Genomic DNA, 57,361 nt, shown 5'->3' on the forward strand with positions numbered 1-57,361 from the left:
GGGTGTGGGGCGGGAGGTGGCGGACTTGCCGTGGGCGCCGTGGTGGCGGCCCTGGGCTTCTGGACGGTGTCGAGGAGGAAGCAGTCATGAGTCGGGCATGGGGCCTGGGTGTGGCCGTGGCGTTCGCCGCGCTGCCCGCGTGGGCGCAGGACGTCGGCGTGGTGTCTCCGGATCTGGTCGAGTCCCCCCGCACCGGCGGCATCATCTTCCGCCTGGGGGGCTACAAGCCGCTCATCGACGAGGAGAAGGGCCTGGGCGGCACGCCCTACAAGGACACCTTCGGTGACTCGTCGCTGCTGCTCGTGGAGCTGGAGTTCCAGCGCTACTTCTACCAGGGCATCGGCACCGCGGGCGTCGGCGTGTCGGCGGGCTACGGCGAGAAGTACGGCGCGGCGAAGCTGGCGGACGGCGGTGGAGACGCGGCGGAGCGCACGGCCATCAAGGTGGTGCCGCTCGCGTTCAACCTCTTCTACAAGTTCGACTACGCGGCCTTCGAGTGGGGCATCCCGCTGGTGCCGTACGGCAAGCTGGGCCTCATCTATTCGCCCTGGTGGGTGACGAAGGGCAGCGACACCGAGGTCTCCGGCGGCGTCACCGGCAAGGGCGGCAAGTGGGGCTGGGGCGGTACGGCGGGCCTGGCGTTCCTGCTGGACGTGCTGCAGCCGCGCTTCGCTCGCGACTTCGACTCGGGGCTGGGGGTGAACCACAGCTACCTGTTCGCCGAGTACACCTACGCGGATGTGGACGATTTCGGAGGGAAGGGGCTGAACTTGTCCAGCCGGCGCTGGATGTTCGGACTCGCGCTGGACTATTAGCGGCTCATGCCGCACTCCCCGCGCTCCGTCCGTCGGTCCGTCACGCTGTTCCTCCTGTTGACCGCCGTGGGCCTGACGGGCCCCGGCTGTCGGCGAGCGGTGCGCACGGACCTGGGGGAGGACCGCACGGTGGAGGCGGGCGTGCCCGTGACGCTGGGCTCCGGGGAGAAGGGCGCGCAGGCCCTCTCCTGGGATGTCGGCGACGGGACTCCCGCGAAGCAGGGCGCCCAGCTGTCGCACGCCTTCGCCCGGCCCGGCGCGTACACCGTGCGCGCGCTGCACGAGGGCCAGGAGGTGGGGCGCGTGCGGCTCACCGTGGTGCCGCGCCCGTTGCTGCGCGCGGTGCCGGGAGACGCGCAGACGGTGCTGTGGATGCCCCGGCTGCAGGGCAACGTGGAGCCGCTGGTGGACTTCCACGAGCGACTCATCGGCCCCGAGGAGGCGGAGGAGGCGCTGCGCGAGGCACCCCTGGTGTCGCTCGTGTTGCAGAGCCTGACGCAGGGCTCGAGCGTCGTGGACCCCGAGGAGGGCTTCGGCCTGTTCATCCTGCCGGAGTTCGACGGCGTGGTGGCGGTGCTGGGCATCACGGAGCCCGACGCGGCGATGTCCGCGGTGGCGAGCGAGCTGGAGAGCTCCGGCCACCAGGTGATGCCCACCGATGATGGCGCCATGCGCGTGGTGCCGCAGGATGGCAGCGAGCCGATGCTGCTGTTCGTTGATCGGGGCTACCTGTACCTGGCGATTCCCGACGGGCCGGAGGCGGAGGACGACGAGGAGGGGGAAGAGGGCGTGCCGCTGGAGGTGCTCGCGGTGGAGCCGCCGCGGCCGGCCGTCGCGGACGTGCAGCTGGTGCGTCGGGCGGTGACGGAGCTGACGGGGCCCGGGATGTCCGAGGTGGCGCTGCTCAACGAGCTGCGTCCCAAGGTGGGCGAGGGGAATGTCTACCTGTACACGGGCGCACCGAGGCTCGACGAGGGGGAGGAGGAGGGGCCGGTGCGGGGCTTCTTCGCCTCGATGACGGTGCGCCCCGAGCACGTGTCGCTGGATGGGTTCCTGTCGTCCACGCGGCCGCTGTTGCAGGGGGCGAGCGCGCCTCCGTCCGCGCTGATGGCGGAGAGCGGGTTGGGGCCGGTGGCCGCCGCGCAGCTCTCCGTGCCCCCCGAGGAGCTGGCGAAGCTGGCGTTCGGTGCGCCGGGCTCGCCGCGTCGCGAGCGGATGGTGGAGCGGTGGCGCGCGCGAGGACTGGACGCGGAGGCGCTGTTGAAGGCGCTGCGTGGTGACGTCGCGATGCTGGTGTACTTCGATGCACCGGGCTTCCTGCGGAACTTCGTGCGGAACCAGCGGCCCGAGCCTCGGGGCACCGTCCTCATCGACGCGGGCCTCACCTCCGTGGAGCCGGTGCTGCGGCTGCTCGATGAGCGCGCGCAGGGCTCGTCGCTGCGCTTCGCGATGGAGAAGATTCCCGGAGGCCGCCTCTACAAGACGCTCCTGTGGGGGCAGCCGGTGCAGCTGCGCATCGGCCCCGAGCGCGCCACGTTGATCGCCGGTGAGCCTTTGGAGGGGCGTCCTCGCGGCGATGTCGGCAAGTCGCTGCGCGAGCGCTTCGGCGGTGAGGCGTTCGGCGCGGGGCACCTGTCGGTGATGGCGGACCTGGGGCGGCTGCGCGCGGAGCTGGATGCGCAGGAGTCGCTGCCGGGCGTGCCCGCGGAGCGACTGGCGTCGGCGCAGGCGCTCATCAAGGCGGTGCTGGAGGGCTTCACGCCGCTGGACTCGGGCTTCCTGGACTTCTCGCTGGCCGAGGGCGGCGCGAGGCTGAAGGGGAGTCTGCGATTGAGGGAGAACGCTCGCGCGGGACAGGAGTGGAAGTGAGCCCGGGCGGCGCTGTCACCGTGCTGTACTTCGCCGCCGCGAGGGAGCGCGCGGGGACGGCCCGGGAGCGCGTGGAGGTGCCCGAGGGCGCGACGGTGGAGGTGGTTCTCCGACTGCTTGCGGCGGCGCATCCGGGGCTTGCTCCGTTGCTGCCGCACCTGCGCGTGGCGGTGGACCAGGAGTTCGTGGGCGCGGAGGCGCCGGTGCGGGCGGGCGCGGAGGTGGCGTTGATTCCTCCCGTGGCGGGTGGCTCGCCGGGGCTGTTCCGCGTGGTGGAGCGGCCGCTGCGGTTGGAGGAGGTGGTGGAGGCGGTGGGGGGCGAGGCGTACGGCGGGCTCGTCACCTTCAGCGGCTCGGTGCGCGACGCGACGAAGGGGCGGCGCGTGTTGCGGCTGGAGTACGAGGCCTACGCGCCGATGGCCGAGAAGAAGCTGGCGGAGATTGGCGCGGAGGCCGCGACGTCATGGCCGGGCGTGCGGCTGGCCATCGTGCACCGCGTGGGCGTGCTGGTGCCGGGGGAGCTGGCGGTGGTCATCGCCGCCGCGGCGCCGCATCGCAAGGAGGCCTTCCGGGGCTGTGAGCACGCCATCGAGCGGCTCAAGCAGGACGTGCCCATCTGGAAGAAGGAGTTCTTCGAGGATGGGGAGGTGTGGGTCGGCCTGGGGCCGTGAGGCCTTCGTCAGCGCATCCGGAAGCTGGCGGGAATGTTGACCTCGGGGCCCGCGTCCGCCGGTTGCTGCTGCTCGCGCTCGGCGTCGGTGATGGGGCGCATGGGCGTGTCCAGGCCCATGGCCTTGCGACGCGCGGCCTCCTTCTCGGCGGCGAGCTGGAGGGCGCGGGCGTTGGACTCGGCGGCGCGCTCGGGCGTGGGGCCCGCGATGAGGAAGCCCACGGGCAGGCTCAGGAAGAGCAGGCCGACGATGGCGAGCCAGCCCATGTCCTTCCACTGGAGGGGGCCGACGCGCTCCTTCACGACGGAGGCCTGGACGAGCAGGGACAGCTGTCCCTCGGTGAGGCGCAGCGTCATGCCGTCCGCGAGCGTCACGGAGGCGCGGCCCTGGTCCTGGACGAGCTGGGCGCCGGGGAGGGCGGCGAAGGCGTCTCCGCGCTGCTTGTGCTCGACCTGGACCTTGGGGGGCAGGTGGATGCGCCAGCCGCGCTCGGTGCGCTCGGCCATGAGGAACGGCTCTTCCGGGAGGGTGAAGCCGTAGAGGGGCAGGGGCGCCTTCTCATCCGGCGCGGCGTGGACCCGCGTCTGCTCGCGCCCGTAGCTCCAGGCCTCGGCCAGGTTCTCGCCCCAGTACAGCTCGAAGTACAGCCCGCCGTCCGCCTTGGCCTTGGTGCTCATCTCGCGCGTAAGCATATGCGTCCCGCCGCCTGTCGGCCGCATCATCGGGGCCGGAAGCCCACAGGTGGACAGGAAGCGTCCGCCCGCTTGCCCGACAACCAGGGGAGGCTCGCGGTTCCCCTCGCGGGTTCCGGGGCAGGGGATTTCAGGCCGTCGTCCTGCCCATCACCGAGGGACCGCCGGATGAGGGGGTGTCCTTCGTCCCGGACTCGGCGGGTAGCGGAGGTGGCGTCGCGGGTGGAGCGCTCGCGGGAGGCGGCGTGGACGATGGGCTCGCCGCGGGTGTTTGTGTGTCCGCGCCGTGTGGCGCAGGCGTGGTTGTCGGAAGGCCCGACGGCGCACCTGCTGGCGCCGCGCTGTTCGCGGGTGCGTCCGTCGCCCCGGCTGCCGTGGCGGGCGTTGCCGTGGCTCCCACGTTCGTGGGCGTCGCGGAGCCCGTGGATGGCGGCGCGCTCGTTGTGGGGGATGCGCCCCCGCCGCTGCTCCCGGCTGGATTGAGCGCGCTCGCCGCTCCGGAGGCGGGGACCGTCACGCCGCGCGAATCAACTCCTGCCGGTGCGCCTGTCACTGGCGTTGGCGCAGCGGGTGCTGCCTTGGTTCCCGTCGCAGCTGCTGCTCCCGAGCTGGCGACAGGCGGAGCCACAGGTCCTCCAGGGCCCGTGCCGCCCGGTGTCGCGGTCGTGGGAAGCGCCGTTCCCGCGGGTGCGCCGCCGCCAGGGGCCGTCGCTCCCGAGGACGCTCCGATGGGAGGTGCACTCGCTCCCGTCGTGGGGGGCGCTCCGGCCGTGGTGCCACCGGGTCCCGTCGTCGCGGGTGACGCGGACTCCGACTTGAACCGCTCGGGGAGCGCCCCGCGAATCTCCGCGAACGCCACCGCGACGATGACCGTCGCGCTCGCGAGGAACCCCACCGTCTGCGCCACCGTCTCCACGCGAGGCGGCAGCTTGCGACCACTCACCGCCTCCACCAGCAACAGCACGACGCGCCCGCCATCCAGCCCCGGAATCGGCAGCAAGGTCAGCAGCGCGAGCGCCAGCGACGCGGCCACCAGCGCTCGCAGCACCGAGTCCAGCCCCGACGACGCCGCATCGGACGACTCCTGCCGCACCAGCGCCCCGGGGCCCGTCGGTCCACCCCGCGCCTGTTCTCCCTTCGCCAGCCGCGTGAACATCGTCACGCCCTCGGCCGCGAGGTTCATCGTGTGCACCGTCGCGTGCCTCAGCGCCTCGCCCGGCGCATGCGTGCGGTACACGTACTGCTGGCTCACGCCGATGCGTCCCTCGCCACGCTCGTCCGCGCGCGGTCGCACCGTCACCGTGCGCTGCTCGCCGTGCCGGTCCACCCGCAGCTCCAGCGTGCTGCCCACGCCCACCGCCACCTTCTCCACGAACTCCGTCCAGCTGCGCAGCGCCTGACCGTTCACCGAGTCGATGCGGTCCCCGGGCAGCAACTGCGCCCGCGCCGCCTCCGAGCCCGGCCGCACCGTGCCCACCGTCAGCGGCACCACGACGTGGGTGCCCGACGTGTAGAGCGCGAACAGCACGCCCAGCGCGAACAGGTAGTTGGACAGCGGCCCCGCCAGGATGATGAGCGCGCGCCGCAGGGGCCCCAGCGTCCGGAAGCTCGCGGCCTCCGCGACCTCCGAGCGGTGGGGATTCATCCCCTGGATGTGCACCGTGGCGCCCAGCGGCACCGCCCCCACGACGAACTGCGTCCCCCCCAACCGGAAGGACGCCATGGGTGGACCGAAGCCGAACACGAAGCGGGGCACCCGCACCCCGAGCAGCCGCGCGGCGACGAGGTGCCCCAGCTCATGCAGGGCCAACAGCCCTCCGAGGGCCAGCAGGACGAGCGCGTAGTGCATCCTGGACGGCGCTCCCTACAGCTTCCGCCGCTGCCCGGTCTGCTTGTACGTCCGGTAGTCGGAGAGGATGGTGCCGTGGTCGAAGCACAGGTCCGACGGCAGCGCGTCCAGCGCGAACGTGCGCGCCTCCGCCGCGTCATCCGAGCCCTTCGGCTCACCGTCCGCCGTGCCGATGTACACCGTCGACAGCGTGTGCTGCCGCGGGTCCCTCTTCGGGTCCGAGTACGTGAAGAACTGCTCCACCAGCTTCACCTCCAGCCCCGTCTCCTCCTTGACCTCCCGGATGGCCGCCGCGTCCAGGGGCTCGCCCTCGTCCACGAATCCCCCCGGCAGCGCCCAGCCGATGGGCGGGTTCGCGCGGCGGATGAGGACGATGCGTCCACCGGCCAGCTCGATGATGCAGTCCACGGTGGGCTTGGGGTTGCGGTATTCGGGCATGGGGGCCACTCTAACCCCGACCGCCACGAGCGCACTGCACTCGATGCATTCGTGGGGTATGGTGCGCCCCGTGTCCACCCCGAGACGCTTCCGCCTGCTCGTGCCCGCCCTCCTCGTGAGCGCCATGTCGGGCTGCCTGCCCTTCGTCCAGGAAGCGGGCGACTACGAGTTCACTCCCGTGGAGATCTTCCGCGACGACTGCGGCCTCTACGACGCCAACCGCGACTTGTTCCGCGGCAGCCTGCAGGTCACCGGCCGCGTGGTGCGCCTGAACTTCGGGCTGCTCGACACGCAGCTCATCGGCTACTTCCTCGCCGAGGGCGACGACTTCGCCATCGACGGCACCACCATCAACGCCGCCACGCCCGTGCGCGGGGTGGACTGTCTGCTGGATGAAGCCAGCATCCACATCGACGCGACGACGCAGTGCGAGACGCGCTTCGACGGGGCGATGCGGGTGCGCTACGCCTCCGAGCAGCGGCCCGCCGAGTGCGCGTGCGAGCTGTGGATGCGTTTTGAAGCCGTCAAGGAAGCGAACCGCTGCGAATAGCGTGCTTGAGCCCGGCCTCCGGGGTTCCTAGAACAGAGGGGTTGTCGCCCACTCTGCGGAGGAGCCCATGGCTGAAACGCAGCAAGAAATCTCCTCGGTCCTGACCGAGACCCGCGTCTTCCCACCGCCCCAGGAGTTCTCCCAGCGTGCTCACCTGAAGAGCATGGAGGACTACCAGCGTCTGTGGGACGAGGCCGCCCGAGATCCGGACAAGTACTGGGGCGAGCGCGCTCGCGAGGAGCTCTACTGGAAGGAGCCCTTCCAGACGGTGCTCGACTGGAAGCCGCCACACGCGCGCTGGTTCGTCGAGGGGCGCACCAACCTGGCCTACAACTGTCTGGACCGGCACCTGGCCACGCGCCGCGACAAGCCCGCCATCCTCTTCGAGGGTGAGCCCGGAGACCGGCGCACCCTCACGTACGGGCAGCTCGCCATCGAGGTGAACCGGCTGGCCAACGGGCTGAAGTCCCTGGGCGTCAAGAAGGGGGACCGCGTGGGCATCTACCTGCCCATGGTGCCCGAGGCCGCGGTGGCGATGCTGGCGTGCGCGCGCATCGGCGCGGTGCACTCGGTGGTGTTCGGCGGCTTCTCCGCGGAGGCGCTCCAGGAGCGCATGAAGGACGCGGGCGCCAAGGTGGTGCTCACCGCGGACGGCGGCTGGCGCAAGGGCGCGGTGGTGCCGCTGCTCAAGAACGTGGAGGCCGCGCTGAAGAACATGCCCAGCGTGGAGAAGGTGGTGGTGGCGCGCCGCACGGGAGACGCGCTGGCGCTCACCGACCCGCGCATGGTGGCGTGGGACGTGCTGGTCAACGGCCAGTCCGACACGTGCGAGCCGGAGTGGGTGGAGAGCGAGCACCCGCTGTTCATCCTCTACACGTCCGGCTCCACCGGGAAGCCCAAGGGCGTGCTGCACACCACGGCGGGCTACGCGGTGGTCGCCTCGCTCACCACGCGCTGGGTGTTCGACTTGCGCGAGGATGACGTCTACTGGTGCACCGCCGACGTGGGCTGGGTGACGGGCCACAGCTACGTCGTCTACGGGCCGCTGATGAACGGCGCCACCACCGTCATCTACGAGGGCGCGCCCACGCACCCGGGGCCGGACCGCTTCTGGGACATCATCGAGCGCTACAGGGCCACCATCCTCTACACCGCGCCCACGGCCATCCGCGCCTTCATGCGATTGGGCGACGAGCACCCGCGCAAGAAGAACCTGTCCTCGCTGCGCCTGCTGGGCAGCGTGGGCGAGCCCATCAACCCCGAGGCGTGGATGTGGTACCGCGACGTCATCGGTCAGGGCCGCTGCCCCGTCGTGGACACGTGGTGGCAGACGGAGACGGGCGGCATCATGATTTCGCCGCTGCCGGGCGCGACGCCCACCAAGCCCGGCTCGGCCACGCTGCCGCTGCCCGGCATCCACGCGGAGATCCTGGACCGCGCGGGCAACGCGGTGCCGAAGGGGCAGGGCGGCCTGCTCTTCGTCACGAGGCCGTGGCCCTCCATGCTGCGCACCGTGTACGGCGACCCGGACCGCTACGTACGCACGTACTTCAGCGAGCTGCCCGGCAAGTACTTCACCGGCGATGGCGCGCGCACGGACATGGACGGCTACTTCTGGCTGATGGGTCGCGTGGACGACGTCGTCAATGTCGCGGGCCACCGGCTTGGCACCGCCGAGGTGGAGAGCGCGCTCGTCGCCCACAAGCTCGTGTCCGAGGCCGCCGTCGTGGGCCGCCCCGATGACCTCAAGGGCACAGCGCTCGTGGCCTTCGTCACGCTCAAGCAGGGCAACGTGCCCTCACCGGAGCTGAAGAAGGAATTGGCCCAGCACGTCTCCAAGGAGATTGGCGCCATCGCGCGGCCGGATGAGATCCGCTTCGCGGAGGCGCTACCCAAGACACGCTCCGGGAAGATCATGCGGCGGCTCCTGCGCGACGTCGCCGCGGGCAAGCAGGCATCGGGAGACACCACCACGCTCGAGGACCTCAATGTCCTCGCGGCGCTCCAGCAGAACGACGAGTAGCGCATGGAGGCGCGGAGGGTCCCCTGGGCCCTCCGCTTCTCAAGATGGATGTGTCACGTCGTGCTACAACGACAGGACTCCAAGGGTTTGAAACGCAATCGGATTTCACCCAACGTATGAAGGTTGGTCCGCACTCATAATTCGAAATATCCGGGTGTTGAGGAGTTGTTGACACTGGAAAGATGCAGGGGCATTAAAGGCCGCGCTCACCCCCCCGAGCGCGACGTGCCAGGTCCTGTTCCAGCGTCGTTCCCCCTCCCCCTCGGATGTGTTCATGAATCTACGCGATCAGCTCGATTCGCCGTTGTTCACCCATTTCATCGCCAATTACACGCATCCGACCGGCCCTGATCTGCTGGCTCGGACGGAGGCGTTCTTCCAATGGCAGGAGTCACGGCGACAGACAGGATTGTGGCCGTACTCGCGCAGCCTGGAGGGCGCGCCGACCGCTGAGTGTGGCGTGCGCAGCGAGGGTGGGGTGGCGCGGCACGGGGTGAACTTCGGCTCGCAGGACTATCTGTCATTGTCCACGCATCCAGCGGTGGTCGAGGCGGCGCATCGGTCCATCCGGGACTACGGCGTGCACAGCGCCGGCTCCGGGATGTTCGGTGGCAACACGACGCCGGGACTCCAGCTGGAGCAGGCGCTCGGAGAGCATCTGGAGATGCCGTACGTGGCGCTGTTCGCGACGGGGTGGGGCGCGGGCTTCGGCGCCATCGCGGGGCTGGTGCGTCCGGAGGACCACGTGGTGCTGGACGCGCTGTCGCACGCGAGCCTCCAGCAGGGCGCCAGCGCGGCGACGCAGAAGGTGAGCCGGGTGCCGCACCTGAGCAACCGCGCGATGCGCCGCAAGCTCCAGGAGCTGCGCGCCCACGACACGGCCAATGGCATCCTCGTGGTCACCGAGGGCCTGTTCTCCATGGACTCGGACATTCCTCGCATCGAGGAGCTGCAGAACCTCTGTCACGAGTTCGGCGCGACGCTGCTGGTGGACGTGGCGCATGATCTGGGCGCGCTGGGCCCTCGCGGCACGGGCAGCCTGGGAGCGCAGGGGCTGTTGGGGAAGGTGGACCTGGTGGTGGGCTCGTTCTCCAAGACGTTCTCGTCGAACGGTGGCTTCGTGGCGACGCGCTCGCCGGCGGTGCGCCAGTTCGTGCGGGTCATGGGCGGGCCGCACATCTTCTCCAATGCCATCCTTCCGGTGCAGGCGGCGGTGGCGCTCGAGTCATTGCGCATCGTCCGCTCGGACGAGGGCGAGGTGCTGCGCGCGAAGGCGATGGAGAACATCCTCGCGCTGCGCGCCGCGTTCGCCGAGGGCGGGGTGAAGTGTCTGGGGGAGCCCTCCAACGTGGTGCCCGTACCGGTGGGCGACCCGAAGGTCGCGAGGGTCGCGGGCAGGCTCGTGTTCGAGCGCGGCGTGTTCCCCAACATGGTGGAGTACCCCGCGGTGCGCATCCGCGAGTCTCGCTTCCGCATGCAGGTGATGTCGTCGCACTCGGTGGAGCAGATGAAGCTCGGCGCCGAGGTGGTGCTGCGCGCGGTGGCGGAGGCGCGCGAGTTCGTGGAGGCGCCGCAGCAGAGCCCCCTGCGCACCGCGCGCGCCGAGTCGGGCAAGCGCGCCGAGGTCTGACGCGTCAACGAGGCCCCGCGCCGTTCCAGTTGGAGGGCGCGGGGCGCGGTCCTGGGCTGACGCTCCCCTCGTCGAGAGCCCGCGTCGTTGCGTGTGGAGGGCGCGAGGCCCCGTGCTGATGAGGCGCAGCGCACCTTCCACCGCCCGCATCTTGGCGCGTGGAGGGCGCGAGGCCCCGTGTTGATGAGGCGCCGTGCGCCTTCCACTGCGTCCGGGTGCCGCGTGGCGGCCAGGTCGCGCGACACCTCCGTGGCGTGGGGACCTCTCCTCAGCGCGCGGAGGAGTCGTCCGCGCTCAGTTCCTTGAGGTGGGTGATGTCGCCCCACGTCACCAGGCGGAACGCGCCCTGGTGGTAGTCGAACTGGTTCCAACACGCGTTGAGCACCGAGAAGGCGCGGGGCGTGGCCGGCGGAATGCCCAGGCTGTGGCGGAAGAAGCTGCTCAGCACGCCGCCATGCATCACCACCACCACGCGCTCGCCCGCATGGCGGGTGCCGACCTCGCCCAGGCACTCCACCGCGTGGCCCAGCCGCTGGGACGTGCTCTCCCCACCGGGGACGACGAAGTCCGGGGCGTTGGTGGCGTACGCGCCGAAGACCTCCGGGTGACGGCGGCTCGCCTCCTCGCGGGTGAGTCCCTCCAGGACGCCCAGCCCCCGCTCGCGCAGCCGGGCATCCGGGCGCACGTCGTGTCCCGTGCGCGCGGCGATGCGCCTCGCCGTCTGCACCGCCCGGCCCAGATCACTGCAATACAGCGCGCTGAAGGACACCGTCACCAGCCGCGCCGCGAGCGCGTCCGCCTGCCGCACGCCCTCGGGGCTCAGCGGGCTGTCCTGGTGGCCCTGCAAGAGCCCCTTCGCGTTCCACTCCGTCTCGCCGTGCCGCAGCAGGATGAGCTCGGTCTTCATCCCGGAAGACTGACGGCGCCGGCCGCACGGGGCAAGGGCTCCGTGCGGCACTGTTGGCGGTTCAGCGTGCCCGCTCCAGGTGCGTCATGCCCTCCTCGAGCAGCGCGGCCACTCCCCGACGCACCACGTGGACGACCTTGCGACTGTAGGCCGGGCCTCCATGCGTGTAGTGCCCGCTCACCTTGTGGTGCAGCTCCGTGGCGCCCCACACCAGCACCAGGTCCGCCCACTCCAAGTCACTGCGGGCCCGGTCCGACGTGCGCCGCTCCGTGCCGTCCACCATGCGCAGGTCGATGTGCGGCCCGAGCTTCGACTCCAGCTCCTCGCGCACCGCGGGCGAGCCTCCCACCACCACCACCTTGCTCACGCCGAGCCGTTGACACGTCTCCACGAAGGCCACCTCCGCCCGGTGGTTCGCCGAACCCCCGCACCTGGCGCAGTGGCTGCGAGGCTCCACGCGCAAGGGCTCCCGGCCGCTCGCCTGGGCCACCTTCACGCACGCCCCATCCGAGCACACGGGGAAGAACCGCCCGTCCAGCACCTGGGCCGCCTTGAGCAGCTTGGGCTCGCTCATCCGCGCCTTGCCGGGACGGGTGAGGCCCGCCTCCTCCAGCACCGCTCGCGCGCGCAGCTTCGCGTCCGTGAGGGTGATGCCCCGCTCCGACAGCCAACCGTCGATGTCTCGGTCCGTGCTCATGACTTGCGCCTCGTCGTCGCGATGGGCTCCACGCAGAACAGCTCCGCCTGAGCAGGGGACGGCTCACCGGGCTCCACCAGCCCGAGCACCTCCTTCACCGGACCGAAGCTGCGTCGGTGGATGGGCAGCACTCCCTTCTCCCGCAGCGCCTGGACGTGGCGCGCCGTCGGGTAACCCTTGTGGTCGGCCAGGCCGTAGCCCGGGTAGCGTTGGTCCAGCTCCGCCATCAGCCGGTCGCGCGTCGTCTTGGCCAGGATGGACGCCGCGGCGATGCTCATCGAGAGCGAGTCACCCTTGATGATTCCTCGCTGCGGCGCCGGGCACTGCGGAATCGTCCGCGCATCCACCAACACGTAGTCGGGCTTGAGCCCCAGCCCCTCCACCGCGCGGCGCATGGCCAACAGCCCCGCGTGGTAGATGTTGAGCTGGTCGATCTCCTCGACCTCCGCCCGGCCCACCGCCCAGGCGACGACGTCGCGCTTGAGCGACTCCGCCAGCGCCTCGCGCTTCTGCGCGTCCAGCACCTTCTTGGAGTCGTCCAGGCCCTTGAGCCGGTAGCTCCTGGGCAGCACCGCGGCGGCCGCCACGACGGGGCCCGCGAGCGGCGCCATGCCCGCCTCGTCCACCCCCGCCACGTGCACGAGCCCCTGCTCCCACAGCTCCGTCTCGAAGCGCAGCAGGTGCCGCAGCCGCTGGCCCTCCGAGCGGTTGCGCTCCTGCCTCGCGCGGATGCGCCGCGCCAGGGACTGGGCGCCTCGACGCGGGTCCGCGTCCAGCGCCTCCAGCAGGCCCGAGGGGATGGGGTGTGCCTGGTTGACGAAGCGCTCGGTCAGCTCGCCGAGCGCGCACTGGATCCACTGCTCCCGGCTATCGATGGACATGCTGGCGGACCCGAAGAGCTACCGGAACGGTAGGACGCCACGCGGGGCTCCCCAGGGGGGGAACGCGGCTCCCGCCACAACACGTCCCCACCGCCGTACACACGGGAGCGCCCGCACGCTGGGAGGCTCCGAGGACGAGGAAGAGGGGGGAGGTGGCGAGCATGCGGGTCTGACGCATGGCTCCAAGCCGTACCGCATCGGACCGGCCGAACACAACCTCTGCGGTGCCATCTCACATGGAAATCCGTGAGATGTCCGGGAAGTTGGAGGCCCGAGGGCCTGTCAGGGGCTCAACTCCAGGGTCAATTCGGACGGCTCGGGTACGCAGTTGCAGGTGTCACACACCCACTCCACGTGGGAGGCGGGGGACACCTTGGAGCCGGCGGTGGCCGTGACTCGCACCGGGCTGGGCGCCAGCGTCTCGTTGACGGCGGTGGTGACGCCGTCGGAGCCGGTGACGCCGGAGATGCTGACGTTGGAGGCCACGTTGGTGGCGGTGACGGTGGCGCCGCGCACGCGGGCGCCGTCCGCGGAGACGACGGCCACGCGCACGGCCATCAGCGTCGTCTCGCACTCGTCATGGCCTCGCGACATGCGAGGCGCGTCGTCACAGCCGGACAGCAACATGCCGAGTCCGAGGAGCCCACCCACCCATCCACACGCCCGAATCATGCACTGGAAGGTGATGCCGATGCCCGCGCGCGGCAATGCCCGGTTCAATCAGGCCGGGGCCGGCTGCGCTCGCTCGCGAATCTCGCGGCCTGGGTATCCGGATAGCGGTGTTGCACGTACTGGTAGACCTCCTCCGCGCGCGCCGCGTCATTCATCCGCTCACCCAGCACGCGCGCCAGCATGACGAGCGCCCTGGGCGCGGTGGGCGAATCCGGTGCCACGTCCGCGGCGCGTTCCAGCGCGGTGACAGCCAGTGGGAAGTTTCCTTCCACCGCCGCGGCCTGGCCGATGAACAGGTGGTGCTCGGAGGGCACCCTCGCGGCGGGCAGTTGCTCCAGCGCGGCATACAGCTCCAGCGCCCGGGCCACGTCGCGCCCACCCACCGCCAGCGCGAGGGCGGCGAGCCGCTCGTCGGCGCCCACGGGTGCGCCGGGTGTTTCCTCTCCGGGGGACTCCGCTTCCCGCGCGGGAGTGTCCCGCTGCACGCCGGCTCCCCCCAGCGGGGCGGACCCCCGGGTGGGCTGGGCGTTCCCCAGCACGGGCGCCACGTAGTCGCTCGGCTCGCCGTAGCCCACGCGGTCTCCGCGCACGTACAGCAAGAGGCCCAGCACATGCGCCGCCAGGAAGGGCACCACCAGCGTGATGGCCTCCGCGAGGAAGCGGGAGATGAAGACCAGGCCCAGCGCGCGCACGGCCACCGCGAGCACGTGCGCGGCGCCGTGGACGACGAGCAGCCCCGCGAGCGCGGCGCAGGCCACCAGGTAGTCGGAGCCCAGGCCGCGCGCCAGCCGCAGCACCATGGCCGGGTTGAGCATGTGCGAGACGGGGTGCTCCGACGCCGCGAGCAACAGCCCCATGGGCAGCCAAAGACAGCCCACCCCCACGAGCAGCCAGAACACGGGGTCCGCCGTCAGCCCCGGCGGCATCCGCCACTGGATGAACCACGCGAACATGTCCAGCTTCGCGCTGCCACCCGGGTGTGCCCACAGCCCGTAGACGAGCGACGGCAACCCGGCCACCAGGAACACCAGCAGGCCGCGCAGGCCGGGCAGCAGCGCGTCCCGGAAGATGTCGCTGAAGTCAGGGATGTCGAGCGACGTGTCGCCGCGCGCCGTCTCGCGCACGAGCCCGAAGAAGGTCGCCCAGAACAGGCCGCCATAGAAGGCGATGAGCGGCGGCCGCATGACGAGGAAGGAGTTCTCCGCCAGCCACCCCACCATGCCCAGGAAGATGCTCAGCGCGACGAGCAGCTGCAGGCCCGCGGCGGAGAAGGGGTAGCGCCAGGCCTTGCGCAGCCGACGGGTGAAGGGCACCACGTCGCGGTGGAGGTGGAGCACCTCCGTGTCGCCTCCGCACAGGCCGCACCCCACCAGCTCCACCGTCTGGACGCGGCGCCCCACCGCGCACTCCGGGCACAGGGATGCGCCGCAGGACTGGCACTGCCAACCGGCGAGCTCCCGGGGATGTTGGCGACAGGCGATGGAGGCGGAGGACATGTCCCCCGCAGCCTATGCCGCGCCGGGGGCCTCGTCCCAGGGGGCGCCGAGCCAGGACTGGTACGCGGCCTTCTGGGCCTCGGTGGGCCTGTCCACGCGCGACAGCCACACCGCCTCCGCGGGCTTGGCGCCCAGCACCACCGGCACCTCCAGGAGCCTGTCCCGGCGGAACACCGTCACGCGCACCGTCTCGCCGGGGCGCTTGTCCTCGCACCGGGCGACGAGCGCGGCGCCGTCCGCCTTCCAGCCGTCCAGCGCCACCACGTCGTCCTCCGCGTACAGCCCCGCGTCCTGCGCCGGTGAGCCGTCCAGCACCGTGGCCACCGTGGCGCTCCCCTTGAGCGTCAGGCCCAGCCACCCCTTGGGGCGCGCCTCCGTGGCCTTGCCCTTGGGCGGCGTGCCGCCTCTGTCACTGGCGGACTCTCGCGGGCGGAAGTTCGCCTCCAGGCCCACGTGCGAGAGGACCGAGTAGTCCAGCTCCTCCGTCGTGCGCAGCGCCCGCTCGAAGAAGGTCGACAGGTCCACGCCCGCCACCTCGCTCGCGGCCGCCTCCACGCCGTCCTCGCCCACTCCGGAGCCGTCGCCGTGGCGCTCCCACAACAGCCTCATCACGTCATCCAGCCCGCGCGCGTCGCGGGTGGCGCGGCGAATCTCCAGGTCCAGCAGCGCCGACACCACCTCGCCCTTCAGGTAGTAGGAGATGGCGCTGTTGGGCGAGTTCTCGTCCGGCCGGTAGTGCTTCACCCAGCTCACCAGCGACGCCTCCGCGAGCGTCTGCGTGCGTCGGCCCGGCGTGGAGTGCAGCGCCGTGAGCGTCTCGCCCAGGCGCGTGAGGTAGCGCTGCGCGGACATCAGCCCCGCGCGGCGGACGATGAGGTTGTCGTAGTACGCGGTGGTGCCCTCGAAGGCCCACAGGAGCGCGGTGTAGTTCTCCCTCGAGTAGTCGAAGGGCACCAGCGCTCGGGGCTTCACCCGCTTCACCATCCACAGGTGGAAGTACTCGTGCGCGGCCAGCGTGAGCAGGTCCTCCCAGCCGCGCCCCGTGGACAGGCCCGTGCGCGGGAAGAGCAGGGCGGTGCTGGCCTGGTGCTCCAAGCCGCCGCGGCCCTTGTCCGTCAGGTACAGGAGGAACAGGTAGCGCGGCATGGGCAGCCCGCCGAACAGCCGCGCCTGCACCTCGCACAGCCGCTGGAAGTCCGAGCACAACCGCTCCGGGTCCGCCGGCGTGTCGCCCCAGACGACGACTTCGTGGGACACGCCCGCCACGGTGAAGGTCAGCGGCGTGTGCGGACCCACCTCGATGGGGCTGTCCACCAGCGTGTCGTAGTCGTTCGCCACGAAGGCCCCGTCGCGCTGGCCCAGGGCGCAGAACGACGTCCAGCCCGCCGGCGCCTCCACCGTGACGTGGTGCTCCAGCTCGCGCGTCGCGTCCGTGTAGAGGAACACGCAGGCGCCGTTGAGGTACGCGTGCGTGCCGTCCACGTGGCTGGTGCGCACCGTCAGCTCGTTGCAGTAGACGCGGTAGCGCAGCGTGACGGCCTGGCCCGCCGCGTCCACCCGCCACGTCTGCTTGTCCACCCGCTTCACCGGCAGGGGCGTTCCGTCCCCCGTCGACGCGGTGACGTCCTGGACGTGCCGCGCGAACTCGCGCACCAGGTAGCTGCCCGGCGTCCACACCGGCATCCGCGCGTCGAGGGTGGCTTCGCCCTCGGGGAAGGTGGCCTCCACCTCCAGCAGGTGGGTGTGGGGCCGGGGCAGGCTGACGCGGTAGCGGACGACGGTGGGGGACATGGCCGGGCCTTTCTTCCCGGGCAGGCTACTTCGCCCGGACGAGGACGGCCGCGAAGAAGCCGTCGGTGCCGTGGGTGTGGGGCGCCAGCCTGAGGAACGGGCCGGGGCCGAGCTTTGCTCCCAGCTCCGCGCCCAGCAGCTCCGCCACGGGGCGCACGCTGTACTCGGGGTGGCGGGCGAGGAAGTCCTCGACGACGGCCTCGTTCTCCTCGCGCAGCACGCTGCACGTGCCGTAGATGAGCCGGCCGCCGGGCTTCACCATCCGCGAGAAGCGCTCCAGCAGCGCCTTCTGCCGGGCGGCGTGGGTCTCCAAATCCTCCGGCGTCAGGCGGTAGCGCGCGTCCGGCTTGCGGCGGAACGTCCCGGTGCCGCTGCACGGCGCGTCCACCAGCACCCGGTCCGCCTTGCCCACCAGCGCCTCCAGCGCGGTGTCCACCTCCGGCCCCTCCGCGGGGATGAGCTGGGCGCGCACGTTGTGCACCCCCGCGCGGCGCGCGCGCTTCTTGAGGTCCTCCATCCGTCGCTCGTCGATGTCGAGCGCGTGGAGGTCACCGCGGTTCTTCATCTGCGCGGCCAGCTGGAGCGTCTTTCCGCCCGCGCCCGCGCACGCATCGACGACGCGCGTGGGCGGCGCGTCCACCAGCATGCCGAGCAGCTGGCTGCCCTCGTCCTGGATCTCCAGGAAGCCCTCGCGGAAGCTCTCCAGCGCGAAGACGTTGAGGCGCGTCTCCAGGTGCAGGCCCATGGGCGACAGGGCCGTGGGCTTCGACTCCACCTCCGCGGCGGCGAGTCGCTTCGCCAAGGCGTCCCGGTCCTCCTTGAGGAGGTTGGCGCGCACGGTGAGCGGGGCGCGCTCGTTCATCGCCTCGGCGGCGCGGGCGGCGTCCTTGCCGTACAGCGCGAGGAAGCGCTCGGCGAGGAAGTCCGGCAGCGACGCGGCGATGGGGAAGCGCTTCTTCTCCGGCAGGGCCTCCAGCGCCGCGGCGGCCTGGGGCAGGGCGGAGAGGGCCTGTGCGTCACCGGGCGCCAGCGACGAGGTGCGCGCCACGTCGGCGAGGGGCTCGCCGTGCAGCACGCGCGAGGTGGCCAGGCGCAGCACGTCCTGCCGCGTCGCGTCCAGCGAGTCGAAGCGCGGGTGGGCGCGCGACAGGAGGAAGTCCACGGTGCGCTGGCGGCGCAGCAGGGCATAGACGCGCTCGGCGACGGCGCGGCGCTCCGACGAGTAGAGGTTGGCCTTGCGGCGCAGGGTGAAGTCCAGCGCCCGGTCCGACAGCCGGCCTTCGTGGCGCACCAGCGCGTACGCCTCCAGGCAGGCCTGGAGCACCAGGTCCTCGCGCAGCGGACGCGTGGAGCGCTCGCGCTCGGCGGCCGTGAGCTTCTTCTTTCCGGACGAAGGGGAGGGGGACTTCTTCTTCGTGGACGGCCGCGCGAAGCGGCGGGACTTGGATGGGGGAGCCATGACGTGCAGGGGCCTTTGCATCCCCGGGGCGGGTTGACAAGCGGGGAAAGCAAACCCGGGTGGCCGCCGGACGCCCTTCGCGCCCGCCGACACACCCGGGGATGCCCGCGCCTGGGGGGAGGGCGGGGGGATTTCAGTCGGAGCGGCCGGGCCGGCGCCGACGCATCAGCCCGGCGAACAGCAGCCCCGCCAGGGGGAGGAGGGTGGCGGCGGGGCCCGCGGCGCAGCCTCCGGAGCCGCCGCCGGGCTCATCCTCGGTGCCGGGCGTGCCGGGCAGGGTGGGCGTGGGGCGCTCGTCGGGCGTGCCCGCGTCGGTGCCCCCGCCTCCGCCGCCGGACGCGGAGGTGACGGTCACCACGGACGTGGCGGTGCGCGTCACCGCGCCGAACGTGGCGGTGGCCGTCACGGTGTACTGGCCCGCCTTGGCGTAGGTGTGCTCCGCGGAGCGGCCCTGGGCCGAGCCGCCGTCGCCGAAGTCCCAGCTCACCGGGACGTCCGGAGTCGTGGTCGCCAGGAAGAGCGCGCGGTGGGGGGCCACGCCGCGCTCGCCCTCCACGGTGACGCTCAGCGCGTCCGCCGGGGGCGGCTCTTCCACGGGCGGCAGGTCCTTGCGCAGCGTGAGGCTGTCGAGCACCTTGCCGTCCGTCGTCAGGAGGTTCGCGGTGAGCAGCCCGTCGACCACCTCCACGTCCAGGAAGCCATACGCCTTGTTGTCGCGCATGGCGCTCCAGGCCGGCTGGCTGGTGTCGAACGCGCGCAGTGTCGCGCCGCCGCCACCCACCACCAGGTAGGGGATGCCGCCCGAGGACGCCACGTCGTCGCCCTTCATCGGCTTGCTGCGCTCGTAGTTGTGGTCATGCCCGGTGAGCACCAGGTCCACGCCGTACTTCTCGAACAGGGGGGCGAACTGGCGGCGCATGGTGAGCTGCGAGCCGTGCTCGCCGCTGGACCAGGGCGGGTGGTGGAAGAAGACGACCTTCCACGGCTGCGTGGTGCCGGCCAGGTCCGTCTCCAGCCACGCCTTCTGCCTGGCCAGCGAGCAGCGCTCCGCGGACGACAGGCCGATGGCGCAGTTGGAGTCGAGCGACACGAAGTGCACGTGCCCCCAGTCGAACGAGTAGTAGCGCTCCGTGCCCTCCGGGTTGTTGGTGGGCATGTAGAGGTTGTCCAGGTACGGCTGGCCCTGGTTCGTCACGTACTCGTGATTGCCGGGCGAGGCGAACAGCGGCACCTGCGAGAGCAGCTCCGCCATGGGCACGAAGAGGTGCTCCTGGAAGTCGGCCTCGGTGCCGTCCGGGTAGGCGTTGTCGCCCAGGGCGACGAAGAGCTCGGGCTTCGTCTGGACCATCCGGGCCGTCACGCGCCGCTGGTCCGAGCCGCCCGTGCCGAAGTCACCCATGGCGGCGAAGTGCACGCGGCGCGTGCCGGGCACGGGCGCCGTCCTGAAGCTCTTGGCCGGCGTCTTCAGGCCGCAGGCGCTGACCTCATAGGTGTACTCGGTGCCGGGCTTGAGCCCCGTGAGCACCACCGCGTGGGCCTTGCCCGAGTCGTTCGAGCGGGCGACCTCATTGGTCGCTCCCACGCCGTAGCGCACCTCGGGCGAGCAGTTGGCCGCCAGGCGGAACGCCACCAGGGCCGTGTCGGGACCGACTTTCTGCAGATAAGGGTCGCGAGCGAGGACGCCCGCAGAGGCCATGCCCGACACCAACGTCAGGGCCACGGCGAGGGGAAGTGGGGTGAAGCGGTTCTTCCGATGCATGCAGCCTCCTCCCGAACCATCTCGGGACGGAGGCCCAACCGTTCACTCCGCGACCTTCATCCAACCTTCCCGTTAAGGAGCGGGCGGCGAGGCGAGCCCTCGCACGCCCGTCACTGGGACAGCGGACAGGCGCTACTTCTTGATGTCGTAGGAGGCCAGGTCCTCGGTGCGCTCGCCCTCCTCGCGCACCTTGCCGATGCCCGGCACCAGCCAGTACGTGCGCTCCTTGCCCTCCTTCACCTCGCCCGCGTCGTTGAGCTTGTCGCGGCGGACCTTCACGGCGTTGGTGAAGGTGCCGGCGCGCGTCTGCACCGTCACGCCCACCTCCAGGACGCGCCACGTGTAGGTCGGGTCGCTGTCGTCCTTGCTGCCGTCACCCAGCACCGTGAACTCCTGCACGGCGCTGGTGTAGGCCCAGGGCACCGTCGTGGGCGCGCGCGCCAGCGACTTCACCGTCGCCGGGCTCCACGTGGTGGTGCGCACCTGGACGCCGTCGCGGTGGTCCTCCTCGCGCAGGCGCACGACGAGGCCGTTGCTCTGCTCGAGCTGCCACGAGTACTCCTCGTAGAGGATGCCCGTGGCCACGCGGTCCTGCCGGCTGTGCACCAGCACGCCCGTCGTCCCCGCCGGGGCGCCCGGCACGTCGCGCGGGCCGAGCACCTCCACCCGCTTCTGGAACCTGCCGTGCACCGGGTCCTGGATGTCGTAGACCCAGACGGAGCCCGTCGACAGCGGCCACAGCGTGGTGGCCGACGGGTCCGGGTTCGACGGGTCGGGGTTCTGCGAGTCCCCCGGCAGGCCCACGTCTCCGTCCGGGTTGGACGCACCAGGGCCGGCGCCCGGCAGGCTCCCTCCACCACCACATCCCACGAGCAACCATCCGGCCGCGAGCGCGACCACCCACCTGCGCGTCATGTCAGCTCCTCCCGTGTCCCCTTGGGGCCTACCGCCGTCCACCGCAGCCCCCGCAGGGGCATGCCCTCCGTCCGTCCCAGCGCCGCCGTCAGCGAGCCGGGCACGGGCTCCTCCACTTCCAGCTCCAGCCGCCGCCCGTCGAAGTCGAGCGCGCAGCTCTTCACCATCACGTTGCGCTCCCCGAGCGCGCTCCTCAGCGACGCCTCCGCGCCCACCAGGTCATCGGCCTGGGCGGACACCAGCAGCCGCTGCTTCGGCGCCGAGGGCGCCTCGCGGTTGAACAGGTCCAGCACGAACAGCAGCGCCGCCACGAACACGGTGCCCACGCCCGCCAGCCCCAGGCTGCCGTGGCCGCACGCCATGCCCAGGCCAATCATCAGGAACAGGATGGCCGCGTCGCGCGGATCCTTGAGGCCGGAGCGGAAGCGCACGAAGCCGCCCAGGCCCACCAGGCCGAAGGCCTTGGCCACGCTGTCACCGATGACGGCGGTGATGACCGCCGCCGCCGCGCACAGCAGCACCTGCGCTTGAATCATGTCCGCCTTCGGCAGGGCCCGGCGCATGACCAGCCGCCAGGGCCGCAGCGACAGCACCGTGCCGATGAGCGCCGCCGCGAGCATCCGCGGCAGCATCACGGTGATGGACAGGCTGTTCAGCTCCGACTTGGCGCTCTCGAGGAACGCCGGAATGGAGGCCTCCATGGTGTGTGTGTTCCCTCAGAGCTCGACCTGCTGCGTGGGTGCATCCACCGCCGGGCGGCTCGCGCGGGCCTGCGTGGCCCGGGTATCGAGCGCCGCCGCGGTGGCGATGACGGCGTAGGCGTTGCGCAGCGCGGGCAGCTTCCGGGGATGGGCCTCCAGCACGCGCTGGATGAGCACGCGCGCCTCGGGTCCCACGGGCAGGCCCTTGAGCGAGGAGAGCACGGTGGCCGGCCAGCGGCTCGCGTGCGTCACCCGCAGGCGCCACGCCCGCGGGTCGTTCATCCCGTCCACCGAGTCCAGCGCCTCCTTCGTCTTCGGCGCGGCGCGCTCGCGCAGCGCCCAGGCCTCCTCGGTGGAGAGCCCCGTCAGGGAGCGCATCACCAGCTTGGTGGCCTTGTCCGCCAGCGCCTCGCGCAGGCCGCGGGCCACCGGCGTGTCCAGTCCCTGCGTCCCGCGCAGCACCGCGAGCCTGTCGTGGGGCAGCAGCGCCTCGCGCAGCGCGTCCGCGCGGGCGTCGGAGAGTCCCCCCAGGCTGCGGGCCACCTCCGCGTACAGTCCCCGCTGCATGCCCGCCTCGCGCACCACCCAGGACTCCTCGCCGTCCACGCCGGAGAGGCCCAGCAGCACGTCGCTCAGCTTCCCGTCGCGCACGCCGCGCTCGCGCAGGCTCCACGCCTGGGGCGAGCTGTCGCCCTTGAGGCCCTGCAGCGCCTCCGCGGGCGCCTGGGCATACAGCCGCTCCCGCAGCATCGCCGCGCGGGCGCCCGTCTGGCCCAGGAGGCTCGCCGCCACCTGGGCCGGCGCCAGCGGCGCGAGCACCTCGCGCAGCGTCCACGCGGGCGCGTCATCCAGGCCCTGGAGGCCCCGCGCCGTGAGGGCGGGGAAGCGCTCCACGAAGTCCAGTCGTCGCTGATGCGCGGCGAGCCCGGGCAGGCCGCCCAGCATCCACACCGCCAGCGCCGGCTCGCGCGGCTCCACCGTGTCGAGCGCCTGGAAGAAGCGGGCCTCGACGTTCTCCACCTCGACGGGGCCCATGGGCACCGACGCGGGGGCGGGGACGATGCGCTGCACGGGCGTGTCCCGACCCTCCAGCCGCGCCACCACCGCGTCCACCAGGCGCTGCTCCAGCACGTGCAGCGGCGCGTCGTTGTTCTCGATGATGAGCCAGCGCCTGGGGTCCTCCTTGGCCAGCGCGAGGAAGGACTCGCGCACTCGCACCGCCAGGCCCGCGCCCACCATGCCCTTGCGGCTGTCGCCCGCCTCGCTCTTGTTCGTCAGCGCCTTGCCCAGCCGCTTGCGCCAGCGGGCCAGGTCCGGGTCCACGTCCACCAGGATGACCAAATCAGGCCACAGGCCCTGCGAGGCCAGCTCGCACGCGGGCCTGAGCTCCGACATGGGCAGCCCCCGGCCTCCCCCGCTCAGCGCCAGCTGCGAGTACAGGTAGCGGTCCGTGATGCACACCTCGCCCCGCGACAGCGCGGGCGCCACGACCTCCTCCAACTGCTGCGCGTCGCGCGCCAGGTTGAGGAAGAACTCCGCGCGCGGTGACATCTCCAACAGGCGAGCGTCCCGCGTCAGCTCCCGCACGCGCCGGGCCGTGGACGAGCGCAGCTCGCCTCCTTCCCGTGCGTGCGCCACCCGGTAGCCGAGCTTCTTCAACCTCCCGGCCAACAGGTTGGAGAGCGTCGTCTTGCCGCTGCCGTCAATCCCCTCGAAGTCGATGAACACGGTGCCTATCCCCTCGCGACCCCATCCACGGCGAAGGCATGTGCCCTCGCCATCCCCTCTGCGAACTTGCTGTACGTCGGCGCGCCGCCCGGATTGAGCGACGACAGCCAGTCGGGCAGCTCCTCCCCCAGGTGCTTCACCTCCACCACCACGCGGCCCTCGCGGAAGAAGGGCGGCCCCAGCCGCTCGCTCGTCAGCGCAAGCTGGGACATGGCCAGCTCCGGGGCAATCTGGTGGTAGCCGATGTCCCGGTCCACCGTCACCCGCCACGCCTGCGACGCCTGATACACGTGGCGCTGATACGTCACCGCCAGCACCGGCTGCAGGCTGCCTCCGGTGATGAGCGGCAACAGCCGCGCGCCGCCCCTGAGCACACGCCCAAGGTCCGAGCGCGGCACCCAGACGCGCCGCTTCTGTGTGAGGCCATGGCGCTCGCGCTTCACCTCCAGCACCACGCGCTCCACGCCCCCCGCGCCCACGTCCGGTGAGTACTCCTTCGTGCGGACCTTGAGGCAGTCCTCTGGCGTGCGCAGCGCGCGCGACGCCAAAGGACAGCCCGGCCGGTCGAAGTAGACGGACACGATGCGCGTGGGCTCGGGCACCTGTCCCTCCAACTCCCGCGTCAGGCGCGCGCACAGCGCGAGCGCCGTCTCCTCCTCCAGCACCAGCTTGAACTCACGCCGGAGCCTGGTCACTTCCCCCTCGGCGAACGAGAGCATGGCGTGTCTCCGTGATTAGAAGCGGGTGGCGAGCTGCAGCGAGTACTCGAGGCCCGGCGCCTCGTCCCCCGGCCGCAGCGCGCGCTCCACCTGGAACTGCCCCCGGAACCGACTCCCCAACAACAGGTTGAGACCCCCGAGCAACGAGTGGCCCCTGCCCTCCACATCCCCCCGCAGCTGCAGTCCCTCCGCGCCCACCACCGGCTGGAGGGCCCACTCCGTCGTCACCGGGAGCGTCCAGCTCGCCAGCAGCAGTTGCGCGGTGAACGGCCCCACCGGCAGCCGGCCCGTGACGACCTCCCCCGTGACGTGGAACGCGCCGAACTTCAGCTCCGCGTCGGCCGCCATCGCGTGCCTGCGCGCGCGGTCCAGCGCCTCCGCCACGTACGTGCTGACGCCCAGGGTGAGCATCTTCTTGAGCGGACGCACGGTGATGCGTCCGGCCAGGTCCTCCTTGGTGCGCACGCCCAGCTCGTCGCGCGAGCCCTGGAACGCGCCCGCGGAGACGCGCAGGTCCCACAGGCCCTTCAAGCGCACCTCGCCCATCAGCCCCAGCCGACGGCCGCCCAGCTCGTGCACGTCTCCCAGGTAGTCCTCCACGAGTCCGCGCCCCTGGATGGGCAGGCTCCACGCGCCCTCCAGCCGGCGCTGGAGGAAGGGCGACTTGAACTGGCCGCCATAGAGGCGGAAGCGCTTGTTGTCGTCGGACAGCCGCACGAAGGCGTCCTTGAGCATGTTCGAGTCGGCCAGGTCCGCGCTCACCTCGGCCTCCAGGTTGGGCAGCGACGTCGCCACGCCCACGCGCGCCGAGTTGATGCTCAGCGTGCGCGCGTACTTCTCGCGCTGGTCCGCGCTGGCCTGCGCATAGACGCGGCCGAACACGCGCACCGTCTGGATTTCGTCGTCCGGCGTGTCGTCCAGCGCGGTGGCGTCCTCGCCGATGGAGTCCTCCTGCTGCGCGCCGGGCTTCCTCTTCTTTTTCTTCTTCTGCTCCGCCGCCGTCTTGGCGGGCTCGACGGTGGGCGCCGCGCTCGTGGTCGGCGTCGGGGGCGCCGCGTCCGGTGAGTCACCGGGTTGGATGCGCGGCGGCAGCGCCTGCGCCAGCGCGCCCTCCGTCAGGCCCGGCGTGGGCTCCAGCGGCTCGGAACCCTCGGGGGGCCCCGCGTCCACGGGCTCCACGCCATCCACCACGCCGCCCGAGAGCGAGTCCACCGAGGCGGCGGAACCGGAGGCCGCTGCCTCCACGCCACCCTCGGGTGCCGGGGTCGCCAACGCCGGTCCACCCACGAGGACCGCGACGAGGAGACCCCGCCTCCCCAGCTCATCCAACCGCCACCCACCCATGTCCCCGCCTCCCCGTCGCAGCCGGCAGAGCGCTTGTGCAACAGCGGTGCCCGACTGGACAACGTCGGGTGGCGGACGGCGGTGGGCGACGCAAGCCCGTCAGAGGGCTCGAAAACGTCGTGACGCGGGCGTTACGAAGCCCTCGGTGGGAACGAAAGTTCCACTTCGTGGGCACCCATCCCTGTACGAATGTCGATCAGCCGGTGGAAGGAGTTACCGGTTGGACGCCGCATCCGGCGCCGGTGCGGTGGCGTCGGGGGGCTCGGTGGACGAGGACGCCTCCACCGGTGGGATGACGGCGGGAGGAGCGCCGACGTCGGACGTTCCGGTGGGCGGGGGTGTGCCCCGCAGGCGCTGGAGCGCGCCCCTCACGCCCATCGCGAGCACCAGGCACGAGCCGCCGATGACCAGCGCCCAGCTCAGGCCGCGGGGCAGGGGCGTGGAGGCCACGGTGATGTGGCCCGTGAGGACCTTGAGCCGCGTGTTCTGGTAGCGAACCTCCAGTTCGTAGAGGCCCGGCTCGTCGAACTCCAGCGGCGTGTGCCAGTTGACCCCGTCGTACGTCAGCGTACGCGTCAGCTGCGAGGGGGAGTCCTTCAGGTGCAGGGTCAGCGTCAGCGGCCCGGTGAACTCCGCGCCCTGGAAGGCGCCCACGTGCAGGGACAGCATCGCGGGCTCGCCCTCGCGGGGCATGGCGGGGTGAAGCGTACCCTGCAGCCGCTCCTCGGCGTCCGCCCAGCGCAGCTCCAGGACGTCACCGCGGCGCTCGGTGCGGAGTTGATCCGCACCCGGAGTGGCCGCGACCGCACCCGTCGTGAGCAGGCAGGCAATCAGCGCGCCAGTCGATCTCCACACATGCCACCTTTGCCTCGGCGACCGCTGTCCTCTAGGATGCCGAGCCCTGACGCATTCCACCTGAGCCAACTCCCCCGGCCAGAGACCCGGGATGAACCCTCAATCTTTCGGGAAATATCAGCTCCTGAAGAAGCTTGCCACCGGCGGCATGGCCGAGGTGTGGCTTGCGCGCCAGACGGGCATCGAGGGCTTCCACAAGAACCTCGTCGTCAAGCGCATCCTCCCGCACCTGGCGGAGGACCGTGAGTTCGTGGAGATGTTCCGGAACGAGGCGCTCATCGCGGCGCGCTTCAACCATCCGAACATCGCCCAGGTCTACGAGTTCGGCGAGGCGAACGGCACCTACTACATCGCCATGGAGTTCATCCACGGCGAGGACCTGGGCCGGGTGATGCGCAAGGCGGCCAGCGCGGGGCAGTGGATCGCCCGGCCCCTGGCCATCCGCATCGTCGCCGCGGCGTGCGAGGGCCTGCACTACGCGCACAGCCGCACGGACGACGCGGGCCGGCCGCTGCGCGTGGTGCACCGGGACATCTCGCCGCAGAACATCCTCATCAGCTTCGACGGCTCGGTGAAGCTGGTGGACTTCGGCATCGCCAAGGCGGCGGATCAGGCGTCGCTCACCAAGTCGGGCGCCATCAAGGGCAAGTTCGCGTACATGGCGCCGGAGCAGGCGGCCGGAAAGCCCCTGGACGGGCGCGCGGACATCTTCGCCATCGGCCTGGTGCTGTACGAGCTGCTCACCGGCGTGCGTCCCCTGAAGCGGGAGTCGGAGCTGGCCACGCTCCAGGCCGCCATGGAGTGTGCCATCCAGCCGCCGTCGCAGGTGGCGGACGTGCCGGAGGAGATGGACCCGGTGGTGATGCGGGCTGTCGCCAAGAGCTCGGATGACCGCTACCGGGACGCGCGCCAGTTCCAGACGGCGCTCGAGGAGATCCTCGTCGGCCAGCGCTGGGTGGCCGGCTCGGTGCAGATCTCCGAGCTGATGGAGACGCTGTTCGCGGACCGCCTGAACGAGGAGAAGGCCCAGGGCCAGGTGGTGCTGGCGGACGAGGAGTCCGGCAGCTCGGGCCCGTCCGCGCCGCCCCCGCCGCAGCAGGAGCGGGGCCGGGGGCGCGCGTCGTCGTCGGACATGAGCTGGGAGGCGCCTCCGGGTGAGTCGTCCTCTCCGCGCGAGCGGGGCCGCGCCGCGCCGTCCCGCTCCGCGCCGCCGCCTCCCGCGCGTCGCACGGGCGCGGTGCCGCAGCCGGTGGTGGAGGAGGACCCGGGCGAGTGGGATGCGCCGTCCGGCGTCATGGAGGCGCCGAACCGCCGCCGGGGTGGGACGTCGGACTCGATGCGCCGGCCGAGCAGCGCCAACGTGACGCAGGTGGCCCGCACCAGCTCGCGCTCGGACCTGCGCAGCGCCGCGACGAATCCGGGAGAGCCTCCCGAGCCCGCGCCGCCTCCGCCTCGCCGCTCCATGACGCGCGCCGCGCCGGTGGTGGACGTGGAGCCGCCCGCGCCGCGCCGCTCGCGCACCTCCGCGTCGCTGGACCTGGACGAGCGCACGCGGATGGAGGACGAGGACGACGACGAGCGGACCATGCTGCCGCCGCCGGAGCCCTCGCCGCCGCCGCGCCGCCGCACGGGGATGCAGTCGCAGGTGTCCGCGCCGGAGGCCCCGCCGCGTCGGCGCACCTCCAGTCGCGCGGAGATGCCCTCGCCGCCGCCGCCGTCACGCTCCCGCGTCTCGCTCGCCTCCGCGCCCGCGGTGCGGGAGGAGGACGAGGTGGACCGCGCGCTGGCGAAGGACGCGCGCCGCCACGCGGGTCAGCCGGTGGCCCGGCGCAACATCGCCATGCTGGGCTTCATCGTGGGCATGCTCGCGGTGGTGGCCATCTTCCACAAGCCCATCCTCGCGGTGCTCAGCGCCACGGCGTCGGACGGGCAGGGCGTGCGGCTCACCGTCAACACCAACGAGCGGGTGAAGGTGTCCGTGCGGCACACGGAGCGCTGCGGCAGCTCGCAGCCCGTCACCGAGCTGGGCCTGACGCCGCTGACGCTGGTGTCGGGCGCGCACCTGCAGGACACGCTCATCCTGGAGAACGAGCAGCAGGGCATCTACACCGAGGACACGGACACGCTGGCCTTCGGCGTGCCGGGCGAGGCCAAGGTGCTCACCCAGGAGTTCCGCCGCGGCTCGCTGCAGCTGCTCCTCAAGCCCGAGACGGTGCGCGGCATCACCGTGCGCCGCCGGGGGCAGGACGTGGGCCTGTACCAGGGCGGCGGCGGCAAGGGCCTGAAGATCGACCTCATGGAGGGCAAGCACAAGCTCGAGCTCATCGGCGGGCCGCTCAAGGAGCCCTTCCTGTTCGAGGTCGACATCAAGCCGAACTCGGTCCAGAAGGAGACGCAGGACCTGTCGGCCTTCATCGGGTAGCGGCTCGCTCGCGGGCGCCCCCGGACTTCAGTAGCGCGGCAGGGAAGGGTCGACCTGGAGCGAGTACAGGTCGATGCCCCCGCGCAGCGACACCGCCTCCAGTCCCCGTGACAGCAGGTACGCGGCGCCATCCAGGCTGCGCACGCCGTGGTGGCAGTAGACGACGACGGGGCGGCCTCGCAGCGCCTCCAGCTCATCGGCGCGCTCGTCCAGCTCCGGCAGCGGGATGAGCACGGAGTCGGGGAGCGCCACGTACTCGTGCTCATGCGGGAAGCGCACGTCCAGCAGGGCGGGGCGGGTCTCGACAGGGCCTTCGAGGAGCTGGGCGAGACGGGCGGGGGTGATTTCGGGGATGGGCATGGCGGGTGTCAGTGGGCGGTGGCGCAGAAGCGCTCGTAGTCGATGAGCTCCACCTTCGCGCCGGGCGAGCACACGGGGCACTGCGCGTCGCGGCGCAGCTTGAGCTCCTGGAAGCGGGTGCCCAGCGCGTCGAACGTCAGCAGCCGGCCGACGAGCGGCTCTCCCTTCCCGAGGATGAGCTTGAGGGCCTCGTTGGCCTGGAGCAGGCCGATGAGGCCCGGCAACACGCCGAGCACGCCCGCCTCCGCGCACGAGGGCGCGAGCTCCGGCGGCGGCGGGGCGGGGTAGAGGCAGCGGTAGCAGGGGCCCTGTCCCGGCACGAAGGTCGTCACCTGGCCCTCGAAGCGGAACACCGAGCCGTGGATGTTGGGCAGCCCGCGCATGAGGCACGCGTCGTTGAGCAGGTAGCGGGTGGGGAAGTTGTCGCCGCCGTCGAGGACCAGGTCGAAGCCGTCCAGCACTCGCAGCACGTTCTGTGACGTCAGGCGCTCCTGGAAGGGCACCACCTTCACGTCCGGGTTGAGGGCTTCAATCGCGGCGCGGGCGCTGACCACCTTGGGCTGGCCCCGGCGCTCCTGGGTGTGCAGCACCTGCCGCTGCAGGTTGCTCAGGTCCACCACGTCCGAGTCGACGATGCCCAGGGTCCCCACGCCCGCGGCCGCCAGGTACAGCGCCGCCGGGGAGCCCAGGCCCCCCGCCCCCATCAGCAGCACCCGGGACTTCAAGAGGCGCGCCTGACCCTCCTCGCCCACCTCCGGGAGGATGAGGTGGCGGCGGTAGCGCTCCTTCTGTTCAGCGGAGAGCACGAAGGGCTTCTCCACGGGCAGGGCCGCGTCGCTCCAGCGGTTGTAGCCGCCCGCGAGCGACGCCACGCGCGTGTAGCCCAGCTCCTTGAGCGTCCTCACCGCCAGCGCCGAGCGGGTGCCGCCCGCGCAGTAGACGATGAGCTCCTCGTCCCGGCCCGCGCGCTCCTCGATGCGCAGCTCCAGGTAGCCCCGGGGGATGTGCACCGCGCCCGGCAGCCGGCCGCCCGCGTACTCGTCCGCCTCCCTCACGTCCACGAGCTTCACCGGGGCCCGGGCGTCCAGGAGGCGCTTCACCTCGTCCACGGTGACTTCGCGAATCTCCTGTTTCACTCCGGCCAGCAGCTCTCGGAAGGTGGGCGCCATGGGGCCGGTATAACCCGAGGCCTGGGGGCGGGCCCGTGCGGGATGAAGTGTCCCGGGGCGGACGAGCGGCCGCTCCCATGGATTTTCCGGCCCCGGGCGTTATAAAGGTCGGTTTGAGAGGAGATTTTTCCGACATGGATACGACGACCACGACCCCCGCTTCCGCCACCTCGACGGCCCCCCAGTCCGCGCCCCCGACGGCGGTGCGTTTGACGGAGGCCGCCGTCCGGCAGGTGAAGGAGGTCATCAAGGCCCAGGGCTTCGAGGGCTACTTCTTCTCCATCCGCGTCGTCCCCGCCGGCTGCAGCGGCCTGGGCTACGACCTGAACCTGGTCAAGGAGACCAAGGCCGGCGACAGCGTCTGGGAGCAGGACGGCGTGAAGCTCGCCACCGACGGCATGAGCAGCCAGTACCTGGCCGGCACGGAGATCGACTACGTCTCCGCGATCACGGGCGCGGGCTTCAAGTTCAACAACCCGAACGCGAAGTCCTCCTGCGGCTGCGGCACGTCGTTCACGACCTGAGCCGCATCCGTTGCTCGACGGCCTCACGGCGAGGGCGGTGGCAGCACCGCCGCCCTCGTCGAGTCCGCCGCTTCGCCGAGCGGGCCCTCAGGCCCCGGCGATGGGCTGCATCACCTTCAACCAGGACTGGTTCTCCTTCTGACGCGCGAGCCGCTGCGCGCGGCGGGCCTCGGCCTCGCGGAAGGCCTCCTTCTCCGTGTCCGACTCCATCAGGAGCGGCGGCACGGGGACGCGCTTGCCGTCCTTGTCGATGGCCACGAAGGTGAGCAGCGCGCTGGTGGTGAGCGTGCGCTCGCCGGTGAGCGGGTTCTCCGCGTGCACCGTGACGCCCACCTCCATGGAGGTGCGGAAGGCGGCCAGCACGCGCGAGTGCAGCAGCGCCACCCAGCCCACCTTGATGGGCGCGTGGAAGTGCAGGTCATCCATGGAGGCCGTCACCACCACCTGCCGGCAGTGGCGCTGGGCGGCCACCGCGCCGCAGATGTCGATCCACTCCATCACCTTCCCGCCGAACGCGGCGTTCAGGTTGTTGGCGTCAGGAGGCAGGATGAGCTGTGTCATCACCACCTCGGTGTCCTTGGCTCGCTTGGGCGTCAAATCCGACATCACTCACACCTTCCAGACAGAGACGACGGGCCCATGACGAAGGCCCCGCCGCGTCTCATGCCAGGAAGGTGGAGATGCGGTCCAGGAACTCCTCGCGCCCGCGGCCCTTGCGGATGTCCTGGCGTGAGACATCCATCACCAGGGTCTCCACGCCGTACTTCTCCTGCAGCACCTGGGGGAAGGAGGCGTAGTAGCCGTTGAGCCCTCGCAGGAACTGCGGACGGATGCCCTTCTCCTCCTCGCGGCCCCGGGTGCGGATGCGCTCGAGCAGCACGTCCACGCTGCCCACCTCGAAGCAGATGACCTTGTCCGGGCGGATGATGTGGCGCGACAGCCGCTGGAAGTACTCGTAGTACAGGTCCAGCTCCGCGTTCGTCATGTGCCCCAGGCCGTGCAGGTACTTGGCGAAGATTTCGGGGTCCTCGTACAGCGTGCGGTCCTGCACGCAGCTGCGGCGGTACGAGTGGATGAGCTCGTGGTGCTCCACGCGGCGGATGAGGAACTCGAGCTGGAGCGTGAAGGACCAGCGCGACATGTCCGCGTAGTAGTCACGCAGGAAGCGGTTGTCGATGACGGGCTCGTCGAACAGCTCGTAGCCGAAGCTCTGGCTGAGCATCTTCGCCGCTGTCGTCTTGCCCGCGCCGATGTTGCCCGCGAGCGCCACGAAGCGCCGCCCCTTGGGGGCCTTCACCTTCGGCTTCGCCGCCGTCTTCACCGCGTTGCGCGCGCGCGGCGCGGACGTCTCGGCGGGGGTGTCGGAGGGCTTCGGGGCAGCGGCCGGGGAGGGGGACGGGCGCGAGCTGGAACGAGGCATGGAACCGGGGCTTAACCCGCCTTGGTGGTGGCGTCCATTCGCTGCCTCAGCAGGTCCGGCCGGTCGGTCATGATGCCGCCGACCCCTTCTTCGATGAGGCGGGTCATCTCCGCCGCATCGTCCACCGTCCAGACGTTGACCCACTTGCCGCGCTCGGCGCACTCGCGCAGGAATTGCGCGTCCACCAGCCGCACCTCGCCGAAGTACAGCGGCATGTCGAGCACCGTGTAGCGCGGGTCATCCGGCGGCGGCTCGCCGCTCCGCATCCCGATGACCAGCGCGGCCAGCGCTTCACGCGGATAGAAGTGACACGCATCCGGCAGCCGCGCCGCGAGCCGCTCGCCCACGGCGTCCTGCTCGCTGCCCAGGCAGACGCGGTCCACGGCGCCCTCGTCCTCGAGCAGCCGGGCGAGCAGCTCCTCCTGCCCGGGCACGTCCGGCTTGAGCTCCACGTTGAGGCGCAGGCCCGGGAAGGCTCGCAACACCTCCCTGAGTGTGGGGATGCGCACGCCCCGGCCCCGGAACGGGAACGTCTGGCCTTCATCCGGGGTAAAGCCATACCCCGCGTCCAATCGCTTCAGCTCGGAGAGCGTCAGCGCGGCCAGTTGTCCGATGCCATCCGTGCAGCGCTGCAATGTGTCGTCATGCGCCACGACGATTTCGCCGTCGCGCGTCACGTGCACATCCAATTCCAGCATGTCCGTGCGGAACCGTTCCACGGCCTGACGGAAGGCTTCCAACGTGTTCTCGGGCGCGAGCAGCGCGCCGCCGCGGTGCGAGATGTGCAGCGTGGGCCGCAGTCCTCGGAGAAAAGCGGGCGGGGCTCTCATGGGTTGTTCCCTGATTTCACGCGGGTGTCACCTGCGGGGGAGGGGGTTCCTTGCCGGCCCCCTCCGGGCGCCGGTATAAGGCCGACATCCTCGGACCGACCGGCGTCGACATCAACCCCTGGCGCCGCGACAAGAATGGAGAAACGAGAAATGCAACTGCGCAAGACGCTTGGCGCGGCGGCGCTGGTCGCCACGGCTGTACTGGCCTCCGTGGCGGGCTGCTCTGGTCGTGACGATGACGACAACGGTACGCCCGACTCCGGTCCTGGCTGCACGGGGGCATGTGGCGACGCGGGCCCCCCTGACGCGGGCCCTCCTGACGCGGGCCCGTCCTCGTGTCCGGCCCCGGTCAATGGCATGGGCCCCATCGGCGTGCTGCGCACCACCGCGGAGCGTGGCGACCGGGTCTCGCTGAACAACGTGGTGGTGACGGCGGTGAGCAACATCCAGAAGGGCAGCTCCGGTGACATCATCGCCCGCTTCTGGGTGGTGAGCCCGTGCTTCCCGAAGGAGGGCATCTACGTCGACAAGTACTACACCGACCACGAGACCACCGTCGCGGGCAAGTACGAGCCCGTGGTCGGCGACGTGCTGGACATCACGGGCCTGTACCGTGAGTTCCTCCCGGACGGGGACGACAACGTGCCCGCCGGCCGTGACGCGTACCGTCCGGTCATCAAGAACGACTTCCGCCTCAACGTGAGTGGCGCGACCGGGAAGATCGCCTTCAACAAGCGCGGCTCCGGCCAGGTGCTGGCGGACAACGAGGCGCCCGCGAACTTCGGCAACGCCGAGGGCGGCACCGCCCAGCCCAACCCCGAGTACGCCGGCTCGCGCGTCCACATCCCGGGCCCCATCACCATCACCAACGCCCGTCCCCCGGCCTTCCGTCAGTACCCGGATGATCCGACGAACGACAACTACCTGGGCTTCGAGGTGACCGGCGGCGTGCTGGTGGCGAACTACAAGACCTACCAGACCTGCGACCTGCGCGTGTCCGCGGATGACGGCGGCACGGTGACGTTCCCCAACGGCATCCGCGGCGTCTGGGAGACCTTCACCAACACCCCGTGCGTGGACGGCGGCACGACCACCACCGACGCCGGCACCCGCTTCACGTGCAACGACTACGGCGACGGCGTCATCCCCGGCACGGAGAACAAGTTCACCTACGTGCTGTACCCGATGAACTGCGACCCGGACATGGTCGGCACCGTCGCGGCGCCGTAGTTCCAGGCCCATCCCCCCGGGGATGATCCGCGCAGTCGCCGCCCCTCGCCCGTGCCGGGAGGGGCGGCTTCTTTTTGGACGGGCGCCCCAGGACGGTGTCCGCTACCGGTCGATGTGGGCCCCCGGCTCCCCCAACCCTTTGATTGTGGGTAAGCTCGGGAAAAGTCCAACCTGTCCCACCCTGTCAGACGCCTCGTTCCCTCCGTGAGCTCGCCCCAGACGGCCATCCCGTTCGGAAAGTACCTGCTGATCAAGCGGCTCGCCGTGGGTGGGATGGCGGAGCTGTTCCTGGCGCAGCGTCCGCCGGATCCGGAGCTGGTGGTCCTCAAGCGCATCCTCCCGTACCTCTCGGAGGAGCCGGAGTTCGTCCAGATGTTCCTGGACGAGGCGCGCATCGCCGCCCAACTGCACCACCCCAACATCGTGCAGGTGCACGAGCTGGGGAAGGAGGGCGACAACATCTTCATCGCCATGGAGTTCGTGGAGGGCGTGGACCTCCGCCACGTGGTGCTGGAGGAGTTCAAGTTCGGGGCGACGGTGCCGTGCGGCGTGGCGGCGCGCATCTGCTCGCTGGTGGCGTCGGGGCTGGACTACGCGCACCAGAGCCGGGGCGTGGACGGCCGCCCGCTGGAGCTCATCCACCGGGACGTCAGCCCGCAGAACGTGATGATCGGCTACGACGGGCGCGTCAAGCTGGTCGACTTCGGCATCGCCAAGGCCGGCGCGTTCATGGAGCGCAGCAAGCCGGGCGTCATCAAGGGAAAGTTCCTCTACCTGGCGCCGGAGCAGGTGTCGCAGGAGCGGTTGGATCACCGCGCGGACATCTTCGCGCTGGGGACCATGCTGTACGAAATCACCACCGGCAAGCAGCCCTTCTCCAAGCCGACGACGGAGGGAATCCTCTACGCCATCCGCTTCGAGGACCCGACGCCGCCGCACCTCTTGCGCCCGGACTATCCGCTGGAGCTGTCGCGCATCGTCATGCGGTGCCTGACGAAGGACCGCAACCAGCGCTACCCGCGCGCGTCGGTGGTGCACGCGGAGCTGGAGGCGTTCCTCGCGTCGGGCTCGCTGCAGCAGAGCCTGGACGTGGCCGACTACATCGCGCGGCTGATGGGCGAGGAGGAGGAGCGCACCATCCTCCACATCCCGGTGTCCAAGCCCGCGGGCCGCATGAACGCCACCGTGCCCATGGCGGGCAACCGGGTGCTGGATTCGTCCATGCCCCAGCGCCTGCCGCCGCTGGAGGTCACCGGGCCCACGCTGTCCTCCACCACGCCCATGGCGGAGCCGGCGCCTGCTTCCGCGCCTGGGCTCACCGCGCGCCCCACGCCGCGTCGCAACTCCGCGGACGGGCTGCCCGCCGCCAGCTACCGGGACGAGCCCGAGCCGGCCACGCAGATGGCGCGCCCGCGCGAGCTGCCGAGCGGCGCCCGGAGCGCGCCTCCCGTGGACGAGGACGTGGACTCGGAGATGTCCACCGCCGTGCGCACGGCGCCCACGGGGTACTCGGTGCTGTCGCAGCTCCGGGACGAGGAGGACGAGGACGCCGGTGACGGCGAGTCCACCATTCCCCAGCGCAGCCGGGGCCGCACGCCGCCTCCTCCCGCGCGGCGCTCCAGCACGCACTCGGAGGTGTCCTCCGCGCAGCGAGGCCCCATCACCCCGGAGCCGCTCACCGCGCCGCCCACGCCCGCCAGGCGCGCGGCGTCGGGGCCGCTGCCGGTGGAGCCGCCGCCTCGCGCCGTCGCGCCGCTGGAGCCTCCTCCCTCGCCGCGCGCGGCGGCGCTCGCGGAAGGGCCCGTCCCCCGCACGCCCACGGACGCGCGCGCGCGTCGCCTGTCCTCTCCGCCGGTGGCCGCGCCGCCGCGCCGCTCGCCCACGCCGGTTCCGCGGGAGCTGGAGGACGACTCCGGCGACATGACGATGCCCATCCGCCGCCAGTCGGTGGTGGACGCGGAGGCCTCGGTGTCGCTCACCACGCCCATGCGGCGCTTGTCGCCCCTGGACGAAGAGGCCTCGCAGTCGGTGTCGCTGACGACGCCCATGCGGCGCATGTCCTCCGTGGACGTGGAGACGTCCGAGTCGGTGTCGCTGACGACGCCCATGCGGCGCATGTCCTCGGTGGAGCTGGAGCCGTCGGTGTCCATCACCCCGGCGACGGTGAGCCACCGCGCCGCCTCCCGGCCGCTGATGCCCGCGGCGCGCGCCTCGGCCGTGGCCGTGGGGGACGACGACGACCACTTCCACACCGACTCCAGCATGTCGGGCGCGCTCACCAGCCCCACGGCCTCGCTGCGCGATGGCGAGGACGACGAGTCCACCATGGGGTACGGCGGCGGCTACGACTACTCCGACACGAGCGCGACCCCCGCGCGCACCGGCTCGCGAGGACTGGTGCTGGTCGTCGTCGGTGGGCTGCTCCTGCTGGTGCTGCTGAGCCTGGTGTGCTGGGGCCTCTACACCCGGCTCAAGGGCCCCACGCCCCTGTCCATCCCGCCGCGGGACCTCTCCCACAAGGCGCTCGAGGAGAAGCCGTCGGCCGTCACGGTGCCGGTGCGCTCCGCGAATCCGCCGCCCGTAGCCGCCGCCCCGGTGGTCACCGCGCATCCCGCCGCGGGCATCGCCCCCGCGCCCTCGACGCCCGAGGCGCCGGCCCCGACACCGGGCGTCGCCGCCGCGCCCGAGCTCCCCGCGAAGGTCGAGCCCGCACCGCCTTCGCTGGTGGAGGTCCGCTTCGAGGGGCCCCCGAAGACGGTCCTGCGCCAGGAGGGGGGCGAGCGGCTGCCCGTCAATCGGCTCGTCAGCCTGCCCCCCGGCCCACTCCGGGTCGATTTTGACTGCCCCGGCCGGAGGACCGGACGGGGGACGAAATCCTACCTCATCGAGCAGGCGAACCCGGGTCCGCTCGTCCTCCCGGTGCCCTGCAAACCGCGTCGCTAGTCGGGACGGGCATTTGCCCGTATGGGCGGGCCTCCCCCAGGAGCGGACAAGTGGGACCGGGTGGGCTTGAGTGCCATTAAGTCGTTGGATTTCCTAGGTTTTCCGCTTGGCGAGCGCATTGCGCATGTCAGACGGGGCCGTAGAATCCGGCGCTCCATGGCGCGCCTCAAGAAGCAGAAAAACATCGTGACGAAGAGGAGTTACACGGCCGGGCGGGTAGTGCGACAGCTTCCTGTCGCGCCGGAACCGAACCGGCTCTTGAAGGTCTGGAGACGCGTGCTCGAACGCCGCCTCCGCACGCGTCTGCGCGCGAAGGTGGCGGTGGAGGTCCACGACAACACGCACACGATGCTGACCTTCCAACGTCAGCGAGCGATGTGGCGGCTTCGGCTGCACCACATGTTCCTGGCGGCGCCCGACGACGTGGTGCAGGCGCTCGCCAGCTTCGTGCGCAAGGGGGACCCGGAGGCGAGCGCGTTGTTGGACCGCTACATCGAGCGCAACCGCAGCTACATCCGGCGGCTGTCCCCGGCGCAGATGCGCAAGCGCATCCGGCTGGAGCCGACGGGGCGGACGCACGATCTGGAGCGCATCTTCGACCGGCTCAACGAGCGGTACTTCGGCCGGCGCATCGACGCGGCCATCACCTACGGGCCGGCGCCCCGGGTGAAGGGGCCGCGCAAGAGCATCAAGATGGGCTCCTACTCGGCGGACTCGAAGGTCATCCGCATCCACCCGGCGTTGGACCAGCCGGTGGTGCCCCGCTACTTCGTGGAGTGGATCGTCTTCCACGAGATGCTCCACCACATCTACCGGACCCGGCGGGGTGAGGACGGGCGGCGGTGCATCCATCCGCCCGAGCTCATGGAGCACGAGAAGCGCTTCCACGACTACTCGCGGGCCCAGGCCTGGGAGCAGGAGAACCTGGACCTGCTGCTGCGCGCCCGCGTCTCACCGGAGTGAGGCGCGGGGCCTCCCCGGGGCTTCAGGGGAGGATGAGTCCGCCTGGACTGCGCCGCTCCTGAGAGGGGGCGGCCTCGGCGGACGCGGTGGGCTCCCGGGCTCCGGGGGCTCGCTGGGTGGCGGTCTCGGCGCGGGCTCCCGCGGCCGCCACCAGGCCGACGACCTTCTCGAAGAGGCGCTCGGCGAAGCGGGAGAAGGGCTGGTCGGCGCCGTGGAACAGGCGCCGCGCCTCTCCCCGGGCCACGTCGGCCTCCCGGGTCCGCTCGGTGCGCTCGAAGAAGTCCGCCATCCTCCACAGTCGCAGGGCGTAGCGCCGGGCCATGTCCGGGGAGAAGAAGTCCCGCGCCACGGAGGCCACGGCGGACTGGAGCTGGTCCTGTCGCTGCACGTCGCTGAGGGCCAGGGGGCTGACGACGACTTCGTCCAGCTTCGCCAGCAGGCGCTTCACCACGGGCTCGGGCGGAAGCCACGCGGCCATCTCGGCCGTCTCGTGCAGGAGGTCGCCCTCGCGCGAGCGGCGGACATCGTCGGGCTCGGGAGCGGGGAGGGTGGTGGGCTCGAGCTGCGGCTGGACGCCGAAGTGGCGCAAGGCGACGTCCAGGCCTTCGGGGAACGGGGTGTGGGTGCGCAGGTTGAGTCCGGCGGCCTCGGCGAGCAGGGCGGCGGCCTCATCCACGGGCAGCTCCATGGTGCCCCCCTGCTCCAGGCCCTCCTTGATGACGCGGCGCCACGCGCCCCGGCCCTTCTCGCCCAACTGGAGCTGGATGACGCCGTGCTCGTCGGTGAGCAGGGCCTGCACCACCTCGATGCCGCCGCCGCGAATGGCGCGGCCCAGGACGAGGGCCCGCTCGCCCCGGCCGGTGATGATGCTGGCGAGGGCGGGGAGGGCGTCGCTCGCGGGAGCGGGGGTGGGGGACTCGGTGGGGGCGGCGCGCGGGGCCTCGGCCACCGCGACACCGCGCGAGCGCAGGCGGTACAGGGCCTTCTTGGCGAGCTTGGCCAGCGGCTTCACCGAGGAGGCGGACAGGGCTTCCGCGAGCGCGGGCTGGCCTGCGAGCACGGAGGCTTCGAGGAGGGCGGCGGCGAGGGGCTCGGGCAGGGCCTCCACCTCGGCGGGCGTGGCGACGTGGCCCTCGCGCGCGAGGGCGCGGGCGGCCTCCACCTTGTCGGCGGGGAGGTCCGGCAGGGCGGTGCCGGCGCGAAGTGCGTCCAGCAGGGAGCGAGGGTCCGAGGCGGGGGATTTCATGGGGGCCTTGTACCGCGCGCCGTGTGTCTCGGGGCATCGCCCGTGCGGGGCGCGCGACCACTGGCCCACACTCGGGACGGCGCGGGACGCGGCGCTCGGGTGCGAGTGTCGTGGTGGTGTCGACGCCCGACGCCGGCCAACGTCGGTGAGCGTCGAGCGGAGCCATGCTCTGAACGCCTCGGAAGGCGTGCTCAGCATCTGCGCACCCGCCGACTGCGGCCCGTCGAGCTGATGCGCGTGAGCGCGAGGCGGAGCCTTCTGCCACCCACCTGGGAAGCCATGCTCAGCATCTGCGCACCCGCCGACTGCGGCCCGTCGAGCTGATGAGCGCGAGCGCGAGGTGGAGCCCCCTGCCAACCAACTCGAAATCCGCGCTTCGCGCCATCGCACCTGTGGGCCGCGACCTGGTGGTGGCGCGCCTCACCTGGAGCCTCGCGCCGAACACCTCGGACCCCGCGCTCAGCGCCTGCGCACCAGCCAGCTGCGGCCCGACTGCCCGACGATGGCGAACTCCGACTGGAGCCTCGCGCCGAACACCTGCGACGGGTGGGCGCCGCGCACCACGAAGGTGTCGTACCAGGCGCCCTGCCTGTCCCAATCCACGTCCTGGGGCCGCCACTCGGAGGGGAAGGTGGGCGGCACCTCGCCGCGATACTTCAGCGGCGAGTGCGGCGTGGACGCGAACGTGAAGTTGGGCACCCCCCCGCGCTCACGCGCGAGCACCGCCGCCGAGTGGATGAACACCGGAAAGCGGACCACGCGCGAGCCCGGGTCGTAGACGAGCCCCATGACCCGGGGCTTCGACGCCGTCGCCGATACCAGCCCCTCCCACTCCGCCGCCTCGCGTGAGAACGCGCGGAAGCCCCGGCCCAGCGTGACGGCCAGCACCAACGCGCACGCCCCCGCGGCCCATCGCAGCGGCACCCGCCACGACGCCACCGTCGCCGGCGCGGTGGCCACCAGCAGCGCGGCCGCCAGGTGCGCATAGCGCGTGTTCAGGTAGTAGACGTATCCCCGGATGTCGAACGGCAGCAGGAAGTAGAGGGCCAGCGCCAGCCCGCCCAACCCCAGCAGCCGCGAGCGCGTCACCCAGCCCCGGGTGTTACCGGCCTCCGGACGCACCAGCCCCGCCACCCAACCCACGAGCGCCACCGCGCCCACCGCGTACATCGCCCACCGGTCCGAGCCATCCCGCAGGGTGTTGGCGAGCACGTCGAACAGCTCCGCGCGGTTCTGCGCGAAGCTCTTCCACCCCAGGTTCTGCGGCGAGAACGTCGGCCCCCACGCCTTCCACGGCGCCCCCGGCTGGATGTCGGGCGGCTCACCGAAGCGCAGCACCACCCAGCCGAGGAACAGCGCGACCCCGGGCACCACGCCCAGGAGCGCCGGCACCCGGGGCTTCAGCCTCGCGACGAGTCCCCGCGCCGTGGCGTCCTCCGGCACCGCCGTGGTGACGAGCAGCCAGGGCAGCCCGAAGGCGAGGAACCCGAAGGCCTGCACATGGAACAGCAGCACCGCGACCAGGCACCCGGCCAGCCACGCCGCCCAGCGTCTGCGCCGGGGCGCGTCCTCCAGCGCGCGCACGAAGAAGCCACAGCACAGCAACGTCAGCGGCAGCGCGGCGCAGTAGTTGATGAAGCCCCAGCCGAAGCTGTCTCCGTACGCGAAGGGCAGCGCGAGCAGCGACGGCCACGTGGGCCTGCCCAGCGAGCGCAGCAGGAAGCCCAGGCTCAGCGGCAGGCCCACCACGTAGGCGGTGAGGAAGACGCGGTTGGCCAAATCCAGCGGCAGCAGCCAGTTCAGCGCGCTGACCAGGTAGTAGTACCCCAGGTACGGGGTCAGGGCGTGCCGCGCCTCGAAGAGCTGCGGGTACAGCGTGCTCGGGTCATCCAGCCGGTGGAGCACCGAGATGAGGTACAGGTGCTGCGGCAGGTCCACCATGGGCAGGTGGCGGGACACCCACAGGGGCAGGGCGCCGAGCACCAGGGCCGTCACGTGAATAAAGCGAGCGTTGGAGTTCGTCACGAGAGGGGCAGGACTGTACGCGCCGCTTCCCTGCCCGGCGAGCAGCCAACAGAGACGCTCGACGTGACGCGGCGAGGTAGACAAAGGTATGGCCGTCGACCTTGGCAGTCGTTGGGGCCTGCGCTATAGGCGCCGGAGCACGGGGGGCGAGGGCCCCTCGAGGAGCGCGCACATGACACGCAACGCGACGATGATGGTTGCGGCGCTGGCCAGCGGTCTGCTGATGCTCGCGCCCCGAGCGGCGAGCGCCTGCGAGGCCCACGCCCAGGCCGCGCGAGCCAAGGCCGAGAAGGCCCAGACGCCCGCCCCGGACACGAAGGCCGCCGAGGCCCGTCCGGCCACGGGCGAGCAGGAGCGGCCGCTCGACGCGCTCGACTCGCTGATGGCCGCGAAGTGTCAGTGCGGCAGCAAGGCGGACTGCACGTGCAAGAAGGGCACGTGTGAGTGCGCCCGCTGCAAGCCCAAGCGGCAGGTGATGGACGCGCTGCGCGGCCAGCCCGCGCAGCTGAAGCTGGACGAGGCGCGCCGCACCGACGCGTCCGCCGGAATCTTCATCTGAGCGTCTCGGCGGAGGCCCTCTCCGCCTTGAGCACCAGCAGCGGCGGCAGCGCCACGCGCTCGAAGCGCACCAGCCCCGCCGCCCCGGCCGCCGCGCGCAGCGTGGCCTCGGTCCTTGGGTGGAGCCCCGCGCGACGGTGAAGCAGCCCCGACGCGGACCCCGGCGGCGCATACGTGCTCGCCACCCAGCGTCCCCCGGGCCGCAGCGCCCGCGCCACCTCCAGCATCAGCCGGCCCAGGTCCTCCACGTAGTGGAGCGAGTCCACCATCAACACCGCCCCCAGCGCTCCGTCCTGGAAGGGGAGGTAGGGCGCCTGGGCTCGCAGGAAGTCCACCGTCGCGCCCGCCTCGCGCGCCTGCGCCATGCCTTCCTCCAGCATCGCGGGGCTCACGTCCTGTCCGGCGACGGGCGGGAAGCCCGGCTCACGCGCGAGCCTGCGCGCCACCAGCCCCGTGCCGCAGCCCAGATCCAGCACCGGGCCGTCGGGCGTGCCCAGCAGGCTGCGGTAGAGCAGGTACTCGCTGTCCGCGTCGAGCGGCTGACGCAGGAGCGCGCGTTGGAGGGTGGGGCGCACGTAGCGCTCGTAGGAGCGCGCCACCCAGCGGTTCTCCAGCCCGCGCTGCAGGCCGGCGGAGGCGGGAGGCTCCAGCACCAGGTCCGCGACGCCCTCGGCCACCGGGTAGCTGGTGCGGCACTCCGGACAACGCAGCGGGCCGAAGAGCAACACCGGCGCGGGCGCCTCGGGACGCAGCGCGCCCTTGCGACAGCGGGGGCATCGAAGGAGCTGGACGAGCGCGTGCCGCACCCGGACGTCAGGCCTGGGGCGGCGGGGGGGGGACGCGCCGGTCCTCGGCCACGAGCACCGGCCAGCCCCGCGCCATCGCCTCGCGGAAGAAGGCGGCCAGCTCCCTGCGGCTGTCGTTCACCGCGCCCTGGAAGGGGTCGATGAGGGACTCCTCGCCGAGGCTGCGCGTGGCGTTGAGCTCCACCGGGGTGCCGCACCGCTCGCAGCGGATGGACACCTGGCGCACCAGCGCCACCGGCACCGCGTACCGGGCGCCGCAGTCGCCGCACTTCCACACCAGCGCGCGCTCACCGGCCTCGCGCCGCGCCAGGCCCTCCAGCTCATCCGCCAGACGCAAGAGCGCCGGCAAATCCTGGGGAGGCTGCGCGAACACCGCCGAGGCGCCGAACCCCGCCTCGGGCGCGCCCAGCTTCGGAGGCTTGTCGCCCTGCAGCAGGGCGCGCAGGCGGTCCTTCGCGCGCATGTCACGGAACTCGGCGCCTGACAGGGCGCGCTCCACCGCCTCATGGACCGGCGGCAGGTCCGGCTCGAGGCGCTCATCGACCGGCAGCGACTGGGGATGCTCCACCAGTCGGTGCGACGGAACTGCGAGAAATCGGAAGGCCACGGATGCTCCATTGCACCCTGGCCTTCCCAGCGCAAGACGCGAGTTGGCAAATGTCCGCTGTGACGACAGATTCCGCTCTATCTGGACCACTCCAGCATGAGCTGCAACGGAGCGCGGGCCGCCTCCCGCAGGTCCTCCGGCATCGTCAGCTCCGGCGTGCGCTCCTTCATGCACTTCCAGAGCTTCTCCATCGTGTTGAGCCGCATGTACGGGCACTCGTTGCACGCGCAGCCGTTGTCCGGCGGCGCGGGGATGAAGTGCTTGTGCGGCGCGCCCTTCTTCATCTGATGGAGGATGCCCGCCTCCGTCACGACGATGAACTTCTCTTTCGGGCTCTTGATGACGTGGTCGAGGATGCCCTTCGTCGAGCCGATGAAGTCCGCGTGCCGCAGCACCGGCGCCTCGCACTCCGGATGGGCCACCACCTCCGCGTCCGGGTGGAGGACCTTGAGCTCCACCAGCTTCTTTTCGCTGAAGATTTCGTGGACGATGCAGCTGCCCGGCCACAGCACCATGTCCCGCCCCGTCTGCTTCATGACGTGGCGGCCCAGGTGCTGGTCCGGCGCGAAGAGGATCTGCCGGTCGCGGGGGACCTGGTTGACGATTTTCACCGCGTTGGAGGACGTGCAGATGACGTCGCTCATCGCCTTCACCGCGGCGGAGCTGTTCACGTAGCTCACCACGAAGGCGCCCGGATGCTTCTCCTTGAAGACCTTGAAGGCCGCCGGCGGACACCGGTCCGACAGCGAACAGCCCGCCTTCAGGTCCGGCAACAGCACCTGCCGCGAGGGATTCAGGATTTTCGCGGTCTCCGCCATGAAGTGCACGCCACAGAAGACGATGACGTCCGCCTGGGTGCGCTCCGCCGCCTGCGCCAACGCGAGGCTGTCCCCGACGAAGTCCGCCACGTCCTGGACTTCGCTCTCCTGGTAGTAGTGCGCAAGAATCACAGCGTTCATGGAACGCTTGAGCTCCTCGATTTCCCGCGCGTAATCCACCTCGGTGCCCATGGCACCTCCTTGCCTGGTCGACACTTAACTCGCCCGGCGGGGTTGGGCCACATCGTCGGAAGTTGGCTGCCGGGCGGACGGATGGCCGGCGCTGGCGTTCCCTGGGTCGACTCTGCCACCGTCCCACTTCGTGCAAGCGAGGCGCATGCCCGCATCACCTGACGGCGCGGAGAGGGTAGACTGCGCGCAATCCTCCGGGTCGGCCCGGGGGAGCAGTCGCCTTGCTGTCGAGCTTGGACAAGCCACACATTCGGGGTCGAGAACACGCGATCGGCTGGTGGAGAGGGGGCGGCACCGGACCCGTGGCCGTGGGCAGGCAATGGCCCTGCCCCTTCTCCATTTGAACGCCTTTCCCGTCGAGGAGAGAGCATGAGTGTCCCCACTCAGGACGTCCTGATTGTGCATCCGAACGAGGGCCGGCGCGCCGCGCTGGCCGAGGTCCTGGGCGTCCACCGGGTTGTCGCGGTGGAGTCCCAGGTGGAAGCCACGCGGCGCATGGAGTCCACGGCGCCCACCCTCATCATCGCTCCTCCGGAGAACGCGCGGCGCTTCTTGAGACATGTCGACCGGGCCGCGCCCGAGGCCGTGCGCGTCTTCGTCTGTTCGCAGTCGGACCGCCAGGGGCTCGAGGAGCTCGTGGAGACCGCGGCCGAAGGGCATGTCTTCAATACGCTGGATGACAGCCTCACCGTGTCGGAGCTGGGCCGCCGGCTCACCAGCATCCTCCAGCACCGCTCCTCGGCCCGGGTGACGCCCGCCAGCACCCTGGCGGTGCGCTTCCGGCTCAACGGCGTGACGTACCCCGCCGGCTGCCTGGACGTGGGCAACTTCGGCGCCGCGCTGCGCGTGCCGCTCACCGCGTCCATCGGCGCGTTCATCCAGGGCACCGCGCTGGAGGACCTGGTCTTCGAGCGCCACGGCAAGACGGTGCTCCAGGTCCCGCGCGCGTTCATCCGCCACGCCCAGCAGGTCCACGCCACCCAGCAGCCCTACCTGCGCCTGGGCATCACCTGGGGCGAGGGCCTGGACGAGCCGGTGACGGCGCCGTCCTCGCGCATGCGGGACCCGGTCATCGTCCTGGCGCTCCTGCGCAAGGCGGTGCGCCGCGAGACGCCCATCTGGCTGCACTACCTCGACACCCCGTCCTCGCACTTCCGCCTGGACGCGCCCGTGGTGGAGCTTCAGGACGGACGCGCGGTGCTGCGCGGCTTCAATGATGGCGCGTTCCCCGCGGACGTGGGGGACGTGCTGCAGCTCTCCTTCGAGGTCGGCGGACAGAGCTACTCGGGCGCCACCAGCGTGCTGCGCCGGGGCGACAACGACGTGGCGCTGAGCGTGCCGCGCTCGGTGGGGCTGCAGAACCGCCGCGGCCTGCAGCGCTTCCGGCTGGGGCCCGACCACCGCTTCCTCGTCACCTTCCACGCGCCCATCAACGGCGAGCGCATCACCCGCTCGGTGTTGGATTTGAGCGGCCGCGGCTTCGCGTTCCCGTTCGACGCGTCCTGCGAGGTGCTGCCCGCCGGCTCCCAGCTGGACGTGTCGCTCCTGTTGCCGGACGGCTCGGAGGTGCCGTGCCGCGCGGAGGTCCGCTCGGTGGACGCGGTCAACACCGACAGCCGGTTCGACCGGAGCCTGCGTCCGTACCGCTGCGGCGTGCGGCTGCTCGAGGTGCCGACGAAGATTCGCGACGCCATCCATGACGCCTTCATGGCGTCGCGCAGCGGGGCCTCGCGCGACGGCGGCCAGGAGAAGCTGGCGGACATCTGGAAGATGATGGAGGAGTCCCACTACACCTTCCATCCGGACTACCCCTTCGGCGGCGAGGCGGGCTACCTGGACGCGCTGGAGCACACCCACCGGCGGCTCGCGGAGGCCAAGGACCTGGGCCGCTCCATCCTCTACGCGGACGCGGGCGCCATCATGGGCCACGTGGGCGGCTTGAGGATGCACTCGCGCTCGTGGCTGGTGCAGCACCTGGCGGTGCGGCCCGGCTACCACCGGCACGAGCAGATCGCCAACGACCTGACGGCGCTCGCGGTGGAGATGGGCGAGGCCATCGAGGACGTGGAGTTCCTGCGCTACATGTGGCGCAGCGACAACCGGTGGCCCAACCGGCTGGGCACGTGGCTGGCCCGCGTCATGGAGAACCGCGGCTTCAGCATGCTGCGCGCCTTCCACTACATGCGGCTGCCCCTGGAGCTGGCGCCCCAGGCCCCGGCGACGACGCTGACGGTGCGCGAGGGGACGCAGGCGGACCGCGCCTGGCTGGAGGCGCACCTGCGCGCCCGGGGTGAGGTGGTCCGCGTGCTGGCGGAGGACCTCCAGGCGGAGCCGGACGCGGAGGACCAGATGCGCGCGCGCTTCGCGGCCGCGGGGCTGTACCGGGACCGGCGCATGTTCGTGGTGGACGGGGAGCACGGCCCCCTGGCGCTGGCGCTGGTGGAGGAGGCCTCGCCGGGCCTGAGCTACATCGAGGTCACCAACGGCTTCTGGCTGGAGGTGGCGGACCGCTCGCATCCGCTGGCGAAGCAGGCGCTGGAGGCCCTGGTCCACCGGTGCATCGCCCACGCCCGCGCGCGGGGCCGGCCCTCGGCGGTGGGCCTGGTGGCGGACGAGGACGCGCCGCTGCTCGCGTCGATGGGCTTCGTGGGGCAGGGGCGCTTCTGTGAGTGGATCTTCCACCGCTCCATGGTCCGCCGCTGGTGTGACTTGTGGCGCTCGCTCTTCGAGCGGCTCAGCCGCCCGCGCCGCGCCTCCGCCCAGCCGTCACCCGAGGACCCTTCATGTACTTGATGGAGTCCACGGAAGAGGGACGTCGGCTGCTCGCGCAGGAAGGCGCGTCCGACAACATGCGGCCCCTCCTGGGCGCCACGGGGCTTGGCACCGGGGCGCGCGCGCTCGACGCGGGCTGCGGCCCCGGCGGCATCTCCGAGACGATGGCGGACCTGGTCGGCCCCACCGGCCACGTGACGGGCGTGGACCTCAACGAGGACCGGCTGCGCGAGGCCTCCCTGCGCAACGCCCACCGTCCCTGGCTGCGCTTCCATCAGGCGGACATCCGCCGCACCGGGCTGCCGGACGCGTCGGTGGACTACGTCTGGAGCCAGTACGTCTTCGAGTACCTGCCGGACCGGCCCGTGGCGCTCGCGGAGCTGATGCGCGTCACCCGGCCGGGCGGCAAGGTGGTGGTGTCGGACATCGACGGGCTGGGCTTCCAGAACTGGCCCTTCTCCGACGCGCTGCGTGACGGCACCCAGCGCATCGTCGACGCGCTGGCCACGAGGGGGTTCGATCTGCACGTCGGGCGCAAGCTCTTCTCGGAGTTCCGCGAGGCGGGGCTCGTGGACGTGAAGGTGCACCTGCTGCCGTTCTACCTGGTGGCCGGGGCCGCGGACGCCCGGCTGATGCGGGACTGGGAGGTGCGCTTCGCCGCGCTGGCCCCGGTGGCCGCGCCCGCCTTCGGAGGCCTGGAGCCGTACCAGGCCCACTGCCGCGACTTCCTGGCCATGTTGGCGGACCCCGCCGGACTCAAGTATGCGGTGACGCTGGTGACGGAGGGAACCCGGCCTTGAGTGACAGTGCCCCACAGCGGGAGGATGCGCAGACGCCCGACAACGCGCCCGAGGTGGGGACCCGCGCCACCTCCACGCTGCTCTTGTACTTCGAGCAGCGCTACGGCGGTGAGCGGCTGCAGCGCGCCTGGGCGCGCCACGGCTTCGGTCTGCCGCTGGAGTACATGCGCACGCCGACGAACTTCGTCTCGCTGCGCTTCCTGGAGCGCGTGGCGGCGATGCTCCAGCAGGAGTCGGGGGACCCGCAGTTCATGCGGCAGGCGGGGCTGTTCACCGCGTCGCCCCAGGCGCTCGGCTTCGTCTTCTACATGCTGCGCGCGGTCGGCTCGCCGCGCATGTGCTACCGGCAGACCATTGAGTTCTCCCCCAGCTACAACCGCGTGGGCCACTTCACCGTGGAGCGGCTGGAGCGCGAGCGGCTGGACCTGACGTACCGCAGCAGCATCGTCGAGCAGGACCGCAACATCTGCGAGCTGCGCATGGGCCAGTTCGCGTCGTTCCCCACCATCTGGGGCCTGGCGCCCGCGGAGGTGCGGGAGCTGGAGTGCCAGGTGCACGGCGCGCCCGCGTGCCGCTACCACCTGACGTGGACGGACCCTCCGTCGCTGTGGGGGCACCACCTGGGCCTGGTGCTGGGCACGGTGTGTGGCCTGGCCGCGACGGCGGTGGGGCTGGGCCACCCGGTGTTCTGCGTGGGGGCGCTCGCCACGGCGGGCTTCGCGGTGGGCGGCTGGCTGGACGGGCGGCGCGAGCTGAAGGGCAAGGACGAGGCGCTGCGCTCGCAGAACCAGGCCATCATGGGCTCGCTGTCGGAGCTGCAGCAGCGCTACGACGAGATCTTCCGCGCCAACGTGGCCCTCGAGGACCGCGTGGCCGAGCGCACCCAGGAGCTGAAGGAGGCCAACGGCAAGCTGGGTGACGCGCTGGTGCGCCAGCAGGAGCTGGACCGGCTCAAGAGCGAGTTCTTCGACAACGTCAGCCACGAGCTGCGCACGCCGCTCACGCTCATCCTGCTGACGCTCGAGTCGCTGGAGCGCCGGGGCGAGGAGAACAACCCGGAGGTGGTCATGCAGCACGTGGCCACCATGGAGCGCAGCGCGCAGCGCCTGCTTCGCCTCATCAACAACCTGCTGGACCTGGCCCAGCTCGAGTCGGGCAAGGCGCGGCTGCGCTACCAGCCCCTGGAGCTGCACGCCTTCCTGAGCACCGTGCTGCCCCCGTTCCTCGCCATGGCGGAGCGGCAGGGCGTGTGGCTGAAGCTGGAGGGCCAGACGGTGACGCCCGTGGAGGTGGACCACGAGCGCATGGACATCGTCTTCCAGAACCTGTTGTCCAACGCGCTGAAGTTCACCCAGGCCGGCGGGGTGACGGTGCGCGTGCACGAGGACGAGAAGGACGTCTGGGTGGACGTGGTGGACACCGGCCAGGGCATCTCCGCCCCGGACACGAAGGTCATCTTCGACCGCTTCGCCCAGGCGGACAACAGCGGCACCCGCCGCTTCGGCGGCACGGGCATCGGCCTGGCGCTGGTGAAGGAGACGCTGGAGCTGCACGAGGGCGGCATCCACGTGACGAGCGAGCTGGGCCAGGGCTCCACCTTCCACGTGCGCCTGCCCAAGGGGAGAGCGCACATCCGCGAGGAGCTGCGCGAGCGGCGCCGCGCGGAGATGCCGGTGCGGCGCGAGCGGCGAATCTCGGGCTCGTACCCCTCGCTGGACGCGGGCGTGCCGGACAACGGGCGCAACGCCTCCGCGCTGCCGGCCAGGGATCACGCCGGGCCGGGGCCGGACGCGCCCCGCATCCTGGTGGTGGAGGACGACGCGGAGATTCGCGGCTTCATCGCGGGGCTGCTCAAGCAGCACTACCGGGTGATGGAGGCCGTCAACGGCGAGGAGGGCCGCCAGCGCGCGCTGGCCGAGCGGCCGGAGCTCATCGTGTCGGACGTGATGATGCCGGTGCTCTCGGGGCTGCAGATGCTCGAGGCCCTGCGCTCGCATCCGCAGACGGTGGACATCCCCGTCATCCTCCTCACCGCGCGCCAGGAGGTCTCCGCGAAGGTGGAGGCCCTGGGCACGGGCGCCAACGACTACCTGGGCAAGCCCTTCAGCCCGCGCGAGCTCCTGGCGCGAATCGAGACGCAGCTGCGCCTGCGCGAGGCGGCCATCCGCTCCGCGGAGAACGAGCGGCTGGCGGCCATCGGCCTGCTCACCTCCGGCTTCGCGCACGAGGTCAGAAACCCGCTCAACGGGCTGATGAACGCGCTGACGCCGCTGAAAGAGGTGCTGGTGGCCGACACGCCGGACGCGCAGATGAGCCGCGCCATGGTGGAGGTGATGGAGGAGTGCGGCCAGCGCATCCGCCACCTCGCCGAGTCGCTGCTGTCCTTCACCCGCACCACCGACACGCCGGTGATGCTGTCCCTGGACACGCTGCTGGACTCCACGCTGGGCGTGCTCATGTGGCGCGTGCCTTCGGGCGTGACGGTGGAGCGCGCCTACGAGTGCACGCTGCCGGTGCAGGGAGACCCGGGCTCGCTCAACCAGGTGTGGCTCAACCTGCTGGACAACGCGCTGCGCGCGGTGGGCGAGCACGGCCGGGTGCGCGTGGCCACCTCCTGCCAGGGGGACGAGGCCGTCGTCACCATCAGCGACAACGGCGTGGGCATCCGCCAGGAGGACATGGAGCGGCTGTTCCAGCCCTTCTTCTCCACCCGTGCCGCGGGGGAGGGCACGGGGCTGGGGCTGGCCCTGAGCCGGCGCATCGTCGTGCGCCACGGCGGCCGCATCCACTTGAGCAGCGCGCCGGGCAAGGGCACCCAGGTGGAGGTGCGACTGCCCCTGCGTCCGCCGGGGCGCTCCTCGTCGAACGGCGGCGCCGAGGGACAGTCCGAGCCCCGCGTGGGCCGGCTGGGCTGATCCCCTTCACGGGCGGAGGCTCGACTCGGCGCGGCGTGACGTCCGGAGGGCGGGGCGGGGGGCGGGGGAATTCTCGGCCGTCCCCGTTGTCCACTCACGCACGGCTGTCGTTGGGTCTGCTACAGTCAAGTGCTCTTTACGTCACACCCCCATCCACCCACCGAAGGAAACCTCGGCATGCAAGGAACCGTAGCCGCGGGCGCTGCCCGTCAGGGGCACCCGCGAGGGTTGTACCTCCTGTTCTTCACCGAAATGTGGGAGCGCATGTCGTATTACGGCATGCGCGGCCTGCTCGTCCTATTCCTCACGAGCCAGGTCAACGGGGGCTTCGGGTGGACCAAGAGCGAAGCGCTCAGCCTCTACGGAACGTACACCGGCCTGGTGTACCTGACGCCCATCGTCGGCGGCTTCATCGCGGACCGCTTCATGGGGCAGCGCCGGGCGGTGGTGCTCGGTGGCGTGTTGATGATGATAGGCCACCTGGTCCTCGCGCTCCCCAGCGTGATGATGTTCTACGTGGGCCTGGGCTTCCTCATCATCGGCAACGGCTTCTTCAAGCCGAACATCTCCACCATGGTGGGCGGGCTGTACGCGCCGGGTGACGGCCGTCGGGATGGTGCCTTCACCATCTTCTACATGGGCATCAACCTGGGCGCGATGCTCGGCAACTTCATCTGCGGCACGCTGGGTGAGAAGGTCGGCTGGCACTGGGGCTTCGGCTCCGCGGGCGTGGGCATGTTCCTGGGCCTCATCGCCTTCCTCGCGCTGCAGAAGAAGCTGCTGGGCGACGTGGGCCTGGCGCCCGTGAAGCCCACGCCGCAGGCGCAGGCGGCGCAGGGCGGCGGGGAGAAGAAGGGCTTCAGCCGCGATGAAATCGACCGCATCATCGTCATCTTCATCATCGCCCTCTTCGTCGTCGCCTTCTGGGCGGGCTTCGAGCAGGCCGGCGGTCTGATGAACCTCTACACGAACGAGAAGGTGGACCGTCACCTGTTCGGCGCCGAGGTCCCCACCACCTGGTTCCAGAACTTCAACTCGCTCTTCATCGTCGCGCTGGCGCCGGTGTTCGCGGGGCTGTGGGGGTGGCTGGCCGCGCGCGGCAAGGACCCGAGCATCCCGGTGAAGATGGGCATGGGGCTGGTGTTCCTCTCCGTCGGCTTCGTCTTCATGCTGGGCGCCTCCAACCAGAGCGCGGACGCAGGCAAGGCGGCCGCGTACTGGGTCATCCTGGCGTACCTGTTCCACACCATGGGCGAGCTGTGCCTGTCCCCGGTGGGCCTCTCCATGGTGACCAAGGTCGCGCCCCAGCGCATCGTCTCCGCGATGATGGGCGTGTGGTTCCTGGCGAACGCGGCGGCCAACAAGCTGTCCGGCGTCATCGGCGGCTACTCGGAGAAGCTGGGCGAGTTCGACGTGTTCCTCTACATCTCCATCGGCACGGGCATCGCCGGCCTCATCCTCCTGGTCGTCTCGCCGGTGCTGAAGAAGATGATGCACGGCACCGACGAGGTGAAGCCCGCCTCCGCCACCCACGAGCAGGCCCAGGGCGGCTCCTCGGTGGCCGCGGCCTGAGTCCGGAAACGACGAGGGGCGCGCCTCCCTGGAAAGGAGAAGCGCGCCCCTTGGCTTCGACGATGCACCCGACGCCGGAGCGCCTCTCAGGTGGAGGGCTCCGGCGTCGCTGTTCTTCTCAGGCCGACTTCGCCGTGATTCCCGCCGCGCTGCGCTCCTCGGTGGGGAGCGGCGCGGACGTCTGGTACCAGTCGCGCACCACGTAGCGGCGGGCCACCAGCGCCATGCCCACGGCGGCGACCAGGGCCATGCCCGCGTAGAAGAAGAACTGGCCGGAGCCGGAGAAGACGTTGAGCGCCGCGGCGATGGCCACCGCCACGTTGGCCAGCGTGTTCGTCACCAGCCACACGCTCTGGATGGTGCCCTTCATCTGCCGGGGCGCCTGCGTGTACGCGAACTCCAGGCCCGTGGTGGACATCAGGATTTCGCCGAGCGTCAGCACCACGTACGGCAGAATCTGCCACGCGATGTTCAGCGTCGTGCCGCCCTCCATCGCCACCTGGAAGAAGCCGGCGATGATGAACGACACCGCCCCGAAGACGAGCCCCAGCGGCATGCGCCGCAGCGGCGTCAGCTCCCACCCCGAGCGCTGGAACAGCGGGTACACCACCGCCGTCAGGAAGGGGATGAGCAGCATCACCAGCATGGGGTTGACGAACTGCATCTGGCTGGGCTGGAACTCGTACCCGGCCACGTTCAGGTCCATGGAGCGCGCCTGCACCACCCACGTGGACGCCTTCTGGTCGAACAGCATCCAGAAGAAGGGCACGAAGGGCAGCATCAGCCCGCTCACCCGGAACACCGCCTTGGCGCCCTCCACGGCCTCGTCGGGGTGCGTGGACTTGGCGCCGTCCAGCCAGTGGCCGCCCTGGCCCCGGTTCTTCAGCGCGCTGCTCACCACCTTGAGGAACGAGTGCGGGTTGGCCCCCGTCGGCGGCACCATCACGTAGTGGCGCCGGCCCGCCCAGAAGATGACCGTCGCGATGAACATCAGCACGCCCGGGATTCCGAAGGCGACCGACGGGCCGAAGTTCTTGAGCAACAGCGGGATGAACAGCGACGCGAAGAACGAGCCGAAGTTGATGGTCCAGTAGAAGATGGCGAAGAGCTTCTTCACCAGGTGGCTGTTGGACTCGTTGAACTGATCTCCCGCCATCGCCGCGACGCACGGCTTGATGCCGCCGCTGCCCACGGCGATCAGCGCCAGGCCCGTGTAGAAGCCCGTGGCGTTGTTCTCGAAGACGGCCAGCAGCGCGTGGCCGATGCAGTAGACGATGCTCAGCCAGAGGATGGTGCGGTACTTCCCGAAGAAGCGGTCCGCCAGGTACCCACCGATGAGCGGGAAGAAGTACACCCCCGCCATGAAGGTGTGCATCAGGCTCTTGCCCTGGGCCTCGCGCAGCCCCGTGTCGGGCACCGCGTTGCGCAGCAGGTAGTCGATGAGGAACACCGTGAGGATGTTCCGCATCCCGTAGAAGCTGAAGCGCTCACACGCCTCGTTGCCGATGATGAAGGGTATCTGCGGCGGGAACTTGTTGTTCTGCGGTACCGCGGGACTCTCAGCCATGAGTCGGGGTGCTCCCTGGTGGCGAAAGGTGGGGGCGCCTGGAAGGCAAGGGGCCCAACCCTACCCAACGCGCGCGCCGGACTCCACCGAAGGCCCGCGTCCCACGTCACTCCGCCACCCCGAGCGGCCCCTCCCCACACGGTGGGGCGGCCTTGGCGCGGGCTGCCTGCCTTGCCCTGCCGCGATGCGGCGTGCGTCGCGTGCCCCGCGCCCGCGGCGCAGTCGCACCGGAATTCTCCTGCGAGCTTGCCCCGCGCGTTCCGATGCGAGTGCGTGTTGATCGATGCAGCTTAAGCGGGCTGGGCCTGTTTGACAGGAATTGATGAGGCCCTATCATATGACACGCGGCTGAAACTGATTTCGCGTCTCACACCCCACCTGTGAAGTCTTCCTCCAAGGTGGACGGGGGGTAGGGGGTGAATGAAGGCACCCCCGCCCCCCGCTCCATGTTCTGGAAGCGGCCGGTGTGTGTAATCAGCCCGTCGCGCCGGGCTGCGCGGGCCTCGTGTCCGCCACGCGCTTGCCCACGCGGGCGCGCCGGGACTTGCCCAGCACGTGCGCCAGGTAGCGGCCGGTGTGGCTGGCCTGCACCTTGGCCACGCTCTCCGGGGTGCCCACGGCCAGCACCTGGCCTCCGCCGGCGCCGCCCTCGGGGCCCATGTCGATGAGCCAGTCCGCGCTCTTGATGACATCCAGGTTGTGCTCGATGACGAGCACGCTGTTGCCGGCGGCCACCAGCCGGTTGAGCACGGACAAGAGCTTGCGGATGTCCTCGAAGTGCAGGCCCGTGGTGGGCTCGTCCAGGATGTAGAGCGTGCGGCCGGTGGCCACGCGCGCCAGCTCGCGCGCCAGCTTGATGCGCTGGGCCTCGCCGCCGGACAGGGTGGGGGAGGGCTGTCCCAGGCGGATGTAGCCCAGGCCCACGTCGCCCAGCGTCTGCAGCACGCGCATGATGTCCTTGTGCGCGCCGAAGTGCTCCTGGGCCTCGCGCACGCTCATGTCGAGCGTCTCCGCGATGTTCTTGCCCTTGTAGCGCACGCGCAGCGTCGCCTCGTTGAAGCGCTTGCCGTTGCAGACCTCGCAGGGCACGTACACGTCCGCCAGGAAGTGCATCTCCACCAGCTTGACGCCGTCGCCCTCGCACGACTCGCAGCGGCCGCCCTTGATGTTGAAGCTGAAGCGGCCCGGCCCGTAGCCGAACGCGCGCGCCTCCGGCGTCATCGCGAACACCTCGCGGATGGCGTCGAACACCTTGGTGTACGTGGCGGGGTTGCTGCGCGGCGTGCGGCCGATGGGCCGCTGGTCGATGTCGATGACCTTGTCCAGGTGCTCGAAGCCCAGCACCGCCTTGTGCTTCCCGGGCGACTCGCGGCTGTCGTACAGGTGCCTGGCCAGGGCGGGGTAGAGGATCTCGTTGATGAGCGTGGACTTGCCCGCGCCGGACACGCCGGTGACGGCGGTGAAGATGCCCAGCGGAATCACCGCGTCCACGTCCCGGAGGTTGTTCTCCTTCGCGCCTTGAATCACCAGCTGGTGCTTGGGATTGGGCGCGCGGCGCTGCTCGGGGATTTCAATCTCCAGCCGCCCGGAGAGGTAGCCGCCGGTGAGGCTGTTCTCGTCCGCCATCACCTGCTTGGGCGTGCCCTGGGACACCACCTGGCCGCCCAGCTCCCCCGCGCCCGGGCCGAAGTCCACCAGCCAGTCCGCGTCCTCCATCGTCTCCTCGTCGTGCTCCACGACGATGACGGAGTTGCCCAAATCCCTCAGGCGCTTGAGCGTGGTGAGCAGCTTGCCGTTGTCGCGCTGGTGCAGGCCGATGGAGGGCTCGTCCAGGATGTAGATGACGCCCGTCAGCTCGCTGCCCATCTGCGACGCCAGCCGGATGCGCTGGCTCTCGCCGCCCGACAGCGTGGACGCGGTGCGGTCCAGCATCAGGTAGCCCAGGCCCACGTCGACCAGGAACGACAGGCGGCTGCGGATCTCCTTGAGCAGCTCGGTGGCGATCTTCCGCTCGTGCTCGGACAAGGCCAGCGCGCCCAGGAACGCGAGCGCGTCCGCGATGGTCAGCCGGCTCAGCTCGACAATCGAGTGCGCGTGGACCTTCACCGCGCGGCTCTCGGGGCGCAGGCGCTCGCCCTTGCAGGTGGGGCAGGGCTTGTTGCTGAAGTACTTCTGCAGCTCGGTGCGGCGGGCCTCGGACGTCGTCGTCTTGAAGTTGCGCATCATGCGCTCGACGAGTCCCTCCCACTCCATCTTGTACTTGCCGTTGTCGCCCCACTCGACGGTGAAGCTCTTGCCCTTGGCGCCGTTCATCAGCGTGTCGCGCTCGCGCTTCGACAGCTTCCCGTAGGGCACGTCCAGATCAATCTTGAACGCCTTCGACAGGCTCTCCACGAAGTCCGCCGTCCAGCCCTCGCCGCGGTTCATCCCGTTGGCCCAGGGCTCGATGGCGCCGTCGCGGATGCTGCGCGACGGGTCCGGCACGATGAGGTCCGGGTCCATCTCCGGCCGGGTGCCCAGGCCGTTGCAGTCCGTGCACATGCCCAGCGGGTTGTTGAAGGAGAACGACGCGGGCGTCAAATCCCCGAAGGAGATGCCGCAGGCGGGGCACGCGTTGAGCTCGCTCATCACCCGGTCGGCGCTCGCCGCGCCCGTCTCGTTGGTGATGATGAGCGTGCCCTTGCCCTCGCGCAGCGCGGTCTCCACCGAGTCCGTCAGCCGCGTCTTGATGTCCGCCTTGAGCACCAGCCGGTCGATGACCAGCTCGATGTCGTGCTTGGACTTCTTGTCCAGCTCGATGCGCTCCTCCAGGCTCTTGAGCGCCCCGTCGATGCGCGCGCGGGAGAAGCCGCGCTTCTGCGCCTCGGTGAGCAGGTCCTTGTGCTCGCCCTTGCGGTTCGTCACCAGCGGCGCCAGCACCTGGAGCTTGCTGCCCGAGGGCATCTTCAGGATTTCGTCGACAATCTGTTGCGCGCTCTGCTTGCCGACCTTGCGGCCGCAGTTGGGGCAGTGCTGCACGCCGATGGAGGCGTAGAGCACGCGCAGGTAGTCGTGCACCTCGGTGACGGTGCCCACCGTCGAGCGGGGGTTGTTGCTGGCCGCCTTCTGCTCGATGGAGATGGTGGGCGACAGGCCCCGGATGGTGTCGTACTTGGGCTTCT

46 protein-coding genes (2 of these 46 only partly in view) are annotated in these 57,361 nt (G+C 71.1%); 17 read left to right on the forward strand and 29 right to left on the reverse strand.

Going from position 1 to position 57,361, the window contains the following annotated elements; genetic code table 11:
- The 4 genes in view from AC6JA9_RS15760 to moaD are tightly spaced (at most 6 nt apart) and all read left to right on the forward strand, a layout consistent with a single transcriptional unit that may run on beyond the window.
- On the forward strand, positions 1 to 90 hold the final stretch of the coding sequence (locus AC6JA9_RS15760) for an MXAN_2561 family MXYO-CTERM-anchored protein (protein WP_497960036.1). 807 nt of this gene lie to the left of the window's left edge; 90 of the gene's 897 nt are visible here — the last part of the coding sequence; its start codon lies off the left edge, out of view; the stop codon is at positions 88 to 90.
- Entirely contained in the window at positions 87 to 815 is a 729-nt protein-coding gene (locus AC6JA9_RS15765) for an MXAN_2562 family outer membrane beta-barrel protein (protein WP_421542530.1), read from the forward strand. Before AC6JA9_RS15760 ends, AC6JA9_RS15765 begins: the two co-directional genes overlap by 4 nt.
- Positions 816 to 821: 6 nt before the next feature.
- The gene (locus AC6JA9_RS15770) at positions 822 to 2,684 is read left to right on the forward strand and encodes a PKD domain-containing protein (RefSeq protein WP_483577597.1); all 1,863 of its coding nucleotides are present in this window, start codon (positions 822 to 824) and stop codon (positions 2,682 to 2,684) included.
- A complete protein-coding gene (gene moaD / locus AC6JA9_RS15775; RefSeq protein ID WP_497960037.1) occupies positions 2,681 to 3,355 on the forward strand; it encodes a molybdopterin converting factor subunit 1 in 675 nt (224 codons plus the stop codon). The genes AC6JA9_RS15770 and moaD overlap by 4 nt, the downstream gene beginning before the upstream one ends.
- Positions 3,356 to 3,363: 8 nt before the next feature.
- On the opposite strand, the gene AC6JA9_RS15780 is transcribed toward moaD, so the two are convergent.
- The 3 genes from AC6JA9_RS15780 to AC6JA9_RS15790 form a co-directional block, all read right to left on the reverse strand.
- On the reverse strand, positions 3,364 to 4,047 hold the full coding sequence (locus tag AC6JA9_RS15780; RefSeq protein WP_497960039.1) for a hypothetical protein: 684 nt from the start codon (positions 4,045 to 4,047) through the stop codon (positions 3,364 to 3,366).
- Positions 4,048 to 4,177: 130 nt separating this feature from the next.
- Positions 4,178 to 5,896, reverse strand: coding sequence for a M50 family metallopeptidase (locus AC6JA9_RS15785; protein ID WP_223783056.1), 1,719 nt, complete (start codon positions 5,894 to 5,896; stop codon positions 4,178 to 4,180).
- A gap of 15 nt (positions 5,897 to 5,911) precedes the next feature.
- Positions 5,912 to 6,334, reverse strand: a complete 423-nt coding sequence (locus AC6JA9_RS15790; protein ID WP_223746694.1) for an NUDIX domain-containing protein — start codon at positions 6,332 to 6,334, stop codon at positions 5,912 to 5,914.
- 70 nt (positions 6,335 to 6,404) lie between these two features.
- Between AC6JA9_RS15790 and AC6JA9_RS15795 the strand changes: the two genes are divergently transcribed.
- The 3 genes from AC6JA9_RS15795 to AC6JA9_RS15805 all read left to right on the forward strand — a co-directional run bounded on the left by AC6JA9_RS15795 (position 6,405) and on the right by AC6JA9_RS15805 (position 10,537).
- The gene (locus AC6JA9_RS15795; RefSeq protein ID WP_223746695.1) at positions 6,405 to 6,884 is read left to right on the forward strand and encodes a hypothetical protein; all 480 of its coding nucleotides are present in this window, start codon (positions 6,405 to 6,407) and stop codon (positions 6,882 to 6,884) included.
- A 67-nt stretch (positions 6,885 to 6,951) separates the two neighbouring features.
- A complete protein-coding gene (acs, locus tag AC6JA9_RS15800; protein ID WP_223783055.1) occupies positions 6,952 to 8,907 on the forward strand; it encodes an acetate--CoA ligase in 1,956 nt (651 codons plus the stop codon).
- A 274-nt stretch (positions 8,908 to 9,181) separates the two neighbouring features.
- Entirely contained in the window at positions 9,182 to 10,537 is a 1,356-nt protein-coding gene (locus AC6JA9_RS15805; protein ID WP_223746697.1) for an aminotransferase class I/II-fold pyridoxal phosphate-dependent enzyme, read from the forward strand.
- Positions 10,538 to 10,805: 268 nt separating this feature from the next.
- Here AC6JA9_RS15805 and AC6JA9_RS15810 read toward each other — a convergent pair whose 3' ends face one another.
- The 14 genes from AC6JA9_RS15810 to AC6JA9_RS15875 form a co-directional block, all read right to left on the reverse strand.
- Complete coding sequence (locus tag AC6JA9_RS15810; protein ID WP_223783054.1) at positions 10,806 to 11,444, reverse strand: histidine phosphatase family protein; 639 nt, start codon at positions 11,442 to 11,444, stop codon at positions 10,806 to 10,808.
- 61 nt (positions 11,445 to 11,505) lie between these two features.
- A complete protein-coding gene (locus AC6JA9_RS15815) occupies positions 11,506 to 12,141 on the reverse strand; it encodes a hypothetical protein (RefSeq protein ID WP_267696771.1) in 636 nt (211 codons plus the stop codon).
- Positions 12,138 to 13,022 carry a ribonuclease HII gene (gene rnhB / locus AC6JA9_RS15820; RefSeq protein WP_408890882.1) on the reverse strand — a complete coding sequence of 295 codons (885 nt, stop codon included), beginning with the start codon at positions 13,020 to 13,022 and terminating at the stop codon, positions 12,138 to 12,140. The genes AC6JA9_RS15815 and rnhB overlap by 4 nt, the downstream gene beginning before the upstream one ends.
- Before the next feature lie 282 nt (positions 13,023 to 13,304).
- Complete coding sequence (locus tag AC6JA9_RS15825) at positions 13,305 to 13,742, reverse strand: carboxypeptidase-like regulatory domain-containing protein (protein WP_497960041.1); 438 nt, start codon at positions 13,740 to 13,742, stop codon at positions 13,305 to 13,307.
- On the reverse strand, positions 13,739 to 15,190 hold the full coding sequence (locus AC6JA9_RS15830; RefSeq protein WP_497960043.1) for a hypothetical protein: 1,452 nt from the start codon (positions 15,188 to 15,190) through the stop codon (positions 13,739 to 13,741). Before AC6JA9_RS15830 ends, AC6JA9_RS15825 begins: the two co-directional genes overlap by 4 nt.
- A gap of 12 nt (positions 15,191 to 15,202) precedes the next feature.
- Positions 15,203 to 16,981 (reverse strand): M61 family metallopeptidase, encoded by a 1,779-nt coding sequence (locus tag AC6JA9_RS15835; protein WP_497960044.1) that lies wholly within the window; start codon positions 16,979 to 16,981, stop codon positions 15,203 to 15,205.
- 25 nt (positions 16,982 to 17,006) lie between these two features.
- A complete protein-coding gene (locus AC6JA9_RS15840; RefSeq protein ID WP_223746703.1) occupies positions 17,007 to 18,440 on the reverse strand; it encodes an RsmB/NOP family class I SAM-dependent RNA methyltransferase in 1,434 nt (477 codons plus the stop codon).
- A gap of 133 nt (positions 18,441 to 18,573) precedes the next feature.
- The gene (locus AC6JA9_RS15845; protein ID WP_426746895.1) at positions 18,574 to 20,199 is read right to left on the reverse strand and encodes a metallophosphoesterase; all 1,626 of its coding nucleotides are present in this window, start codon (positions 20,197 to 20,199) and stop codon (positions 18,574 to 18,576) included.
- Between the two features lie 132 nt (positions 20,200 to 20,331).
- Complete coding sequence (locus tag AC6JA9_RS15850; protein ID WP_497960046.1) at positions 20,332 to 21,114, reverse strand: hypothetical protein; 783 nt, start codon at positions 21,112 to 21,114, stop codon at positions 20,332 to 20,334.
- A complete protein-coding gene (locus tag AC6JA9_RS15855) occupies positions 21,111 to 21,815 on the reverse strand; it encodes a DUF4956 domain-containing protein (RefSeq protein WP_223746706.1) in 705 nt (234 codons plus the stop codon). The genes AC6JA9_RS15850 and AC6JA9_RS15855 overlap by 4 nt, the downstream gene beginning before the upstream one ends.
- Before the next feature lie 15 nt (positions 21,816 to 21,830).
- The gene (gene tmk, locus AC6JA9_RS15860) at positions 21,831 to 23,543 is read right to left on the reverse strand and encodes a dTMP kinase (protein WP_223783052.1); all 1,713 of its coding nucleotides are present in this window, start codon (positions 23,541 to 23,543) and stop codon (positions 21,831 to 21,833) included.
- A gap of 5 nt (positions 23,544 to 23,548) precedes the next feature.
- Positions 23,549 to 24,262, reverse strand: a complete 714-nt coding sequence (locus tag AC6JA9_RS15865) for a VTC domain-containing protein (RefSeq protein WP_223746708.1) — start codon at positions 24,260 to 24,262, stop codon at positions 23,549 to 23,551.
- A gap of 15 nt (positions 24,263 to 24,277) precedes the next feature.
- The gene (locus AC6JA9_RS15870; RefSeq protein WP_370640329.1) at positions 24,278 to 25,534 is read right to left on the reverse strand and encodes a putative porin; all 1,257 of its coding nucleotides are present in this window, start codon (positions 25,532 to 25,534) and stop codon (positions 24,278 to 24,280) included.
- Between the two features lie 285 nt (positions 25,535 to 25,819).
- Positions 25,820 to 26,461, reverse strand: coding sequence for a hypothetical protein (locus tag AC6JA9_RS15875; RefSeq protein WP_497960048.1), 642 nt, complete (start codon positions 26,459 to 26,461; stop codon positions 25,820 to 25,822).
- A gap of 91 nt (positions 26,462 to 26,552) precedes the next feature.
- On the opposite strand from AC6JA9_RS15875, the gene AC6JA9_RS15880 reads away from it, so the two are divergent.
- Entirely contained in the window at positions 26,553 to 28,883 is a 2,331-nt protein-coding gene (locus AC6JA9_RS15880) for a serine/threonine-protein kinase (RefSeq protein WP_497960049.1), read from the forward strand.
- A 27-nt stretch (positions 28,884 to 28,910) separates the two neighbouring features.
- On the opposite strand, the gene AC6JA9_RS15885 is transcribed toward AC6JA9_RS15880, so the two are convergent.
- The gene (locus tag AC6JA9_RS15885; RefSeq protein ID WP_223746712.1) at positions 28,911 to 29,243 is read right to left on the reverse strand and encodes a rhodanese-like domain-containing protein; all 333 of its coding nucleotides are present in this window, start codon (positions 29,241 to 29,243) and stop codon (positions 28,911 to 28,913) included.
- A gap of 8 nt (positions 29,244 to 29,251) precedes the next feature.
- Complete coding sequence (gene moeB / locus AC6JA9_RS15890) at positions 29,252 to 30,412, reverse strand: molybdopterin-synthase adenylyltransferase MoeB (RefSeq protein WP_426746892.1); 1,161 nt, start codon at positions 30,410 to 30,412, stop codon at positions 29,252 to 29,254.
- A 134-nt stretch (positions 30,413 to 30,546) separates the two neighbouring features.
- Here moeB and AC6JA9_RS15895 point away from each other — a divergent pair, with 134 nt between their 5' ends.
- Positions 30,547 to 30,936 (forward strand): HesB/IscA family protein, encoded by a 390-nt coding sequence (locus tag AC6JA9_RS15895; RefSeq protein ID WP_223746714.1) that lies wholly within the window; start codon positions 30,547 to 30,549, stop codon positions 30,934 to 30,936.
- An 87-nt stretch (positions 30,937 to 31,023) separates the two neighbouring features.
- Here AC6JA9_RS15895 and AC6JA9_RS15900 read toward each other — a convergent pair whose 3' ends face one another.
- Genes AC6JA9_RS15900 through AC6JA9_RS15910 form a run of 3 tightly spaced genes read right to left on the reverse strand, consistent with a single transcriptional unit; the run spans position 31,024 to position 33,186 of the window.
- A complete protein-coding gene (locus AC6JA9_RS15900; protein ID WP_046712842.1) occupies positions 31,024 to 31,542 on the reverse strand; it encodes an acyl-CoA thioesterase in 519 nt (172 codons plus the stop codon).
- Positions 31,543 to 31,597: 55 nt separating this feature from the next.
- Entirely contained in the window at positions 31,598 to 32,356 is a 759-nt protein-coding gene (locus tag AC6JA9_RS15905; protein WP_497960052.1) for a deoxynucleoside kinase, read from the reverse strand.
- Between the two features lie 11 nt (positions 32,357 to 32,367).
- Positions 32,368 to 33,186, reverse strand: coding sequence for a glycerophosphodiester phosphodiesterase family protein (locus AC6JA9_RS15910; RefSeq protein ID WP_497960053.1), 819 nt, complete (start codon positions 33,184 to 33,186; stop codon positions 32,368 to 32,370).
- Between the two features lie 150 nt (positions 33,187 to 33,336).
- Here AC6JA9_RS15910 and AC6JA9_RS15915 point away from each other — a divergent pair, with 150 nt between their 5' ends.
- The 3 genes from AC6JA9_RS15915 to AC6JA9_RS15925 all read left to right on the forward strand — a co-directional run bounded on the left by AC6JA9_RS15915 (position 33,337) and on the right by AC6JA9_RS15925 (position 38,322).
- Positions 33,337 to 34,416, forward strand: a complete 1,080-nt coding sequence (locus AC6JA9_RS15915; protein ID WP_141332796.1) for a hypothetical protein — start codon at positions 33,337 to 33,339, stop codon at positions 34,414 to 34,416.
- A gap of 204 nt (positions 34,417 to 34,620) precedes the next feature.
- Entirely contained in the window at positions 34,621 to 37,359 is a 2,739-nt protein-coding gene (locus AC6JA9_RS15920) for a protein kinase domain-containing protein (RefSeq protein WP_473566942.1), read from the forward strand.
- A 156-nt stretch (positions 37,360 to 37,515) separates the two neighbouring features.
- Positions 37,516 to 38,322, forward strand: coding sequence for a hypothetical protein (locus AC6JA9_RS15925; RefSeq protein ID WP_141332795.1), 807 nt, complete (start codon positions 37,516 to 37,518; stop codon positions 38,320 to 38,322).
- 22 nt (positions 38,323 to 38,344) lie between these two features.
- Here the strand turns inward: AC6JA9_RS15925 and AC6JA9_RS15930 are convergent, their stop codons facing one another.
- Positions 38,345 to 39,568, reverse strand: a complete 1,224-nt coding sequence (locus tag AC6JA9_RS15930) for a hypothetical protein (protein WP_223746718.1) — start codon at positions 39,566 to 39,568, stop codon at positions 38,345 to 38,347.
- 459 nt (positions 39,569 to 40,027) lie between these two features.
- Entirely contained in the window at positions 40,028 to 41,563 is a 1,536-nt protein-coding gene (locus tag AC6JA9_RS15935) for a hypothetical protein (RefSeq protein WP_497960054.1), read from the reverse strand.
- 202 nt (positions 41,564 to 41,765) lie between these two features.
- Here AC6JA9_RS15935 and AC6JA9_RS15940 point away from each other — a divergent pair, with 202 nt between their 5' ends.
- Positions 41,766 to 42,152: a metallothionein gene (locus AC6JA9_RS15940; protein ID WP_497960055.1), complete on the forward strand. Its 387-nt coding sequence runs from the start codon at positions 41,766 to 41,768 to the stop codon at positions 42,150 to 42,152.
- Here AC6JA9_RS15940 and AC6JA9_RS15945 read toward each other — a convergent pair.
- The 3 genes from AC6JA9_RS15945 to nadA form a co-directional block, all read right to left on the reverse strand.
- Complete coding sequence (locus tag AC6JA9_RS15945; protein ID WP_223746721.1) at positions 42,145 to 42,957, reverse strand: class I SAM-dependent methyltransferase; 813 nt, start codon at positions 42,955 to 42,957, stop codon at positions 42,145 to 42,147. The genes AC6JA9_RS15940 and AC6JA9_RS15945 overlap by 8 nt on opposite strands.
- Before the next feature lie 7 nt (positions 42,958 to 42,964).
- Positions 42,965 to 43,564, reverse strand: coding sequence for a zinc ribbon domain-containing protein (locus tag AC6JA9_RS15950; RefSeq protein ID WP_408890871.1), 600 nt, complete (start codon positions 43,562 to 43,564; stop codon positions 42,965 to 42,967).
- 77 nt (positions 43,565 to 43,641) lie between these two features.
- On the reverse strand, positions 43,642 to 44,574 hold the full coding sequence (nadA, locus tag AC6JA9_RS15955; protein ID WP_046712852.1) for a quinolinate synthase NadA: 933 nt from the start codon (positions 44,572 to 44,574) through the stop codon (positions 43,642 to 43,644).
- Between the two features lie 369 nt (positions 44,575 to 44,943).
- Here nadA and AC6JA9_RS15960 point away from each other — a divergent pair, with 369 nt between their 5' ends.
- From AC6JA9_RS15960 to AC6JA9_RS15975, 4 genes are all read left to right on the forward strand, one after another.
- Positions 44,944 to 47,367 carry a PilZ domain-containing protein gene (locus AC6JA9_RS15960; RefSeq protein ID WP_223746722.1) on the forward strand — a complete coding sequence of 808 codons (2,424 nt, stop codon included), beginning with the start codon at positions 44,944 to 44,946 and terminating at the stop codon, positions 47,365 to 47,367.
- A complete protein-coding gene (locus tag AC6JA9_RS15965) occupies positions 47,358 to 48,146 on the forward strand; it encodes a methyltransferase domain-containing protein (protein ID WP_497960056.1) in 789 nt (262 codons plus the stop codon). The genes AC6JA9_RS15960 and AC6JA9_RS15965 overlap by 10 nt, the downstream gene beginning before the upstream one ends.
- On the forward strand, positions 48,143 to 51,061 hold the full coding sequence (locus AC6JA9_RS15970; protein WP_255665651.1) for an ATP-binding protein: 2,919 nt from the start codon (positions 48,143 to 48,145) through the stop codon (positions 51,059 to 51,061). The genes AC6JA9_RS15965 and AC6JA9_RS15970 overlap by 4 nt, the downstream gene beginning before the upstream one ends.
- Positions 51,062 to 51,238: 177 nt before the next feature.
- Positions 51,239 to 52,633: a peptide MFS transporter gene (locus AC6JA9_RS15975; protein WP_223746723.1), complete on the forward strand. Its 1,395-nt coding sequence runs from the start codon at positions 51,239 to 51,241 to the stop codon at positions 52,631 to 52,633.
- 118 nt (positions 52,634 to 52,751) lie between these two features.
- Here AC6JA9_RS15975 and AC6JA9_RS15980 read toward each other — a convergent pair whose 3' ends face one another.
- Complete coding sequence (locus tag AC6JA9_RS15980; RefSeq protein ID WP_223746724.1) at positions 52,752 to 54,200, reverse strand: POT family MFS transporter; 1,449 nt, start codon at positions 54,198 to 54,200, stop codon at positions 52,752 to 52,754.
- A gap of 474 nt (positions 54,201 to 54,674) precedes the next feature.
- Positions 54,675 to 57,361: the 3' portion of an excinuclease ABC subunit UvrA gene (uvrA, locus tag AC6JA9_RS15985; protein ID WP_223746725.1), read on the reverse strand. 214 nt of this gene lie beyond the right edge of the window; only the last 2,687 of its 2,901 coding nucleotides appear in the window; the start codon falls outside the window, past its right edge — the gene reads right to left on this strand; the stop codon is at positions 54,675 to 54,677.

This window comes from Myxococcus sp. MH1 (assembly GCF_059738865.1).

What these genes read in the sequence shown, in the direction of transcription:
- AC6JA9_RS15785 (WP_223783056.1), bottom strand. Translation starts at nt 5,896, where the DNA reads ATGCACTACGCGCTCGTCCTGCTGGCCCTCGGAGGGCTGTTGGCCCTG.
- nadA (WP_046712852.1), bottom strand. Translation starts at nt 44,574, where the DNA reads ATGGGCACCGAGGTGGATTACGCGCGGGAAATCGAGGAGCTCAAGCGT.
- moeB (WP_426746892.1), bottom strand. Translation starts at nt 30,412, where the DNA reads ATGGCGCCCACCTTCCGAGAGCTGCTGGCCGGAGTGAAACAGGAGATT.
- AC6JA9_RS15845 (WP_426746895.1), bottom strand. Translation starts at nt 20,199, where the DNA reads ATGCATCGGAAGAACCGCTTCACCCCACTTCCCCTCGCCGTGGCCCTG.
- AC6JA9_RS15790 (WP_223746694.1), bottom strand. Translation starts at nt 6,334, where the DNA reads ATGCCCGAATACCGCAACCCCAAGCCCACCGTGGACTGCATCATCGAG.
- AC6JA9_RS15965 (WP_497960056.1), top strand. Translation starts at nt 47,358, where the DNA reads ATGTACTTGATGGAGTCCACGGAAGAGGGACGTCGGCTGCTCGCGCAG.
- AC6JA9_RS15915 (WP_141332796.1), top strand. Translation starts at nt 33,337, where the DNA reads ATGCAACTGCGCAAGACGCTTGGCGCGGCGGCGCTGGTCGCCACGGCT.
- AC6JA9_RS15910 (WP_497960053.1), bottom strand. Translation starts at nt 33,186, where the DNA reads ATGAGAGCCCCGCCCGCTTTTCTCCGAGGACTGCGGCCCACGCTGCAC.
- AC6JA9_RS15810 (WP_223783054.1), bottom strand. Translation starts at nt 11,444, where the DNA reads ATGAAGACCGAGCTCATCCTGCTGCGGCACGGCGAGACGGAGTGGAAC.
- rnhB (WP_408890882.1), bottom strand. Translation starts at nt 13,022, where the DNA reads ATGTCCATCGATAGCCGGGAGCAGTGGATCCAGTGCGCGCTCGGCGAG.
- AC6JA9_RS15900 (WP_046712842.1), bottom strand. Translation starts at nt 31,542, where the DNA reads ATGTCGGATTTGACGCCCAAGCGAGCCAAGGACACCGAGGTGGTGATG.
- AC6JA9_RS15835 (WP_497960044.1), bottom strand. Translation starts at nt 16,981, where the DNA reads ATGTCCCCCACCGTCGTCCGCTACCGCGTCAGCCTGCCCCGGCCCCAC.
- AC6JA9_RS15765 (WP_421542530.1), top strand. Translation starts at nt 87, where the DNA reads ATGAGTCGGGCATGGGGCCTGGGTGTGGCCGTGGCGTTCGCCGCGCTG.
- AC6JA9_RS15850 (WP_497960046.1), bottom strand. Translation starts at nt 21,114, where the DNA reads ATGACGCGCAGGTGGGTGGTCGCGCTCGCGGCCGGATGGTTGCTCGTG.
- AC6JA9_RS15815 (WP_267696771.1), bottom strand. Translation starts at nt 12,141, where the DNA reads ATGAGCACGGACCGAGACATCGACGGTTGGCTGTCGGAGCGGGGCATC.
- AC6JA9_RS15880 (WP_497960049.1), top strand. Translation starts at nt 26,553, where the DNA reads ATGAACCCTCAATCTTTCGGGAAATATCAGCTCCTGAAGAAGCTTGCC.
- AC6JA9_RS15865 (WP_223746708.1), bottom strand. Translation starts at nt 24,262, where the DNA reads ATGCTCTCGTTCGCCGAGGGGGAAGTGACCAGGCTCCGGCGTGAGTTC.
- AC6JA9_RS15840 (WP_223746703.1), bottom strand. Translation starts at nt 18,440, where the DNA reads ATGGCTCCCCCATCCAAGTCCCGCCGCTTCGCGCGGCCGTCCACGAAG.
- AC6JA9_RS15885 (WP_223746712.1), bottom strand. Translation starts at nt 29,243, where the DNA reads ATGCCCATCCCCGAAATCACCCCCGCCCGTCTCGCCCAGCTCCTCGAA.
- AC6JA9_RS15980 (WP_223746724.1), bottom strand. Translation starts at nt 54,200, where the DNA reads ATGGCTGAGAGTCCCGCGGTACCGCAGAACAACAAGTTCCCGCCGCAG.
- AC6JA9_RS15780 (WP_497960039.1), bottom strand. Translation starts at nt 4,047, where the DNA reads ATGCTTACGCGCGAGATGAGCACCAAGGCCAAGGCGGACGGCGGGCTG.
- AC6JA9_RS15895 (WP_223746714.1), top strand. Translation starts at nt 30,547, where the DNA reads ATGGATACGACGACCACGACCCCCGCTTCCGCCACCTCGACGGCCCCC.
- AC6JA9_RS15905 (WP_497960052.1), bottom strand. Translation starts at nt 32,356, where the DNA reads ATGCCTCGTTCCAGCTCGCGCCCGTCCCCCTCCCCGGCCGCTGCCCCG.
- AC6JA9_RS15975 (WP_223746723.1), top strand. Translation starts at nt 51,239, where the DNA reads ATGCAAGGAACCGTAGCCGCGGGCGCTGCCCGTCAGGGGCACCCGCGA.
- AC6JA9_RS15805 (WP_223746697.1), top strand. Translation starts at nt 9,182, where the DNA reads ATGAATCTACGCGATCAGCTCGATTCGCCGTTGTTCACCCATTTCATC.
- AC6JA9_RS15930 (WP_223746718.1), bottom strand. Translation starts at nt 39,568, where the DNA reads ATGAAATCCCCCGCCTCGGACCCTCGCTCCCTGCTGGACGCACTTCGC.
- AC6JA9_RS15830 (WP_497960043.1), bottom strand. Translation starts at nt 15,190, where the DNA reads ATGTCCTCCGCCTCCATCGCCTGTCGCCAACATCCCCGGGAGCTCGCC.
- AC6JA9_RS15855 (WP_223746706.1), bottom strand. Translation starts at nt 21,815, where the DNA reads ATGGAGGCCTCCATTCCGGCGTTCCTCGAGAGCGCCAAGTCGGAGCTG.
- acs (WP_223783055.1), top strand. Translation starts at nt 6,952, where the DNA reads ATGGCTGAAACGCAGCAAGAAATCTCCTCGGTCCTGACCGAGACCCGC.
- AC6JA9_RS15940 (WP_497960055.1), top strand. Translation starts at nt 41,766, where the DNA reads ATGACACGCAACGCGACGATGATGGTTGCGGCGCTGGCCAGCGGTCTG.
- AC6JA9_RS15960 (WP_223746722.1), top strand. Translation starts at nt 44,944, where the DNA reads ATGAGTGTCCCCACTCAGGACGTCCTGATTGTGCATCCGAACGAGGGC.
- AC6JA9_RS15925 (WP_141332795.1), top strand. Translation starts at nt 37,516, where the DNA reads ATGGCGCGCCTCAAGAAGCAGAAAAACATCGTGACGAAGAGGAGTTAC.
- AC6JA9_RS15770 (WP_483577597.1), top strand. Translation starts at nt 822, where the DNA reads ATGCCGCACTCCCCGCGCTCCGTCCGTCGGTCCGTCACGCTGTTCCTC.